Source organism: Enterobacter sp. DC1 (genome assembly GCF_000568075.1).
Taxonomy (GTDB): Bacteria; Pseudomonadota; Gammaproteobacteria; order Enterobacterales; family Enterobacteriaceae; genus Enterobacter; species Enterobacter asburiae.
Map to the genome: position 1 here is coordinate 1 of NZ_AZUA01000009.1, position 56461 is coordinate 56461.

The following is a 56461-nucleotide window of genomic DNA, read 5'->3' on the forward strand; positions in this document are numbered from 1 at the left end:
AATTTGCCTGGCGGCTTTAGCGCGGTGGTCCCACCTGACCCCATGCCGAACTCAGAAGTGAAACGCCGTAGCGCCGATGGTAGTGTGGGGTCTCCCCATGTGAGAGTAGGGAACTGCCAGGCATCAATTAGAAGAACCCCGTACCGAAAGGTGCGGGGTTTTTTGCTTTGTGCGTGAGAAATCATGCCGGATGGCGGCTTCGCCTTATCCGGCCTACAAAACCCAGAGGCCCGGTAAGCGCAGTATCACAGGGCACGGCAGACCGCACGATCCCACGGCAAAGAGAAACAAGAATACAAAGAAGGGATTTATAAACGCAGAAAAGCAAAAACCCAGCCATAGGCTGGGTTCTTTAAATAGTGGTGCCCGGACTCGGAATCGAACCAAGGACACGGGGATTTTCAATCCCCTGCTCTACCGACTGAGCTATCCGGGCAACGGAGCGCATTAAACCGCAATCACGCTCGATCGTCAACATTATTTCGGGAAAAGCTGTTCAACTGCTTAAGTTTGCGGCAATCTGTCCGCTTTCGCCGTGAAAATGCACAAATCTTCCAGACAGAACCAGTGTAATACGGCAATGCTGATAGCAAGAGGAGGGCGGTATGGCAAATGACTGGCTTGAACTGCGTCAGCATGCAGATACGGGTATTGAGACGATTAAAGCGCATTTCGAAGGGCATGCCTTTGATCCGCACTGGCACGATAGCTATCTGGTAGGGATAACCCTCTCCGGCACGCAGCAGTTTCATTGCCGCCGTGAGCGTCATCGTAGCCAGCCGGGCGACGTATTTCTCCTCGAGCCTGGAGAAATTCACGACGGAGATGCGCCTGTAGAGGGCGGTTTTACCTATCTGACCTTCTATCTTGATGAGTGCTGGCTGACCGGTGCGCTACAGGGGCTTTACGAATCTACTCCCGGGAGTTATTCACTCCACTTTGCCAAAACGCTGACGCGCGAGCCGCAGCTGGTGCGCGCTATCGGTGAGACATTCTCCACCCTGCATAATGACGAGATGAAAATCGTTCAGCAGAGCACAATGGATAATCTGCTCTCCCGGATCACCGCCCACTGCCACTGGCGTAAGAAACTACCGTCGCAGTTACAAAGCGCTGCCGTGGCGCATCGTGCGCGCGACTATCTCTATGCCCATATCGGTGAGAACGTGGGGCTGTCAGATCTTGCACGCGAGACGGGCACGGATCGCTTTACCCTGACGCGCTGTTTTAAGCGCGAGTTCAACCTGGCGCCCCACGCATGGCTTATTCAGCTGCGTCTGGCAAAGGCCCGACAGCTGCTGGCGCGCGGTGACCAGCCCGTTGATGTAGCTGCCGCAGTGGGTTTTGCCGATCAAAGCCATCTGGGGCGATGGTTTCAGCGTGCTTACCGTATCTCTCCCGCACACTACCGCCGGTTGTGCACAAACCTTCCAGACGTTTCCAAAAAATAACGGCACATTCATGGCTCTAATAAAAAGGAGCCACCTGTGAGCTTGATACCCTTTCTGCTGTTCGCATTTGTCGCCTCCATTACGCCGGGGCCAACCAATATCCTCGTGCTGACGAACAGCCAGCACTTTGGCGTAAAAAATACCGTACCTGCTATTCTGGGCGGGTGTATCGCAGCCAGTGCGATTGTGCTGGTATCAGGCGCGGGCGCGGGGGAAGTGCTGCGTCAGTACCCTCTGATACGTCAGATAATGAGCTGGACAGGCGTGCTGTGGCTAAGCTGGATGAGTTGGCAGCTGTTTCGCGCCCCGGCTGCCCGTCTCTCCGCTGAGAACCGTATCCGATTCACCGCTCGGGCGGCGGCGCTGCTGCAGATCGTGAACCCCAAAACCTGGATGATGGCGCTGGCCGTCGTCAGCCTGTTTGCCCCAACTGGCGACCATGCATTGCGGGATATTGCGCTAATGGCGCTATGGTTTCTGCTGATCTCGATAGCCTGTTTGATGTGCTGGGCGTGGTTGGGTAAAGCAGTGAACCGAATTTTTCGCACCACCGTGGCGATGGTGCGGTTTCAGCGCCTGATGGCGCTGTGTCTGCTCGTCTCCGCCTGGGCGGGCATGCTGGCTTAAGTCAGCGCTCCACCCATTCTGCATTGGGCAAAGCGTAGAATATCTTCCGCCAGGCGGTGCGCCGTATCAACATCTGCCTGGCTACGGTTCACCAGCATGCGGCTGAGGCAACCTTCCAGCACCAGCTCCATCTGTTTAGCCACCATCGCAGGGTCATCGACTTCCAGCGTGGTCAGCAGCTCGTGGGTGAAGTCATGCGCCGCCCGTTTTTGCTGCTCCGCCAGCTGGTGAATAGGATGGCCTGGGTCGGGAAAATAAGTGCAGGCGGCGATGAACAGACAACCCGGGTAGCGGTTGTTGCTGACGCATTCGGTCAGCGCGGTATAGCGCGCCAGCAGCTTTTGCTCCGCGGTCAGTTCTTCATTCAGCATCAGTTGCCTGCGCCAGATATCAACCTGCTGGCTGAGATAGCGCAGGGCATCATAGAGTAGCGCCTCTTTATCCGGCCAGAAGCGCTTAAGTTCATCCAGAGGATAATCGATACGGTCGGCTACCATCTCAAGCGTGGTGCTGGCGATCCCTTGAATCTCAAGTAGTTGCAGGGCTTGTCCCAGTACGTCTTCACGTTGCACGGTTATCTCCTCCGCTATTCCCAACGGTTTGTCCCGTTTAAAGTGTTGTTTACGGTTGGCGATTGCGCAAATGCGCGCTAAATGCCGCTGCATCCATAAACCCGGTTACACGCTGCCCTGGCTGCTCCTTGCCCTGTTGATTGAAGAACAGAATGGTTGGCAGCCCGAGCACGTTAAGCTGCTTCAGCAGAGCCTTATCCTGCGCATTATTGGCGGTCACGTTCGCCTGGAGCAAAACGGTCTCTTTCAGGGCGCTTTGCACCTGTGGATCGCTAAAAGTATATTTTTCAAACTCTTTGCAGGCGACACACCAGTCGGCATAGAGATCGAGCATCACCGGTTTGCCTTTCGCCTCTGCCAGGGCGTCGTTAAGTTCATCCACGTTTTTAATCTGGGTGAAGTTCAGATGCGCTTGCGTCTGACCCACCGGTGTGCCGAACGCCCAGTCCTGTAGAGGGCGTACGCTCACCAGCGCAGCAGCCAGCAGCAGGATTTGTACCAGGCGCATCCATGGCTTCTTCGCCCCCAGGCTGACAATAAACGCCCAGGCAAAGAACGCTACGCCGAGCATCGCCCACAGGCGTAAACCCCAGACGTCCCCGATAATACGTTCAAGGAGGAACACCGGCAGCGCGAGGATGACAAAGCCAAATGCGGTTTTCACCGTCTCCATCCACGGGCCGCTCTTCGGCAGAAGTCGATTACCGAAAACCGTGACCAGAATCAGCGGCAGGCCCATGCCCAGGGCATACAGGTACAACGTTCCGCCGCCGAGCCACATGTTACCGCTCTGGGCGATGTACAGCAGGATGGCGCTCAGCGGTGCGGTAGTGCAGGGAGAGCATATCAGCCCGGCAATGGCACCCATCGCGAACACGCCGCCTGCGGAGCCGCCCTGCTGACGGTTGCTCATCAGCGTTAAGCGCGTTTGCAGCGAGGAGGGCAGCTGTAGCGTGAACAGGCCAAACATTGACAGCGCCAACAGGATAAACACCGCTGACAGGCCAATGAGAACATAAGGGTGCTGGAGTGCTGCCTGGAACTGTAACCCGGCAGCGGCAACCACGAGGCCGAGCGCCGTGTAGGTTAGCGCCATTCCCTGCACGTATATAAAGGCCAGCAGCAGCGCGCGGGCAGTAGAAAGACGCTGTTTGCCGCCCAGCACAATCCCGGAGATAAGCGGGTACATTGGCAGCACGCATGGCGTAAAGGCAATGCCTATACCAATCAGTAACGCCCAGAGCGCTGAGAACGGAAGGTCGGCGCTATCGTTGGTTTTCTCAATCGAGGGGACCGGCGTTACAGCAGCAGACGCTTTCACTTCGCTAAGCGGCACGACTTTCGTTTCCGGCGGATAGCAGAATCCGGCATCCGCACATCCCTGATACGTCACCGTCAGCGTTGCACCTCTATCGGCCTGATTCACCGTAACGGGCACGCTTAAGCGCTGGCGGTAGATTTCACTCTTGCCGTAGAACTCGTCCTCGTGCCACTCGCCAGCGGGCAATCGTAATGCGCCCACGTTTGCCTGGGCAGGGGTAATGCTCACCTGCTTGCGATAGAGGTAATAGCCCTCTTTCACCTGCCAGGTAAGATTGAGATCGTGCTGGTTTTGCTGAAAGTCGAAAACGAACGCCTGGTCGGCAGGAATAAAGTTCGAACGGCCGGGCGCGTCAAACAACCCGGCAAAAGCTGACGTGCTGCACAGCAGCAGGATCAGCGTAAGGAAGCGTTGAGCCATGAGAGATAGTCGTTATCGCCGTGGACCACTGGCAGCACCAGCAGTTCCGGAGTTTGGTAAGGATGATGAGATTTGAGGCAGTCCAGGAGAGCCTGCTGATTCGCCAGATTGGTTTTGAGCAACATCTGGACTTCGTACTCTTGCTCCAGTTTGCCTTCCCAGTAATAAAGGGAGGTGGCACCGGGGAGGAGCGTCACGCAGGCAGACAGTTTTTCGGCCAGCACTTTGGCGGCGAGATCCTGGGCAGAGGCTTCATCAGGGGCGGTACACAGTACGACAACAGCATCAGGCGTGTTCACAAGTCGACCTCCTCATCACGAAAGTCTTCACTATATCACGCAAGGCGGTTGGTCATTAATGAAACGGGCCGCAGAGCGGCCCGATTTTAACTATTTTTACAACCACTCACCGTTTACAGCACCACGCCGCCAATGATAAAGCCGAGGATCACGCAAAGTGAAATGGCGACCACGCCCGGGATCAGGAACGCGTGGTTAAACACATACTTACCGATACGGGTTGAGCCTGTGTCGTCCATTTCAACCGCAGCCAGCAGGGTTGGGTAGGTTGGAAGAACGAACAGGGCAGAAACCGCCGCGAAAGAGGCAATCGCCGTCAGCGGGGTAACGCCCAGCATCAGTGCCGCAGGCATCAGCGCTTTGGTGGTCGCCGCCTGGGAGTAAAGCAGGGTAGCGGCAAAGAACAGCACCACCGCCAGCAGCCACGGATAGTTGTGCAGCAGGTCGCCTGCTACGGTCTGAATGTCGCTGATGTGCGCTTTCACGAAGGTATCACCGAGCCAGGCTACGCCGAGGACGCACACGCAGGCGCTCATACCGGATTTGAAGGTGCTGGCGTTCAGCACTTCGCTGGTATCAATTTTACAGGTGATGCTAATCAGCGTCGCGATGGTCAGCATAAACACCACAATCGCTTCGTTACGCGGCAGGACCGGGTTCTGGATCAGGCCCACGGTATCGCTGATGGCGGTCGCATAGAACATGACGGCGACAATACCGATCAGGAACAGCAGCACGGAGCGCTTGGCGTGAGGCTTCAGCTCGAAGACCTGGCTGCCGCGCAGCTTCACTTCACCTTTCGCCAGGCGTTCCTGGTAAACCGGATCGTCCTTCAGCTCGGCACCGAGGAAGTTACACAGCACGGCGGTGATCATCACCGCAATCAGCGTCACCGGGATACAGATCGCCAGCAGCGTCAGGTAGCTCACGCCCATCGGCTCAAGGATACCGGCGAAGAAGACCACCGCCGCGGAAATCGGCGAGGCGGTAATCGCAATCTGGGACGCGACGACGGCAATAGAGAGCGGACGAGACGGGCGGATACCCTGCTCTTTCGCCACTTCGGTAATCACCGGCAGCGTAGAGAAGGCGGTGTGGCCCGTACCGGCGAGAATGGTCATAAACCAGGTCACCAGCGGGGCAAGGAAGGTGATGTATTTTGGATGGCGGCGCAGCATACGCTCCGCCAGGCTCACCAGGTAGTCCATACCGCCTGCCACCTGCATGGCGGCGATAGCGGCAATAACTGCCATGATGATTTCGATAACGTCAAAGGGGATTGCGCCGGGTTTAATCTGAAAGATAAGGGTAAGAACGAGCACCCCGAGACCGCCGGCAAAACCGATGCCGATACCCCCGAGTCTTGCTCCCAAATAAATCGCCAACAGGACGATGACGAGTTCTGCTCCAAACATAAGGACCTTCCTTGCTTATTAACAAGTTGATATTGAATTGTTGTATTTTGGTAACGCCTAAAAAGAAAAAAGGCACGTCACAAGTGACGTGCCTTAAGAAGCCTAGCCTGAACGGTTACTGTTCGCTTTCATCGGTATATCGTTTTGCTTTATATGCCGGGTGCATCAGGTTCTGGGCCGAGAAGATATCGTCCAGCTCCGCTTCGGTCAACAGCCCGCGCTCCAGCACCACTTCACGTACGCTCTTACCGGTTTCGGCGCAAATCTTACCGACGATGTCACCGTTGTGGTGGCCGATGAACGGGTTGAGGTAGGTGACGATCCCGATGGAGTTGTAGACATAACCCTCACAGACTTCTTTATTCGCCGTGATGCCGTTAATGCATTTTTCCAGCAGGTTGTAGCAGGCGTTGGTCAGGATGTGGATGGATTCAAACATCGCCTGGCCAATCACTGGCTCCATCACGTTCAGCTGCAGCTGACCCGCTTCAGAGGCCATGGTCACGGTCGTATCGTTACCGATGACTTTGAAGCAAACCTGATTCACCACTTCTGGCACAACCGGGTTCACCTTGGCTGGCATGATGGACGAACCGGCCTGCAGCTCTGGCAGGTTGATTTCGTTCAGGCCAGCGCGCGGACCGGAAGAGAGCAGGCGCAGGTCGTTACAGATTTTGGACAGTTTGACCGCCAGACGTTTCAGGGCGCTGTGTACCATGACGTAGGCGCCGCAGTCGGAGGTGGCTTCAATCAGGTCTTCTGCAGGTACAACCGGCAGGTTAGAGACTTCAGCCAGCTTCTGTACCGCCAGCTGCTGATAGCCGTCCGGGGTGTTCAGACGCGTACCGATGGCGGTGGCGCCCAGGTTCACTTCCAGCAGCAGCTCGGAGGTGCGCAGCAGGTTTTTGGTCTCTTCGTTCAGCAGTACGTTAAACGCGTGGAATTCCTGGCCGAGCGTCATCGGCACCGCGTCCTGCAGCTGGGTACGACCCATTTTCAGGATGTCCTGGAACTCAACCGCTTTACGCTGGAAGCCATCACCCAGCTGGTTGATCGCATCCACCAGTTTCACCACAGAGGCATACACCGCGATACGGAAGCCGGTAGGATAGGCGTCGTTGGTGGACTGGCATTTGTTTACGTGGTCGTTCGGGTTCAGGTACTGGTATTCACCTTTCTGGTGACCCATCAGCTCCAGGCCAATGTTTGCCAGTACTTCGTTGGTATTCATGTTGACGGAGGTGCCCGCGCCGCCCTGATAGACGTCAACCGGGAACTGGTCCATGCATTTGCCGTTGTTCAGCACTTCATCGCAGGCCGCGATAATCGCATTTGCCGCGCTTTTAGGAATGGTTTGCAGCTCTTTGTTGGCCAGTGCTGCGGCTTTCTTCACCATAACCATGCCACGAACAAACTCAGGGATGTCGCTGATTTTGCTGTTGCTGATGTAGAAGTTTTCAATCGCTCTCAGAGTGTGGACACCGTAGTAGGCATCCGCTGGAACTTCCCTGGTACCCAACAAGTCTTCTTCGATACGAATGTTGTTTAACATGTGAACCTTCTTTTCAAGCTGCCGATGGATTGTACTAAACACACAGTATTTATGTGGTTTTGAATATTTTCTGGCCGACGATTATTCCCTCAATCAGCCAGATGCTCGAGATCATATGCTGATGATAGCGAATTGCCGTAAGCTGGATCACTTATTATCGAGCCGATTCCATGATAATTATTAATCTGTGAAATGGGTCACCGCTTTAAAATTTCCAAAAAAAATATCCGTGCAAACTGATTGAATTTTCGCTAACCGTCACCATCTCATACAAACGCGCGTCGCGAACACATTCAGACAGGGGCCCGATGGCCTCTGCCACACAGGAGATGCCAGTGCGCTGGATACCGTTTATTGCTTTCTTTCTCTATGTTTACATCGAGATTTCTATTTTCATCCAGGTTGCTCATGTGCTGGGCGTCCTGCTGACGTTGATTCTGGTGATTTTCACCTCCGTCATCGGCATGTCGCTGGTGCGTAATCAGGGTTTCAAAAATTTCCTGATAATGCAGCAGAAGATGGCCGCAGGGGAAAGTCCGGCGGAAGAGATGATCAAAAGCGTGTCGTTGATTATTGCGGGGCTGCTGCTGATCCTGCCGGGGTTCTTCACTGACTTCCTCGGCCTGCTGCTGCTTCTGCCGCCGGTGCAAAAACACCTGACCATGAAGCTGCTGCCGCATCTGCGCTTTAGCCGTATGCCGGGCGGCGGGTTCAGCACCGGGCCGGGCGATACCTTTGAAGGGGAGTATCAGCGTAAGGATGAACAGCACGACCGTTTAGATCATAAAGACGATCGGTGATTGTATTGCCCGGTGGCGCTTCGCCTACCGGGCCTCCGGTAGCGCACCGCGCTTCGGCAAAAACACCCACAGCCCTGCCAGCATGACAATCGCGTACAGACTCTTCCATCCCACCATCGCCAGCAACAGCAGGCAAAGCACGCCCCCGACGACCGCCAGAGCTTTATAGCGACCTTTCAGCAAACGACATCCCGCCAGCATGCACAGCAGGTAGATCATGATGAAAATGCCGTTGGCGTAGACGATGAGCGCGTCCAGATTGATCTTCAGTGCATAAATACACAGCGTGCTCACCACGCAGCAGCCCAGTACGGCATTCAGGGCATTCAGCGGAAGCTGGCGTTTAGACAGGCGCGCGAGGCGATTCTCTGGCTTGTCGAGCGCCTGCGACCACACCAGCCGGGCAAAGCTCTGGATATAAATATTGAGGCTGGCAAAACAGGCGAGATAGCCGATCGCACAGGCGATCCATAGCGCCTTCACGCCGAACAGTTCCACCACGATACCCGGCAGCGATGCCGCGGCGGCGAGATCCGCTCCGAACGCGTGGAAGTGTAAGACCAGCACGGTACACGCCCAATAGACCGTGCCAGCAAGCAGCAGGCCTATCATCAGCGCGCGTGGGAAATCGCGTTCAGGCTGCTTAAATTCAGAGGCCAGATGGGCAAAGGCTTCCAGGCCAACAAAACACCAGAACATGACGGAGAGCGCGGCGAAAAGCTGTGAATGGTCGACGTCTGTCACCGCAGGGAAGGGAATTTCCTTGATTGTGATATCGCCCACCCACCAGATAGCGACAACGAGCGCGACAATCAGCACCGCAACCAGCGTCTGCAGGTTGGCGCTGGAGCTAGCTCCGCGAGAGCCTACCCACCAAACGATTGCCAGCGTACCCAGCTCGGCCAGCAATAACTGCTCGTTATGCCAGCCAAACAGCGCCTGACCAAATCCGGTCGCAATATGCAGCGCCGCAGGGAGGCCAACCGGAATGACGGAGAGAAACAGCCAGCCGGTAACACGCTGCAGCCGCGGGCCAAAGGCCAGGCCGACAAAATGCGCCACGCCGCCCGCGCTGGGGAAATGACGCCCCAGGATGGCAAACACAATGGCTATCGGGAAAACCAGTACAATCAGCGCTGGCCACGCCCACAGGCTGTTATTTCCAGCCACCAGCGCCGCCAGCGCGGGGACGGCAAACACGCCCGTACCTAACAAAGAGGTTGAGAGCAGTCCAACGCCCTGCGCCAGCCCCAACTCCTGCTTGAGTCCACTCATTGACATCGCCCTGCCCGTACCAAAAGAGAGGCGATGGTAACACTTTCGCAAATTTTTTTTTCGACTCCCCCTTGAAGGGGTAAAAAGCTATCCCCATCTCTCAGGGCACTAGTCGGAAAACCGCATGCGGGCCGGCGTCATCCATAACTGATAATGACTTTCTCAAAGGAGAGCTATCAATGAGTATTCGTCCGTTACATGATCGTGTGATCGTCAAACGTAAAGAAGTTGAAACCAAGTCTGCTGGCGGCATCGTTCTGACCGGTTCTGCAGCAGCCAAATCAACGCGTGGCGAAATCATCGCTGTCGGTAAGGGCCGCATCCTGGAAAACGGAACTGTGCAGCCACTGGACGTTAAAGTTGGTGACATCGTAATTTTCAACGATGGCTACGGCGTGAAATCCGAGAAGATCGACAATGAAGAAGTGTTGATCATGTCCGAGAGCGACATTCTGGCAATTGTTGAAGCGTAATTTACGCACGAGAATTTGAGGAAATAAGAACATGGCAGCTAAAGACGTAAAATTCGGTAACGACGCTCGTGTAAAAATGCTCCGCGGCGTAAACGTACTGGCAGATGCAGTTAAAGTGACCCTGGGCCCGAAAGGCCGTAACGTAGTGCTGGATAAATCCTTCGGCGCGCCAACCATCACCAAAGATGGTGTTTCTGTAGCACGTGAAATCGAGCTGGAAGACAAGTTCGAAAACATGGGCGCGCAGATGGTGAAAGAAGTTGCCTCTAAAGCGAACGACGCTGCAGGCGACGGTACCACCACCGCGACCGTACTGGCGCAGGCGATCATCACTGAAGGTCTGAAAGCCGTTGCTGCGGGCATGAACCCAATGGATCTGAAACGTGGTATCGACAAAGCTGTCGCTTCCGCTGTTGAAGAACTGAAAGCGCTGTCCGTACCGTGCTCTGACTCCAAAGCCATTGCTCAGGTTGGTACCATCTCCGCTAACTCCGACGAAACCGTAGGTAAACTGATCGCTGAAGCGATGGACAAAGTCGGTAAAGAAGGCGTGATCACCGTTGAAGACGGTACCGGTCTGGAAGACGAACTGGACGTGGTTGAAGGTATGCAGTTCGACCGCGGTTACCTGTCCCCATACTTCATCAACAAGCCAGAGACTGGCGCTGTTGAGCTGGAAAGCCCGTTCATCCTGCTGGCTGACAAGAAAATCTCCAACATCCGCGAAATGCTGCCAGTACTGGAAGCCGTTGCGAAAGCAGGCAAGCCGCTGGTTATCATCGCTGAAGACGTTGAAGGCGAAGCGCTGGCGACCCTGGTGGTTAACACCATGCGCGGCATCGTGAAAGTGGCTGCGGTTAAAGCACCTGGCTTCGGCGATCGCCGTAAAGCGATGCTGCAGGATATCGCTACCCTGACCGGCGGTACCGTGATCTCTGAAGAGATCGGTATGGAGCTGGAAAAAGCGACCCTGGAAGACCTGGGCCAGGCGAAACGCGTTGTGATCAACAAAGACACCACCACCATCATCGATGGCGTGGGTGAAGAAGCCGCTATTCAGGGCCGCGTGGGTCAGATCCGTAAGCAGATCGAAGAAGCAACTTCTGATTACGACCGTGAAAAACTGCAGGAGCGCGTAGCGAAACTGGCTGGCGGCGTTGCGGTAATCAAAGTCGGTGCAGCTACCGAAGTTGAAATGAAAGAGAAAAAAGCACGCGTTGACGATGCCCTGCACGCGACCCGTGCTGCGGTAGAAGAAGGCGTGGTTGCTGGTGGTGGTGTTGCGCTGGTGCGTGTTGCCGCTAAGCTGGCAGGCCTGACCGCACAGAACGAAGATCAGAACGTGGGTATCAAAGTTGCGCTGCGCGCAATGGAAGCCCCTCTGCGTCAGATCGTTTCTAACGCCGGTGAAGAGCCATCTGTGGTTGCGAACAACGTGAAAGCGGGCGAAGGTAACTACGGTTACAACGCAGCAACTGAAGAATACGGCAACATGATCGACTTCGGTATTCTGGATCCGACTAAAGTGACCCGTTCTGCTCTGCAGTACGCGGCATCTGTTGCTGGCCTGATGATCACCACCGAGTGCATGGTCACCGATATGCCTAAAGGCGATGCACCAGACTTAGGTGCTGCTGGCATGGGCGGCATGGGCGGTATGGGCGGCATGATGTAATCGTGCGTTCTACGTCGTAGAATGTGAAAAACCCCCGGGCAGAAATGCTCGGGGGTTTTTCTTTTGGTCATCTTTTAGGTATAAGATTTACACACGGACAACTACTGTCCAGCTTATTGAAAACGAGGAATAACATGCGCGTAAAAGTCTGTGCAGGGATTGTAGGGGCAGCATTGCTGCTGGCGGGTTGTAGCTCCAGCAATGAGCTGTCGGCAGCGGGCCAGGGCGTTCGCTTTGTGGAAGATAAGCCTGGCAGTGAATGCCAGCTGTTAGGCACGGCAACCGGTGAGCAAAGTAACTGGATGTCTGGTCAGCATGGCGAAGAAGGTGGCTCGATGCGCGGTGCGGCGAATGCCCTGCGTAACCAGGCTGCGGCAATGGGCGGCAACGTGATTTACGGCGTGAGCAGCCCAACGCAGAGTATGCTGTCCAGCTTCGTGCCGACCGCCAGCCAGATGAACGGCCAGGTCTACAAGTGCCCGAACTGATTGCCTTTTTCCCTCTCCCACAGGGAGAGGGTTAGGGTGAGGGGAAACTAGCACTGCCGCAGCTGCAAATCCAGCGGCGTCTTGCTCGGCTCTCCGCCAATCTCGCGTGCCAGCTTCGGCACCATATAGCCTGAAACCAGCGTTAACAGTTCGCGCATAATCTGCCGGGCTTCTTCATCTGTCACCATGAAATGGGCCGCGCCCTGAACGCGATCCAGCACGTGCAGGTAATAGGGCATCACGCCCGCATCAAACAGGGCATTGCTCAGGTCAGCCAGCACGCGGGCGCTGTCATTCACGCCGCGCAGCAGCACGCTCTGGTTCAGCAGCGTCACGCCCGCTTTACGCAGACGCGCCATCGCCGCGCGAAAGTCATCGTCAATTTCGTTCGCGTGGTTGATATGGTTCACCAGCAGCACCTGCAATCTTGACTGCTCCAGGCGTGACACCAGGCCGTCAGTGACACGTGCCGGAATGACAATCGGTAAACGGCTGTGGATACGCAGGCGCTTAATATGCGGGATGGCTTCAAGCTCGGTCAGCAGCCAGTCCAGCTCATGATCTTTCGCCATCAGCGGGTCGCCGCCGGAAAAAATAATCTCATCCAGCTCCGGATGGGCGGCGATATAGTCCAGCGCGACCTGCCAGTTGCGTTTATTGCCCTGGTTTTCGGCGTAAGGGAAGTGCCGACGGAAGCAATATCGACAATTTACCGCGCAGCCGCCTTTTACCAGCAGCAGGGCGCGGTTGAGATACTTGTGCAGTAAACCCGGCACCACGCTGTTCTGCTCTTCCAGCGGATCGGTGCTATAACCCGGCGCGGTGACAAACTCATCCTGCGAAGTAAGCGTTTGTTTTAATAGCGGATCGTCGGGGTTGCCTTTCTCCATCCGCGCCACAAACGCACGGGGAACGCGCAGGGCGAAAAGGCGCTTTGCCTCGCGGCCTGCAAGCAACTCTGGGTGCTGATCGAGGTCTAAAAGACGCAGCAATTCATCAGGACTGGTGATTACATCGGCAAGTTGCGATAACCAATCTTCTCTGGACGGGGTGTTTAGGGTTACAATATGCGCCATTTTGTGGCTTAGCTACCAGTTAACAAATTTAGAGGGCCTTATGGCAACGTACTATAGCAACGATTTTCGTGCTGGTCTTAAAATCATGATGGACGGCGAACCGTACGCGGTTGAAGCCAGCGAATTCGTTAAACCAGGTAAAGGCCAGGCATTCGCACGCGTTAAGCTGCGCCGTCTGCTGACCGGTACCCGTGTTGAGAAAACCTTCAAGTCTACTGACTCCGCTGAAGGCGCTGATGTTGTTGATATGAACCTGACCTATCTGTACAACGACGGTGAGTTCTATCATTTCATGAACAACTCCACTTTCGAACAGCTGTCTGCTGATGAGAAAGCAGTAGGTGACAGCGCTAAATGGCTGCTGGATCAGGCTGAGTGCATCGTGACCCTGTGGAACGGCCAGCCTATCGCTGTGACCCCACCAAACTTCGTTGAACTGGAAATCGTTGAAACCGATCCAGGTCTGAAAGGTGATACCGCAGGTACCGGCGGTAAACCAGCCAAACTGTCTACCGGCGCAGTGGTTAAAGTTCCACTGTTCGTACAGACTGGCGAAGTGATCAAAGTGGATACCCGCTCCGGCGAATACGTGTCCCGCGTGAAGTAATTTACGTCATGATTGAAGGCGCAGCGCCCGCTGCGCCTGATTTTTGCAGGCAGGGATGATGAAACGTACCGTTAAAATTCTGCTTCTGTTAGCGCTTTCCAGCGCATTACTCTCCGGCTGTAACACCACGCGTGGAATGGGACAAGATATCCAGGATCTCGGTCATATCATTTCTCACGCCGCCAGCTAAGTTCGTCTAATTTTCCTAAAAATGCTTCCTTTTCCGTCAACCGGCGGGATCTTGTCTATTCTTAAGTTGCTATACACAAAACAACTTTGGCTATAAAAGGAAGATATTATGGTTAAGAAAACAATTGCAGCGATCTTTTCAGTCCTGGTACTTTCTTCAGTGTTAACGGCCTGTAATACCACGCGTGGCGTCGGTCAGGATATTTCTGAAGGTGGTAGCGCAATCTCTGGTGCGGCAACTAAAGCTCAGCAGTAATTAACACACGGTACGAGACCAACCGGGTTTCGTACCGTCAGCTTTCTGATTCCTGCAGGGATAAGAACGGAGAAAAACGCGTATCCATATGCAATTTCATGCGGATATTGCGTTTATAGGTATAGACCGTTTTTCCGTTGATACTCAGGTGAGCGGCAATCTTTTGATTGCTCGCGCCGTCCATCCACAATGTCAGCACTTTCTCTTCCTGCCGGGTTAGCAAGGGGGCGGCTGCCGTTGGCCTTTCAGCGCATGAGCGCGAGATCAATGCGTCGTTGATAGTCGTTGCCACTTCTTCGAGACTGGCGTTTTTCAACAGCGACGACCATACCGGGAACTGTCCGAGCCAGTCTGTCATGCCGTTGTCTTCTCCCGATTGCAGCAAAATAAACGGTAAGCGTTCACTGGCGTTGAGCAAGGATGAGAGCTGCTGAAAATGATGGATATCCTGCCTGAAGCCGTACAGGTCAGCGATAACCAGCGTGGGTTTCCATTGCAGAATGTGCTCTCTGGCAAGGAACAGATTATTCAGCCCGGTCACAACGTAGTGTCCCGGGAACAAACCGGAATGATTGAGCCATGCTTCAAATCCCGTACGGGTGAAGTGACAACGGTCAATCAAAAGAATTTTGAACATATTTTATTCGCAGTCGGCTAGTGGTTTGGCTTCCTGCCATCAGAAAGCACATCATCATAGAGAAGTCGGATGAGTGCTAAATGCCGGAACTACGCGCCATACTGCGGCTATTTCTTGCCTTAACGTGTTCAGCAAAAAATGATTGAAAAAAAATAGCACGCTAACCACAATATGGGGCGTAATCTCTGCCTTACGGGACGACCCGTAAGCGTTTCTTTCACCGGGGACGGCCCCAACTTGAATTAAGTTAAGGAGCCTGAAATGTCCTGGATCATTCTTTTTATTGCTGGCCTGCTCGAAGTGGTATGGGCGATTGGTCTCAAATACACCCACGGATTTACCCGTCTGACGCCCAGCGTCATTACCGTCACCGCGATGATCGTGAGTATTGTCCTGTTATCCTGGGCGATGCGCTCGTTGCCTGTGGGAACGGCTTATGCCGTCTGGACGGGCATTGGTGCGGTAGGGGCCGCCATCACCGGCATTCTGCTGCTGGGAGAGTCAGCGAGTCTGGCGCGTATCGCCAGCCTCGCCTTGATTGTGGCCGGGATCGTTGGGCTGAAGCTCAGCACCCATTAATGGGGTTGTTTTACCCAGATAAGTTTTGACACATCAAACCCTTGCCGGGTCGCGACGTCCAGCATCTGCTGTTTCATTTCTGACGAAATGGTTGGCGTGCGGGAAAGTATCCACAGATAGTCGCGATCCGGCCCGCACACCAGCGCGTGCCGGTACTCTCTGTCAAGCGCTATCACGTTGTAGCCGCCATAAAACGGGCCGAAGAAAGAGACTTTAAGCGCGGCCCGTCGCGGGTCGCCCGTGAAGTACGCTTTACCAATCGACTGTTGCCACATCTCCCGATCGGGATTATAGCCCCGGTTGATCACCTGAATACCGCCATCATCCATCGGGCTGTAATTCGCAGTGACCTTCTCTAAGCCCTGCTCAAACCGATGGTCGAGGCGCGCGATTTCATACCATGTTCCAAGGAATCGTTGTGCATCAAAAGGCGTGACGACGGTAACGCCAGGCGGTGGGGTAGGGGTACTGCAGGCAACCACTAAAAACGCGGCTGTCACCGCGGCGATAACAGGCAGAATGCGCATAGGAGTTTCCTTACTGTTTTTTGTTAAGTGTAGATGACGGCAAGGAAAATGGGTTTTTTGTGCGGTGTGTTTCGCCGGGTGGTTACCCCGTAGATTTTGTAGGCCGGGTAAGCGTTAGCGCCACCCGGCAATGTTTACTACAGCGCGCTCAAAATACGGTAAGCCGCCTCAACGCGTGCTGGGTTGGGATAGCTTTTATTCGCCAGCATCACAATGCCGAGCTGCTTTTCAGGAATAAAGGCCACGTAGCTGCCAAACCCGCCGGTTGAGCCGGTTTTGTGCACCCATGAGGCTTTTACCGGAGGCGCCGGTGGATTCACTTCTCTCGCAGGCAACGGTGCCAGTGCCACCTTATTGTCGCTACCTTCAATCACGGTTTTGGCATCGACCGGCCAGTTAAGCATTTCCCAGCCTAACCCCTGATACATGGCCCCCACGCGCCAGTAGCGAGACTGCGCCAGGGCAATGCCTTGCCTGAGTGAATTATCCTGAAGGGAATCCGGCTTCATGTTGACCATTACCCAGCTTGCCATATCCTGCACGTTGGTTTTTACGCCATAGGCTTCCGCGTCGAGCATGCCTGGCGAAACGTGTACCGCTTTACCGTCACGGTATCCCCAGGCGTAATGCGCCTCTTCCGCTTTCGGAACGTTAATCCACGTATGGTCCAGCCTGAGCGGCTTAAAGACCCGCGTCGTTATGGCCTGCTCATAGCTCATGCCGGAAGGCTTAACCGCCAGCGCGCCAAAAAGACCGATGCTGGCGTTGGCGTAAAGACGCGTGGTACCCGGCTTCCACTGCGGCTGCCAGTTTTGATAAAAGCGCAGCAGAGAGGCGTTATCCGTGACCCCATCCGGTACCTGCAACGGCAAACCTCCTGCGGTATAGGTTGCCAGATCCAGCATGCGGATCCCCTGCCACTGCTTGCCTGTCAGCTCAGGCCAGTATTTTGTCACCGGGTCGCCCAGCGATATTTCACCGCGAGCAATGGCATCTCCACCCAGTACGCCGGTGAAGGTTTTACTTATAGAACCCAGTTCGAACAAGGTTTGTGGGGTGACAGGTTTGTTCGCCGCAACATCGGCTTTACCGAAGGTAAAGTAGTGCGGCTGGCCCTGATAAATCACCGCCACCGCCATACCCGGAATGGCCTGCGCTTTCATCAGCGGCGTAACGGTACGTTCCACCACCTCAGCCAGCTGTTTTTCTGACATCGGTGCAGCCAATACCGAGCAGGAGGTGCTGAGCAGCAGAGCGCAGCAAAGGGATTTAGTCATCATCAGTTATCTTCCGTAACAGCAGTTCAAGGGAGTGTCCGGGCCCGTCAGACCGCTGTAGTCTGTTGGATTTGACTATGGCTGACAAACGGTTAAATTTAGCATTAGCTGTTAATTTTTCTAACGGATGAGACCATGACGCGCAGCTATCTTCCTCTTAATTCCCTGCGGGCGTTTGAAGCCGCCGCCAGGCACCTCAGTTTTACGCATGCGGCCATCGAGCTGAACGTCACCCATTCCGCGATTAGCCAGCACGTCAAGGCGCTGGAGCAGCACCTTAATTGCCAGCTGTTTGTTCGCGTTTCGCGAGGGCTGATGTTGACCACCGAAGGCGAGAATTTGCTGCCGGTGCTGAATGACTCGTTCGATCGCATCGCCGGAATGCTGGATCGTTTTGCCAGCCAGCGCGCTCAGGAGAAGCTCAAAATAGGCGTGGTAGGGACTTTTGCCACGGGTGTTTTATTCTCGCTGCTCGCGGACTTTCGCCGCTGCTATCCGCATATTGATCTTCAGCTTTCCACCCATAACAATCGCGTCGATCCGGCGGCCGAAGGGCTTGATTACGCCATTCGCTACGGTGGCGGTGCGTGGCATGGAACCGATGCTGAATTCCTTTGCCCTGCGCCGCTGTCTCCGCTCTGTACGCCTGACATAGCCTCAGTTCTCAAAAGCCCGGCAGATATCCTGAAGTTTACGCTGCTGCGCTCCTATCGACGCGACGAGTGGGCTGCGTGGATGCAGGCAGCGGGTGAACATCCTCCCTCGCCGACGCACCGGGTGATGGTGTTTGATTCGTCCGTGACCATGCTGGAAGCCGCGCAGGCAGGCACAGGGATTGCCATTGCGCCTGTCGACATGTTTACCCATTTACTCAGCAGCGAGCGCATTGTGCAGCCGTTTGCAACGCAGATTGACCTCGGCAGCTACTGGCTGACAAGGCTACAGTCACGGACAGAAACGCCCGCAATGCGCGAGTTTGCGCAGTGGCTGGTGGGGAAGATGCAGAAATAAAAGGCCCGCCGGATGGCGGGCCTGAAGCGTCAGAGGGTGACCACGGCAATCAGCGTCACCACAGTCAGGATGGTCGCCAGACCGTAGAACACCCATTTACCGCTCGGTACATGAATTTTCAGGTCATGCATCGCATGGTGGATACGGTGCAGACCACACCACAGCGGCAGGACGATCATCAGGAAGATGAACACGCGGCCGATAAAGCTGCTCGCGAACGCCAGCACGCGCTCGTAGCTCAGCGCATCGCCCGGGAACAGCCCCAGCGGCAGCATAATGCCGACCAGCAGGATGATGACGGGGGCGATGATGGCACTCCACATGCCGCCTGCGCCAAACAGGCCCCAGAAGACCGGCTCGTCAGAACGTTTTGGATTTGGATTGATCACAGGTGTCTCCTTACCAGAACAGTGCGACAAACAGAATGACCACAGTGACCAGAATCGTCACTGCCCAGAGTCCTTTAATTACCGGCTCTGGCCCCATTTTCTCGTCTTTTATGATGATGTTCGCCGCTTTTGGCGCCAGCTCAAACCAGGTTTTGGTATGAAGCAGCGCGGCCGCAAGCACGATCAGGTTCAGAACAACAATGATCGGGTTTTGCAGGAAACCGACAAAGCTGGCCCAGGCTTCCGGGCCATGCTTGAGGGCAAAAACGCCGTACATCAGCTCAAGGCTGAACCAGACCGCCGGTACCGCCGTGCCTTCACGCAGCATGTAGAAGCGATAAAACGGCAGGTTTTTCCACCAGGTGGACGGCACAGGCCGCACATAGGCTTTGCGTTTAGTCGTCATCATGCACTCCTTAGCGTGGTTTCAGGGTAGCGATAAGAAAGTCTTTCGAGCTTTCCACTTTACCCTGCTGAATTGCGGCGGCCGGGTCGACGTGCTTCGGACAAACTTCGGAGCAATAACCCACAAAGGTACAGCTCCAGACGCCGTTCTGGCTGTTAAGCTGCGCCATACGTTCTTTTTTACCGTGGTCGCGGCTGTCTTCGTTATAGCGGTGCGCCAGGGTAATGGCGGCCGGGCCGATGAACTCCTTGTTCAGGCCAAACTGTGGACAGGCTGCGTAGCACAGGCCGCAGTTGATGCAGCCGGAGAACTGATGGTATTTCGCCATCTGAGCCGGCGTCTGGGTATTTGGCCCCTGAACCGGCGTGCGCGGATTACCGATGATGTACGGCTTAATGGCTTCCAGGCTTTCGATAAAGTGGGTCATATCAACCACCAGATCGCGTTCAATCGGGAAGTTGCCCAGCGCTTCGACCTTAATGCCTTTGGTGTACTCGCGCAGGAAGGTCTTACAGGCCAGCTTCGGCACCTTGTTGACCATCATGCCGCAGGAGCCGCAGATTGCCATGCGGCAGGACCAGCGGTAGCTCAGGTCTGGCGCCAGGTTGTCTTTGATATAGCCGAGCGCATCCAGCAGGGAGGTTTGCTCGTCATAAGGGACTTCATAGAAAGCGCTGTGCGGTGCGGTGTCCACTTCCGGATTGTAGCGCACCACTTCAACCTTCATTTTTTGCATCTCAGCCATTCGCCTTCTCCTTCTTCTCGGCGGCTTCTGCTTCTGCACCGTACACGCGTTTAGCCGGCGGCAGCGTGGTGATTTTCACGTCACTGTAGTCCAGACGTGTGGTGCCATCCGCATCGCGCCAGGCGAGAGTGTGTTTCAGGAAATTGACGTCGTCACGTTCGGTACAGCCTTCGTCCAGACGCTGGTGGGCTCCACGCGACTCTTTACGCGCCAGCGCAGAGTGCGCCATACATTCCGCGACGTTAAGACCGTGGCCCAGCTCGATGGTATAGAGCAGGTCGGTATTGAATACGCTGGAGGTGTCGGTGATGCGCACGCGCTTGAAGCGCTCCTGCAGTTCCGCCAGCTTGTCGACGGTTTTTTGCATCAGCTCTGGCGTACGGTAAATACCGCAGCCTTCTTCCATCGACAGGCCCATTTCGTCGCGGATCTTCGACCAGTTCTCGTTACCCTCCTGGTTCACCAGATTTTTCAGGCGTTTTTCAACGTCTGCGACCTGCGCATCCAGCGCGGCACCGTTAGCTTCGCCTGCGGTAGCCGCCCGCTCCATCGCGCGCTCGCCCGCCATGCGGCCAAAGACGACCAGCTCTGCCAGCGAGTTAGACCCGAGACGGTTAGCGCCGTGCAGACCCACGGAGGAACACTCGCCAACGGCGAACAGGCCTTTAATACGGGTTTCGCACTGCTGGTCGGTTTCGATCCCGCCCATGGTGTAGTGCGCGGTTGGACGCACCGGAATCGGCTCTTTCACCGGGTCGACGCCGACGTAAGCTTTCGCCAGCTCGCAGATGAACGGCAGACGTTCCAGCAGTTTCTTCTCGCCAAGGTGACGCAGGTCGAGATAGACCACATCGCCGCGCGGCGTGGAGATGGTGTTGCCTTTGCGCCACTCGTGCCAGAAGGCCTGAGAGACTTTGTCGCGCGGGCCGAGTTCCATGTATTTGTTCTTCGGCTCGCCGAGCGGGGTTTCCGGGCCCATGCCGTAATCCTGAAGATAGCGGTAGCCGTTTTTATTGACCAGAATACCGCCTTCACCGCGGCAGCCTTCCGTCATCAGAATGCCGGAGCCCGGCAGACCGGTTGGGTGATACTGCACGAACTCCATATCGCGCAGCGGTACGCCGTGACCGAGCGCCATGCCCATGCCGTCACCGGTGACGATGCCGCCGTTGGTGTTGTAGCGATAAACGCGACCCGCACCGCCCGTCGCCATCACTACCGCGTTGGCGCGGATCTGGACGAGCGTGCCTTCCATCATGTTCATCGCCACCAGGCCACGCGCCTGTCCGTCATCAACCAGAATGTCGAGGACGAAATGTTCATCGAAGCGCTGAATTTGTGGGAACTGGAGGGAGGTCTGGAACAGGGTGTGCAGCATGTGGAAGCCGGTTTTATCGGCGGCGAACCAGGTGCGTTCAATCTTCATTCCGCCAAAGCGGCGAACGTTGACGCTGCCGTCCGGACGGCGGCTCCACGGACATCCCCACTGCTCAAGCTGGGTCATTTCCGTTGGACAATGATGCACAAAGTAGTCAACGACATCCTGTTCGCAAAGCCAGTCGCCCCCTGCAACCGTGTCGTGGAAATGGTATTCAAAGCTGTCATGATCCTGCGCAACGGCGGCGGACCCTCCTTCTGCTGCCACTGTGTGACTACGCATTGGATAGACTTTTGAAATCAATGCGATTTTAGCGTTGGGATTAGCTTGTGCTGCAGCAATCGCAGCACGTAATCCAGCCCCGCCAGCGCCTATTACGGCAAGATCGGCTTGAAAAGTTTGCACGACATTCCTCCAGATTTTTGTTATTTCGCAACGCGACAAACTAAAGGTAGTTCACCCGTCCAAAAGGACGATTGCGAAAGCGTTTCCACTGCTCCTTTATGGGTAAAACAGTATAACCGTGTAGATGTCAGGGAAATTTGACGTGTTCGATTTTTTTGCTGTTCTGTAAGGCGATTTATCATGAAGATTGATGAAATACGTCACGAAAAAGTTCACCTAAATGAAATGCGCTTTTTTACTGCGCAAAATTTGTCTCTGCCCCTGCTAACGAGTAGACTTCGTGCCCTTGTCTGAAATCGGAGAACAACTCATGAGCGAAACGGCCACCTGGCAGCCGAGCGCATCCATCCCTAATCTGTTAAAACGCGCTGCAATTATGGCGGAGATCCGCCGTTTCTTTGCCGACCGCGGAGTCCTGGAGGTGGAAACGCCGTGCATGAGTCAGGCAACGGTAACGGATATTCATCTGGTACCGTTTGAAACCCGTTTTGTTGGCCCCGGCCACTCTCAGGGCATGAATTTGTATCTGATGACCAGCCCGGAATACCACATGAAACGCCTGCTGGCGGCGGGATGTGGCCCGGTGTATCAGCTGTGCCGCAGCTTTCGTAATGAAGAGATGGGGCGTCACCACAACCCGGAATTCACCATGCTGGAGTGGTACCGCCCGCATTATGATATGTACCGCCTGATGAATGAGGTGGACGATCTGCTGCAGCAGGTGCTGGACTGCTCGGAAGCCGAAACGCTCTCCTATCAGCAGGCTTTCCAGCGCCATCTGGAAATCGATCCGCTGTCGGCGGACAAAACCCAGCTGCGCGAAGTGGCGGCAAAACTGGATCTGAGCAACGTGGCGGATACCGAAGAGGATCGCGACACGCTGCTGCAGCTGCTGTTTACCTTCGGTGTAGAACCGCAGATTGGCAAAGACCGCCCGACGTTTGTTTATCACTTCCCGGCAAGCCAGGCGTCACTGGCGCAGATCAGTACCGAGGATCACCGTGTTGCAGAGCGTTTTGAGATCTATTACAAAGGCATCGAACTGGCGAACGGCTTCCATGAACTGACGGATGCCCGCGAGCAGCAGCAGCGCTTCGAGCAGGATAACCGCAAGCGCGCCGCGCGCGGTCTGCCGCAGCAGCCAATTGATGTTAATTTGCTTGAAGCATTAAAAGCAGGTCTGCCGGATTGCTCCGGCGTGGCGCTGGGTGTTGACCGTCTGGTGATGCTGGCCCTGGGGGCAGAACAGCTTGGCGATGTGATTGCGTTTACCGTAGATCGCGCCTGACGGCAGTTTACCCTCTCCCGCGGGAGAGGGTTGCACCGCTTATCTTACAAACTTCCCGCCGGGCGCGTACGCGCCGCTGACGTCAGCGTTCTTCCCGTTTTACGCCCGTCCAGGCTTTCGAGACGCATCTGGAACGGTGGGAACGGCATATCAATACCGTGCTCGCGGAAGCCCGCCAGAATCAGCTGGTGGATCTCATGGCGCAGCGGCATACGGTGTCCCATTTCGGCGGCGTAGATACGCAGCTCGAAAATCTGGATCCCCTGCTGTAAATCCACAAGGAATACTTCCGGCGACGGGTTGTCGATTACCAGCGAGCAGCGCTCAGCGGCAGTGTAGAGGATCTGGGTGACCTCTTCGCTGTTGGCGTCCGACGGCGCCGGTACCGTCAGCACCACGCGGGTAACGGAGTCTGACAGCGACCAGTTGATGAACTGCTCGGTGATAAACGCCTTGTTTGGCACGATGATCTCTTTCCGATCCCAGTCGCTGATCGTCGTCGCGCGGGTGTTGATCTTCGTGATGCTGCCGGTCAGATCGCGGATCGTTACGGTATCGCCAATACGGATCGGTTTTTCGAACAAAATGATCAGACCAGAGATGAAGTTGGCGAAGATCTCCTGTAAACCAAAACCTAACCCTACACCAAGGGCCGCCACCAGCCACTGCAGCTTCGACCACTCAATACCGATCATCGAGAAGCCAACCAGCCCGCCAAACAGCATGATCAGATATTTGGTAATGGTCGTAATCGCATAGCCCGTCCCCGGCGTTAAATCCAGATGCTGCAGCAGCGCCAGCTCCAGCAGCGCCGGGAAGTTGCGCACCAGCTGCGTGGTGATGATCAGCACCAGAATGGCAATCAGCACCGCCCCCAGGGTAATCGGCTCCAGGCTTTCAACACCCTGCACCGTGGACGTCACGTCCCAGAGAGAGATGTTCTCCAGGAAGCCAAACGCGGAGTGGATCTCTGACCACAGGAAGATCACCGACAGGAGGGCAATCAGCATCAGGATGGAGCGAACCAGGCGCAGGGACTGGGTGCTGATGGCATCCAGATCCAGTTCGACCTCGTCCGCTTCCGTTGTGCCTTCCGTACTGTTGACGTGGTTTGGCTCTTCCTCACCCCGCGCGCGTTGGGCGAGGATCTCCGCCCGGCGATGCTTGGCCCGGTCAAAGGCCAGACGGCGGCGCTGAATCAGCATCCAGCGGCGGATCACGTGGTATACCACCAGAAGCAGGAACCAGATGGCCACCGAGGTTTCCAGCCGCGCCAGCAGCGCCTGCGCGGTTGCCAGATAGCCCACCGCGGCTGCCAGCATCGCAAACAGCGGCGCGCTAAGCAGCAGGTTCCAGAGCAGCCGGTTGAACATGTTATCGCCGCTGCCGGATTTATCCAGATAGAGCGGAATACCCGCGCGTTTCAGGCTGAGCGTGACGATGGCCAGCGCCCCGCATATCAGCATAAAGCAGAGGCGTCCCAGCGAGCCTGAAAATTCCCGGTCATTGAGGTTATCGAACATGATCAGCGCCATAATCAGCGGTACAATCAACCCGATGCTCATCAGGTAATAACGCATGGCGCGCGCAACGCGATTACGCGGCCAGCCAAAATGGGCAATGAACAGGCCATTGGGGCGCGCGAAGGTGGCGCAAATCATGACCACCCACAGCAGCGGCACCGTGGCGGTGACGCCATCGCCAATCGCTACCGCGAGCGGATAGGGCCAGGCTTCCCGCAGGCCATATCCCAGCGTCATCCACAGCACCGGCAGCGGAGAGGCGACAAGAATCGACCAGAATACGGTGCGCAACGTCAGCCAGAAGTGATCCTGGGTGACTTTCCCGACCCTGGAGCTGGAACGCTCCAGGAAACGGGTGAAATGTCTGCGCGAGTAAATGCTGAAGCCCACCAGAATCAACGCCCCCAGCAGCGGGAAAATGGTCTCTTTGCTGGTGAACATCATCACGCTGGCCTGTCCCAGCTGGCTGAAGGTATCCAGTGAAATGAGGCGGCGCAGGTCCTGGACAATCTCAATCGGCCACGAGAAGGTCATCGGACGCACGTCGGACGTCCAGAAGAGATAACGGTGCGTAGCCTCGTTCACCTCTTTCAGCGCATCTTCCAGCTGGCTGTTGGATACTTTTAGCTTGGTCAGCTCCAGAATCAACGTATCCCCGCCCTGGAGCAGAGAGTTCAGCAGTTCGCGCTGGGTACGCAGCTGGGCTTCCAGAATACGGTTTTGCTCGCTGGTCAGCGGCTGTCCGTCAGCCTGACGGATCTGGCGGATTTGCGGCTGCTTATTGAGAAGATCTTCAAAGTGCAGTCGCTGAACGCGCAGCTGGGCCATCTCGGTATCCAGCTGCTGCGGCTTCGGCATTTCCGGCAGGCGCGCGACCTGGGCGCGTAACGCTTCGCCCAGCAGGTTTGATGACCCGAGCCACTGTGACTGCTCGCGCAGGGTGTTGAGCGCCTGACGCACCTGCAGGGTTTGATTGGTCGCCTGACGCTGCTGGGAGGCAACCAGATCCATACGCTGCGCCTGCTGGTTCAGCGCGGCAGAAAGCTCGCGGTTGACCCTGAATTGTTCGTTGATACCGGCAGGCAGGTTTTCGCTGTTTTCCGCCAGCAGTTCGGTGCTTTCAAGGGCACGCTCGGCTTCGCGCTGACGCTGGCTGTTAAGCTGATTGCGCAGGGCCTGGAGATACGCATCCAGCTGCTCGCTCTGCTTCTGAGCGAGTTCAGAGCGCATCCGCGACAGCTCCTGGCGGTTATTGGCGGAAAGCTGCGCCAGCTCCAGCTCATCGACAAGTGCCTTCAGGCGAGCAGATTCTGCCTGCAGGCCCAGATTTTGGGCCTGAGCCTGTGGCGTATTGCCGCTTTGCGTACCCACGCGACGCTCAACTTCATTAAGCTGGCGGCGGGCATCGGTTTGCTGTTGCGGAAGCTGGCTGAGGGAGTCGGCAATTTCACGCGCTCGCTCCTGCTCCTGCTGGGCAAGGCGGCTCTTTTCCAGAAGCTGGCTGCTGACCTGCAGGATCTCCTGGTTCAGAGCGTCCGAGGTCATGCCTGCGGGCACGTCGCGCGGTTCGTCACGCAGATTATTGAGCTGCGCGCGCAGCGTCTGCGAGAGTTTGGGGAAGTTGTCGATAACCTGCTGATACTGCTGAGCGCGCTCAAGAGAGCCTTTCCGCTCCTCAAGCGCGTTCAGTGCAGCCTGGAGCGACTCGACGGTCTCTGGCTGAGCGGGTTTGGCCGCTTTTGCCTGCTCCAGTTCCTGGGTTATCTGTTTGGCGTCGGGGGCTGTCGCTGCGTACGCCCCCATGCTGAGGCACCAGGCCATCAGTAGAACGATAATCGGGCGCACGTCAGCGATCCTTCTGTTGTTAGCCTTCGTCTTTTTTGTCGTCAACCAGCGGGCTGGCTTCGTGCTCGGCGTTAATCTCTTCCTGTGACAGCGGGGCAGGTTCTGCATCCGGCGTCACGAAGGTTTCGGTAGAGACCGCCAGCGGCTGGCCCAGTTTGGTGACCGACAGGCTTTCGAGCTGTTCAGCCAGCTTCACTTTGCCCGGCGCAAACAGGTTGATTACGGTGGAGCCGAGCTTGAAGCGACCCATCTCCTGACCTTTCAGCAGGGCCACAGAGCCTTCCGCTTCACCGGCAGGCCAGGTCCAGCGTTTGATTACGCCTTCGCGCGGTGGGGTGATGGTGCCGGCCCAGACGGTTTCAATGCTGCCTACGATGGTCGCACCGACCAGAATCTGCGCCATAGGGCCAAATTCAGTATCAAACAAACAGATGACGCGCTCGTTGCGGGCAAACAGGTTCGGCACGTTCTGCGCGGTCAGGTGGTTTACGGAGAACAGGTCGCCCGGGACGTAAATCATTTCACGCAGGATACCGTTACACGGCATATGCACGCGGTGATAGTCGCGCGGTGAAAGATAGGTGGTGGCAAACGTACCGTTACGGAACAGATCCGCCATCAGGTAGTTACCCGCCAGCAGCGCTTCCAGACTGTAGTTATGGCCCTTCGCCTGCAGGATTTTGTCGTCTTCGATGTTACCCAACTGGCTGATCACGCCGTCTGCCGGCATCACCAGGACGTTAGGATCGGTGTTCAGCGGGCGCACTTCGTCACGCAGCGGGCGCACGAAGAACTCGTTGAAGGTGCGGTAGCTGGCGGTGTCCGGCTTCTGCGCTTCTTTCATGTCGACCTTGTAATATTTTACGAAAAGGTCGATGACCAGTTTGGTCAGCCAGCCCGCGCGTTTGCTTGCGCCCCAGCCCGCCAGGCGAGTGAGCCACAGTTTTGGCAGAATGTATTGAAGCGAAAGTTTAAATGCGTTTAACAAGGTAGCCTCCAGGCCATTGTTTTGTCGTTCCTGATCCGGCGTTAAGCCGCCGGAACCTGAAAAAAGGGGACGATTTTAGCGATGCTTAGCTTAGTTGTCAGTTATCAGAATCAGAAAAGTTTTTACGCGTTTTTACGTCTTCCATGCTCTCAAGAATACGGTGGTAATTCTCGAAGCGGGTTTCCGCGATCTCGCCTTTCTCAACCGCTTCACGGATAGCGCAGCCAGGGTCGTTATCGTGTTTACAGTCGCGGTATTTACAAGCGCCTAAATAATCATGGAATTCGACAAATCCGTTAAAGATTTGTTCCGGCTCAAGGTGCCACAAACCGAACTCACGCACGCCCGGGGAGTCGATCACGTCGCCGCCGTGCGGGAAATGATACAGACGCGAGGCGGTGGTGGTGTGCTGGCCCAGGCCAGAGACGTTGGACACATCGTTGGTCAGGATCTCTTGCTGGAGGCCAAGCAGGTTGTTCAGCAGGCTCGATTTACCTACGCCGGACTGGCCCGCAAAGATGCTGATACGGTCGGTCAGCGCCTCTTCTAGCGGTTTAAGGCCATCTTTGGTGTGGCTGGAGACCATCAGCACGCGGTAACCAATTTTGCGGTAGATATCCATCTGCTCATTCACGAAGGCCATGCCGTCGTCATCCAGCAGATCGATTTTGTTCAACACGATAATCGGTTCAACCTGCAGCGTTTCGCAGGCGACAAGGTATCGGTCGATAATGTTGAGCGAAAGCTCAGGTAAAATCGCCGAAACAATGACGATCTGGTTAATGTTGGCGGCAATCGGTTTTACGCCATCGTAGAAGTCTGGTCGGGTGAGCACCGACGTGCGTTCATGCACGGCTTCAACGATGCCCTTAACCGTGACACCTTCAGCGGCCTCTTTACCCGGACGCCAGACCACGCGATCGCCGGTAACCAGTGAACGGATGGTGCGACGGATATTGCAACGGTGAATATCCCCGTCGGCGGATTCGACATCGGCATGCATACCGAAACGGCTGATGACTACGCCTTCTGTCGCTTCACCAAACAGGTTGTCGTCATAATCCGGCTTCTCCGAAGTGGTTTTAAGACGGCGCTGGTGGTTGGCGTTTACGCGGCGCTGCTGCCCTTTGGAGAGTTTATTTTTACTCAATCGCGCTGGCTCCTGGTCGCCCGTAAGGGGCAAAACCTCTATGATACACTCTAATTAATACTAGTTAACCTGCTACTGCCGGTTATGCGAGAAGGGTGGAAAATAACATGAGCGCGGATGAAAACAACCTGATTTGGATCGATCTCGAAATGACCGGGCTGGATCCCGAGCGCGATCGCATCATTGAAATTGCAACGCTGGTGACGGACGCTAACCTGAATATCCTGGCTGAAGGGCCAACGATTGCGGTGCATCAGTCCGACGACCAGCTGGCTTTGATGGATGAATGGAACGTGCGCACCCACACCGGCAGTGGCCTGGTGGAGCGCGTGAAGGCGAGCACGTTCGGCGACCGTGAGGCGGAGCTGGCGACGCTTGAGTTCCTGAAACAGTGGGTTCCGGCAGGCAAATCGCCTATCTGTGGGAATAGCATCGGCCAGGATCGCCGTTTCCTGTTTAAGTACATGCCGGAGCTGGAGTCATACTTCCACTACCGCTATCTGGATGTCAGCACCCTGAAAGAGCTGGCGCGTCGCTGGAAGCCTGAAATCCTCGACGGCTTTAAAAAGCAGGGGACCCACCAGGCGATGGACGATATCCGTGAGTCCGTGGCGGAGCTTTCCTACTACCGCGAAAACTTTATTAAGCTGTGATTTTGCGATCCGGCGCCTTGCGTGGCCGGGTTTTTGTCGTTAAATTGTTCAGCTTGCCGATTAATTAAGCATTTGAACTTAATTTCGAAAAAATCGCTTTAAGGGGGGTTGCAGCTAAAAGGATTTCTCGTATAATGCGCCTCCCGTAACGACAGAGAATTACACGTTACGACAGCAACAAAAGCAGTGCAGATTTGCGGGAATAGCTCAGTTGGTAGAGCACGACCTTGCCAAGGTCGGGGTCGCGAGTTCGAGTCTCGTTTCCCGCTCCAAAATTTGAAAAGTGCTTCCAAAGCACGGACCACCCAAGCGGGAATAGCTCAGTTGGTAGAGCACGACCTTGCCAAGGTCGGGGTCGCGAGTTCGAGTCTCGTTTCCCGCTCCAAAATTTGAAAGTGCTTCTAAAGCACGGACCACCCAAGCGGGAATAGCTCAGTTGGTAGAGCACGACCTTGCCAAGGTCGGGGTCGCGAGTTCGAGTCTCGTTTCCCGCTCCAAATTCTTCTTAATCTCTAAAATATCCACAGCGAAAAGAGTCGTTGGGGACGTTTTCTATTGTCTCTTAAATACTCTTGTAAACAGAGTTATCCACAGAAACTACGCTTAACCGTAACAGGGGTAAAGCTTAGCAGGGTGAATAATATCTTTGTAACGCGCTGTATTTAGTAGATAAATTTTCATTTCAAAATGTTATTGAGATCACTTGACCTCTTCTCCAGCCCAGATGGCGCTTGAGTTTGTAATTTTATTCACAGGCTGTGAATAGTTCAGGCATCCCGCGGAAGCCCTTTTTCAATCACCCGCACCAGACGCTGTTTCTTCGGTAGCTGTACCTCGATCGCACAGGCATTACGCTTCTCTATTTGCTGCGCAATCGCCCATTCTATGTGCTCATCAAGAAGTGGGTGCTCACCTCTACGGCTTTCAAGCGCCCGAATATTGGCTTCATCCCACGGGGCATTACCCAGCGCGACGGCAACATTACGCAGCCAGCGCAGATGACCGATACGGCGAATGGCCGAACCTTCCGTCACTTTCAGGAACCAAGCTTCGGTCCATGCGAACAGCTCAACGAGCTGAGGCGCATGCAGGGCCTTACGCGGGCTGAAATCCTCTTCGTCCGTGAGCTGCGAATAGCGGTTCCACGGGCAGATCAGCTGGCAGTCGTCGCAGCCGTAGATGCGGTTGCCGATAAGCGGTCGAAACTCTTCGGGAATGGCCCCTTCCAGTTCGATAGTGAGGTAGGAGATACAGCGGCGCGCATCAACGGTGTAAGGCTCAACGATGGCACCCGTCGGGCAGATGGTCATGCAGGCCACGCAGCGGCCGCAGCCTTCCTCTACCGGGCCGTCTACCGGCAGCGGTAAATCAATCAGCAATTCACCCAGGAAGAAGAACGATCCGGCGTCGCGGCTGAGGATAAGTGAGTGCTTACCTGTCCAGCCAAGCCCGGCTTTTTCGGCGATCGGGCGCTCAAGAATAGGCGCAGAATCGACAAAGGGTCTAAAATTCAGCGAAACACAGTGCTGCTGAATAGTTTCCCCGAGTTTTTTTAAACGGTTACGCAAGAGCTTATGGTAATCACGTCCCAGGGCGTACCGGCTGACGTAACCCAAAGAGGGATTTTTTAGCGTGCGCGCAAAGGCCGCGTTGGCAGGCAGGTAGTTCATGCGCACGCTGATGACGCGTAATGTGCCCGGCAAAAGCTCGTGAGGACGCGCGCGCATCATGCCATGACGCGCCATCCATTCCATTTCGCCGTGGTATTGTTTGTCCAGCCAGGCCTGCAGTTTCGGCTCGCTGGCGGAAAGGTCGGTATCGGTAATACCCACCTTCTGGAAGCCAAGCTCAGCACCCCACTGTTTTATTTTTTGCGCTAATTCATTGAGATCGAGGGGCTGTGACATGACGGACCATACGGTGAAGAAAAACCCCGCAAGTATACCACATTCCATCTGGCATGCGGATGACCTCCGGCGCGCCGAAAAAGAGGCCGCAGACAGCCTCGGGATCACCCTTTATGAACTGATGCTGCGCGCGGGTGAAGCGGCGTTTAACGTTGCCCGCAGCGCCTACCCGCATGCCGCCCACTGGCTGATTCTGTGCGGTCACGGCAATAACGGCGGCGACGGCTACGTTGTCGCCCGTTTGGCGGTTGCGGCAGGTCTCCGCGTGACGTTGCTGGCGCTGGAGAGCGATAAACCGCTGCCGGAAGAGGCCAGCGCTGCCCGGGAGGCGTGGCTTAACGCAGGCGGTGTGATTCATGCGCCTGATATCGTCTGGCCGGAAGAGGTGGATCTGATTGTGGATGGTTTGCTGGGTACCGGTCTACGCAGTGCGCCTCGTGAGAACATTGCCGCGCTTATTGAACACGCTAACAGACATTCCGCGCCGGTAGTCGCCCTGGATATTCCCTCTGGCCTGATTGCACAAACCGGCGCGACGCCGGGAGCGGTCATTCAGGCTGCACATACGGTGACCTTCATTGCCCTCAAGCCGGGGCTGCTGACCGGTAAAGCACGAGACGTCGTTGGCGTGCTGCACCACCATGCGCTGGGGCTGGAGAGCTGGCTGTCCGGGCAGGAAACGCACCTCGCGCGTTTTGATGCTTCGCAGCTTGCTGCGTGGCTCCCGCCGCGCCGGCCGACGTCCCATAAGGGCGATCACGGCAGGCTGGTGATTATTGGCGGCGACCATGGTACGGCAGGTGCGATTCGCATGACCGGCGAGGCTGCTCTGCGCTGCGGTGCCGGATTAGTGCGAGTACTCACTCGCATCGAGAATATTGCGCCGATCGTTACGGCTCGACCGGAGCTGATGGTCCATGAACTTACGCCCCAGGCGCTTGAAGAAAGTCTGGAATGGGCGGACGTTGTAGTGATTGGCCCGGGTCTTGGGCAGCAGGCATGGGGTAAACAGGCCCTGCAAAAGGTCGAGAATTTTCGTAAACCGATGCTGTGGGATGCCGACGCGCTTAACCTTCTGGCAATAAACCCGGATAAGCGTCACAATCGCATCCTGACGCCACACCCCGGCGAAGCCGCGCGCCTGCTTAACTGCAGCGTGGCAGAAATTGAAAGCGATCGCTTACTTTCTGCTCAGCGTCTGGTAAAACGTTACGGAGGTGTTGCTGTTTTGAAAGGGGCAGGAACCGTTGTCGCCAGTGACGAGACGCAGGGCATTATTGATGCCGGAAATGCGGGCATGGCAAGCGGCGGCATGGGCGATGTGCTTTCCGGCATCATTGGCGCATTGCTTGGACAGAAACTTCCCCTTTATGATGCAGCCTGCGCGGGCTGCGTGGCCCACGGTGTCGCGGCGGATAAACTGGCCGCGCGTTACGGTACACGCGGCATGCTGGCCACCGATCTTTTTTGCACGCTGCGGCGTGTTGTTAACCCGGATGTGATTGACGTAGAAAATGACTAATCGAGCGATTCCTTTACCTGATGAACAAGCCACTTTAGAACTCGGCAAGCGCGTGGCGCAGGCCTGTCAGGGGGCAACCGTCATTTATCTGTATGGTGATTTAGGTGCGGGTAAAACCACCTTCAGCCGGGGTTTTTTGCAGGCGTTAGGGCATAACGGGAATGTGAAAAGCCCAACCTACACGCTGGTCGAACCGTACACCCTTGAAAATCTCATGGTGTATCACTTTGATTTATACCGCCTTGCGGACCCCGAGGAGCTGGAATTTATGGGGATCCGTGATTATTTTGCCAACGACGCCATTTGCCTGGTGGAGTGGCCGCAACAAGGTGCGGGTGTGCTGCCTGACCCGGATGTCGAAATTCACTTAGATTACCAGGCACAAGGGCGTGAGGCACGCATCAGTGCTGTTTCCTCATCAGGCAGTTCCTTACTGGCGCGACTGGCCGGTTAAGCGTAGGGATGACGGGATGATAAATCGCGTTAAAGGTTGGTTGTTGGCTGCCACCGTGCTGCTGTGCGCGCAGGCCGGGGCGGCAAACCTCTCAGATATTCAGGTATCAAACGGCGAAAGCCAGGCCCGGATCTCGTTCAGCTTTATGGGCGATCCTGAATATGCGTTCTCACAGCCAGACAGCCACAGCGTGGCGCTGGATATCAAGCAGACTGGCGTGATCCAGGGGCTACCGCTGCGGTTCAGCGGTAACAACCTGGTGAAAAGTATCCGTTCGGGAACGCCGCAGGATAGCCAGTCGTTACGCCTGGTGGTCGATCTGACCGAAAAGGGCAAAACGAAGGCGGTGAAGCAGCAAAACGGGGCGAACTATACGGTGGTCTTTACCATCAATGCCGACGCACCGCCACCGCCTCCACCGCCGCCGGTCGTAGCGAAGCGCGTGGAAGAACCGGTGTATACGCCGCGTCCTTCTGAACCTGCGCGTAATCCGTTTAAATCGCAGAACGATCGCATTACTGCGGCAACCAGCAGCGATACGGTGACGCGCCCGGCGGCCAGCGCACGACGCGCGACGGTCAGCGGTGACAAAGTGATTATCGCCATTGATGCGGGCCACGGCGGGGAAGATCCGGGGGCGATTGGCCCGGGCGGCACGCGAGAAAAAAACGTGACTATCGCTATCGCGCGTAAATTGCGTTCGCTACTCAATGACGACCCTATGTTTAAAGGCGTGTTGACCCGCGACGGGGACTACTTTATCTCCGTAATGGGACGCTCGGACGTGGCGCGTAAGCAAAACGCAAACTTCCTGGTCTCCATTCATGCGGACGCCGCACCGAATCGTAGCGCCACCGGCGCCTCGGTTTGGGTACTGTCGAACCGTCGCGCTAACAGCGAAATGGCCAACTGGCTGGAAGAGCACGAGAAGCAGTCTGAACTGTTAGGCGGCGCGGGCGACGTGCTGGCGAACAGCCAGTCCGATCCGTACCTCAGCCAGGCGGTGCTGGATTTACAGTTCGGTCATTCTCAGCGCGTCGGGTATGATGTCGCCACTAACGTATTGAACCAGCTGCAAAGCGTTGGCGTGCTGCATAAACGTCGTCCGGAACATGCCAGCCTCGGCGTTCTGCGCTCGCCGGATATCCCGTCCATCCTCGTCGAGACGGGCTTTATCAGTAACAACGGTGAAGAGCGTCTGTTGGGAAGCGACAGCTACCAGCAGCAAATTGCCGAAGCGATTTATAACGGTTTACGCAAATATTTTGAGGCGCATCCTCTGCAGTCTGCGCCACAGAGCGGCTCTGCCCAGACGGCCAGCGCAGCGCTGCCGGGTGAGATGACCGCGACCAACTAAGGAGAATTCATGCCGATTCAGGTTCTACCGCCGCAGCTCGCGAACCAAATCGCCGCCGGTGAGGTGGTGGAACGCCCTGCGTCGGTGGTGAAGGAGCTGGTGGAAAACAGCCTCGATGCGGGCGCAACCCGCATCGATATTGATATCGAACGCGGTGGCGCGAAGCTTATCCGCATTCGTGACAACGGCTGTGGCATCAAAAAAGACGAGCTGGCGCTGGCGCTGGCTCGTCACGCCACCAGTAAAATCGCCTCTCTGGACGATCTGGAAGCGATTATTAGCCTCGGTTTTCGCGGCGAAGCGCTGGCCAGTATCAGCTCCGTTTCGCGCTTAACGCTGACCTCCCGTACTGCTGAACAGCAGGAAGCCTGGCAGGCTTACGCCGAAGGGCGCGATATGGATGTGACGGTTAAACCCGCGGCGCACCCTGTCGGTACGACGCTGGAAGTCCTGGATCTGTTCTACAACACCCCCGCCCGACGCAAGTTTATGCGTACCGAGAAGACCGAGTTCGGCCATATCGACGAGATCATTCGCCGTATCGCGCTGGCCCGCTTCGATGTCACCATCAACCTCAGCCATAACGGTAAGGTGATGCGCCAGTACCGCGCGGTGGCGGAAGGCGGACAGAAAGAGCGTCGCCTGGGCGCTATCTGCGGGACGCCGTTTCTGGAACAGGCTCTGGCCATTGAGTGGCAGCACGGCGACCTGGCCTTACGCGGCTGGGTTGCCGATCCAAACGCGAGCAGTGCTGCGTTCTCTGAAATTCAGTATTGCTACGTGAACGGCCGCATGATGCGCGACCGTCTCATCAATCACGCGATTCGCCAGGCCTGCGAAGACAAGCTCGGGGCCGATCAGCAGCCAGCTTTCGTCCTTTATCTGGAAATCGACCCCCATCAGGTGGATGTAAACGTTCATCCAGCCAAGCATGAGGTGCGTTTCCACCAGTCGCGTCTGGTTCACGACTTTATTTATCAGGGCGTGGCCGCCGTGTTGCAGCAGCAGGCAGAGCCAACGCTGCCGCTGGAGAACGACGCCCCTGCACCGCGTCCGCTGCCGGAAAACCGTGTCGCGGCAGGCCGCAACCATTTTGCGGAGCCTGCCGTCGCGCGTGAACCGGAGGCCCCGCGTTTCTCCCCGGCAGGGAGCGCACCGCGTCCAACGGGCGCGAACTACCCGAATGCCCAGCCCGGCTATCAGAAGCAGCAGGGAGCGTTGTACCGCAAGCTGCTGGAAACGCCAGCAGTGGAGCGTAAAGAGCACATTCCGGCCTCTCAGCCTTCTCTGGACGGGCATAGCCAAAGTTTTGGCCGGGTGCTGACGATTATCGCGCCGGATATGGCACTGCTTGAGCGTGACGGCAAACTGATGCTTCTGGCACTGCCGGTCGCCGAACGCTGGCTCAAGCAGGTGCAGCTCACGCCAGGTGAAAATGCAGCCTGCGCGCAGCCGCTCTTAATTCCGGTTCGCCTGAAAATATCCCCTGAAGAAACAAGGGTATTGCAGCGCGCAGAGCCGCAGCTGGCGCAGATGGGTATTGAAACTGTGCTCGAACCACAACATGTGACAATTCGTGCAGTGCCTTTACCCTTACGCCAACAAAATTTACAAAACTTGATTCCTGAACTGATAGGCTACCTGGCGCAGCAAACATCGTTTGATGCCGCCAACACCGCGCAGTGGATCGCCCGCCATCTGGCAAGCGAACACGCGCCGTGGAGCATGGCGCAGGCCATTAGCGTGCTGGCGGAGGTGGAACGCCTCTGTCCGCATCTGGTGAAAACGCCGCCGGGTGGGTTATTACAACCTGTTGATTTACAAACGGCGATGAATGCCCTGAAACATGATTGACGCAAGTAAGGCGAGCCTGCCTAAGGCAATTTTTTTAATGGGCCCAACGGCCTCCGGCAAAACGGCGCTAGCCATTGAGTTGCGTAAAGTTTTGCCTGTAGAGTTGATTAGCGTCGACTCCGCCCTCATCTACCGAGGGATGGACATCGGCACGGCGAAGCCTGACGCAGAAGAGTTGCGTGCGGCACCGCACCGTTTGCTGGACATTCTCGACCCGGCTCAGGCGTACTCCGCAGCGGATTTCCGCCGGGATGCCTTAGCCGAAATGGCCGAGATAACGGCGGCGGGACGTATACCGCTGTTGGTTGGCGGAACCATGCTCTATTTCAAGGCGTTGCTGGAGGGGTTGTCACCTCTGCCATCCGCGGATCCGGAAGTAAGAGCGAAAATTGAGCAGCAGGCGGCAGAGCAGGGTTGGGACGTTTTGCATCAGCAACTGGCGGAGATTGACCCGGTTGCAGCAGCACGGATCCATCCAAATGATCCGCAAAGGCTTTCCCGGGCACTGGAAGTTTTTTTCATTTCGGGTAAAACTTTAACGGAACTGACGCAAACGTCAGGAGACGCTCTGCCGTATCAGGTGCATCAGTTCGCCATCGCCCCGGCGAGCCGTGAACTGCTCCATCAGCGAATTGAGCAGCGTTTTCATCAGATGTTAGCTTCAGATTTTGAAGCAGAAGTGCGGGCGCTATTTGCCCGTGGAGATTTGCATACGGACATGCCTTCCATTCGTTGTGTGGGATACCGCCAGATGTGGTCGTATCTTGAAGGTGAGATTTCATACGATGAAATGGTTTATAGAGGTGTTTGCGCCACGAGACAGTTAGCGAAGCGCCAGATCACCTGGTTGCGCGGTTGGGAAGGGGTTCACTGGTTAGACAGTGAAAAACCGCAACAGGCGTTAAACGAAGTGATTGAGGTTGTTGGTGATATCGCTCACTGAATGTGTACAATTGAGACGTATCGTGCGCAATTTTTCAGAATCGCAAGGTTCTAAGTACAAAACAAGCATATAAGGAAAAGATAGAATGGCTAAGGGGCAATCTTTACAAGATCCGTTCCTGAACGCATTGCGTCGGGAACGTGTTCCAGTTTCTATTTATTTGGTGAATGGTATTAAGCTGCAAGGTCAGATTGAGTCTTTCGATCAGTTTGTGATTCTGTTGAAAAACACGGTCAGTCAGATGGTCTACAAGCACGCTATTTCTACTGTTGTTCCGTCCCGTCCGGTATCTCATCACAGCAATAACGCTGGCGGCGGCACTGGTAGTAACTACCATCATGGCAGCAGCGCGCAGGGTTCTTCAACGCCGGCGCAGGACAGCGACGAGACCGAATAAGGTTTCGCACTGTTATCCACACGGGGAGCCAGGGATCCTGCGTTCCCCGCTGATCTTTTTAGAGAGGTTTACGCTTGTTTGACCGTTATGATGCCGGTGAGCAGGCGGTGCTGGTACACATCTATTTTTCGCAAGACAAAGATATGGAAGACCTCCAGGAGTTTGAATCTCTGGTCTCTTCCGCCGGTGTCGAAGCAATGCAGGTGATTACCGGTAGCCGTAAAGCGCCGCACCCAAAGTATTTTGTTGGTGAAGGTAAAGCAGTCGAAATTGCGGATGCCGTAAAAGCAACCGGCGCGTCAGTCGTGTTGTTTGATCATGCGCTGTCTCCAGCCCAGGAGCGCAACCTGGAAGCCCTTTGCGAATGCCGTGTTATCGATCGCACGGGTTTGATTTTAGATATTTTTGCTCAGCGTGCACGTACCCACGAAGGGAAACTGCAGGTTGAGCTGGCGCAGCTGCGCCATCTGGCAACGCGTCTGGTGCGTGGCTGGACACACCTTGAAAGACAAAAAGGCGGGATTGGTTTGCGCGGCCCGGGTGAAACCCAGCTCGAAACCGACCGTCGTTTGCTGCGTGGCCGAATTACCCAGATCCTTTCACGTCTGGAACGTGTAGAGAAACAGCGTGAGCAGGGACGTCGGGCGCGAACTAAAGCCGATATCCCGACGGTGTCGCTGGTGGGCTATACCAACGCCGGTAAATCCACCCTGTTTAACCAGATAACCGAGGCCCAGGTTTATGCCGCAGACCAGCTGTTTGCGACCCTGGACCCTACGCTGCGCCGTATTGACGTTGCAGACGTCGGTGAAACGGTGCTGGCGGATACCGTAGGGTTTATTCGCCATCTGCCGCATGACCTGGTGGCGGCGTTTAAAGCCACCCTGCAGGAGACGCGACAGGCGACTCTGCTGCTTCACGTGATTGATGCGGCAGACGTGCGCGTGCAGGAGAACATCGACGCGGTGAACGTGGTGCTCGAAGAGATCGACGCCCACGAGATCCCCACGCTGTTGGTCATGAACAAGATCGATATGCTGGACGATTTCGAACCGCGTATCGACAGAGATGAAGAAAACAAACCGATTCGGGTCTGGCTTTCTGCCCAGACCGGTATTGGTGTGCCACTGCTTTTCCAGGCTTTGACAGAACGTCTTTCCGGTGAGGTAGCTCAGCACACGCTGCGACTGCCGCCACAGGAAGGCAGGCTGCGCAGCCGGTTTTATCAGCTTCAGGCGATAGAAAAAGAGTGGATGGAGGATGACGGCAGCGTGGGGATGCAGGTGCGTATGCCGATCGTTGACTGGCGTCGCCTCTGTAAACAAGAACCTGCGCTGGTCGACTATATCGTCTGATCAGAAAGGGGATGCCTGAATAATTCGCCCTTGCATAACAAATATGGAGCATATACATGGCGTGGAATCAGCCCGGTAATAACGGACAAGACCGCGACCCGTGGGGAAGCAGCAAACCTGGCGGCAACTCTGAGGGAAATGGCAACAAAGGTGGTCGCGAGCAGGGGCCGCCGGATCTGGATGATATCTTCCGCAAACTGAGCAAGAAGCTTGGTGGCCTTGGCGGAGGAAAAGGTTCTGGCTCGGGTGGCAATTCCACTCAGAGCTCGCGCCCGCCAATGGGTGGCCGCGTAGTGGGCATCGTGGCCGCTGCGGTAGTCATCATCTGGGCAGCCAGCGGGTTCTACACCATTAAAGAAGCAGAACGCGGCGTGGTCACCCGTTTCGGTAAGTTCAGCCATCTGGTTGAGCCGGGTCTGAACTGGAAGCCGACCTTCATTGACGACGTGACCGCGGTTAACGTGGAATCCGTCCGTGAACTGGCCGCCTCTGGCGTGATGCTGACCTCTGACGAAAACGTGGTGCGCGTTGAGATGAACGTGCAGTACCGCGTGACCGATCCTGAGCGTTATCTGTTTAGCGTGACCAGCGCCGATGACAGCCTGCGTCAGGCGACCGACAGCGCCCTGCGCGGTGTGATCGGTAAATACACCATGGACCGTATCCTGACCGAAGGTCGTACCGTTATTCGTAGCGATACCCAGCGCGAGCTGGAAGAGACCATTCGTCCGTACAACATGGGTATCACCCTGCTGGACGTCAACTTCCAGGCTGCGCGTCCGCCGGAAGAGGTGAAAGCCGCATTTGACGATGCGATTGCTGCCCGTGAAAACGAACAGCAGTACATCCGTGAAGCAGAAGCGTACACCAACGAAGTTCAGCCACGCGCTAACGGTCAGGCGCAGCGTATTCTGGAAGAAGCGCGCGCGTATAAGACGCAGACCATCCTGGAAGCTCAGGGTGAAGTGGCCCGCTTTGCGAAGATCCTGCCGGAATATAAAGCGGCACCGGAAATTACCCGTGAGCGTCTCTATATCGAGACCATGGAAAAAGTGCTGAGCCACACCCGCAAAGTGTTGGTTAACGACAGTAAAGGCGGAAACCTGATGGTTCTGCCGCTGGATCAGATGCTGAAAGGCGGTTCTGCACCAGCAGCGAAAGGCGACACCAGCGGCGCGAACAACCTGCTGCGTCTGCCGCCAGCCTCAACAGGCAGCGCCAGCACGAACACAACGCCTTCTTCGAACGATGGTGACATTATGGACCAACGCCGTGCTAACGCGCAGCGTAACGACTACCAGCGTCAGGGGGAATAAGGATGCGTAAGTCAGTTATTGCGATCATCGTCATCGTACTGGTCGCGCTTTATACCTCGATCTTTGTGGTGAAAGAAGGCGAGCGTGGGATTAAGTTCCAGTTCAGCAGCGTCGTGCGTGACGGCGACAAACGCCCGGTGATTTACGAGCCGGGTCTGCACTTCAAGGTGCCGTTCATTCAGTCCGTCAAAACGCTGGATGCGCGTATCCAGACCATGGATAACCAGGCCGACCGTTTCGTGACCAAAGAGAAGAAAGACCTGATCGTTGATTCCTATATCAAATGGCGCATCAGCGATTTCAGCCGTTACTTCCTGGCAACGGGCGGCGGCGACGTTTCTCAGGCAGAAGTGCTGCTGAAACGTAAGTTCTCTGACCGTCTGCGTTCCGAGATTGGTCGTCTGGATGTGAAAGACATCGTAACCGACTCCCGCGGTCGTCTGACCCTGGAAGTTCGCGATGCGCTGAACTCCGGTACCGCGGGCACGGAAGATGAAGTTTCAACGCCGGCAGCAGATGATGCGATTGCCAAAGCGGCTGAACGCGTTCAGGCGGAGACCAACGGTAAAGTGCCGGTGATCAACCCGAACAGTATGGCTGCGCTGGGTATCGAAGTGGTTGACGTGCGTATCAAGCAGATCAACCTGCCAGCGGAAGTGTCCGAGGCGATTTACAACCGTATGCGCGCCGAGCGTGAAGCGGTAGCACGTCGTCACCGTTCACAGGGCCAGGAAGAGGCTGAGAAGCTGCGTGCAGCAGCGGACTATGAAGTCACCAAGACGCTGGCGGAATCTGAGCGTCAGGGCCGTATCCTGCGCGGTGAAGGCGATGCCGAAGCGGCGAAGCTGTTTGCTGATGCTTTCAGCCAGGATCCTGACTTCTACGCATTTATCCGTAGCCTGCGCGCTTACGAGAATAGCTTCCAGAGCAACCAGGATGTGATGGTGCTCAGCCCGGACAGCGATTTCTTCCGTTATATGAAGACGCCGACTAACGCAACGCGATAAACTCAGGCTCGTTTGAGTATTCAAACCACCGCTCTCAACGGAGCGGTGGTTTTCTTTTATAAGGAATAAAAATGAATTCAACGATCTGGCTCGCACTGGCCCTGGTCCTGGTGCTGGAAGGTCTTGGACCGATGCTTTATCCGCGCGCCTGGCGCCGAATGATCGCCACGATGAGCCAACTGCCGGATAATATTTTGCGTCGTTTTGGCGGCGGTCTTGTGGTTGCGGGCATCGTGATCTACTACATGTTGAGGAAAACGATTGGCTGATCAAAAAGTAGACGCAATCGGCGTATTTTGAGGTCAAAAAGTGCTGTATATCTGAAAAAGCGATGGTAGAATCCATTTTTAAGCAAACGGTGATTTTGAAAAAAATGGGTAACAACGTCGTCGTACTGGGCACCCAATGGGGTGACGAAGGTAAAGGGAAGATTGTTGATCTTCTGACTGAACGGGCTAAATATGTTGTACGCTACCAGGGCGGTCACAACGCAGGCCATACTCTCGTAATCAACGGTGAAAAAACCGTCCTCCATCTTATTCCATCAGGCATTCTTCGTGATAACGTCACCAGCATCATCGGTAACGGCGTTGTGCTGTCTCCTGCTGCGCTGATGAAAGAGATGAAAGGTCTGGAAGACCGTGGTATCCCTGTTCGTGAGCGTCTGCTGCTCTCTGAAGCCTGCCCGCTGATCCTGGATTATCACGTGGCGCTGGACGTAGCGCGTGAGAAAGCGCGCGGCGCGAAAGCGATCGGCACCACCGGTCGTGGTATCGGCCCGGCTTACGAAGATAAAGTTGCACGTCGCGGTCTGCGCGTGGGCGACCTCTTCGACAAAGCAACCTTCGCTGAAAAACTGAAAGAAGTGATGGAATATCACAACTTCCAGCTGGTGAACTTCTACAAAGCTGACGCTGTTGACTACCAGAAAGTGCTGGATGACGTCATGGCGATCGCTGACATTCTGACCGGTATGGTTGTTGATGTGTCCGATCTGCTGGACCAGGCGCGCAAGCGTGGCGATTTCGTCATGTTCGAAGGTGCGCAGGGTACGCTGCTGGACATCGACCACGGTACCTATCCGTACGTTACCTCCTCTAACACCACTGCAGGTGGCGTGGCGACCGGCTCTGGCCTGGGTCCACGTTATGTGGATTACGTTCTGGGCATCATCAAAGCATACTCCACTCGCGTGGGTGCAGGTCCATTCCCGACCGAGCTGTTTGATGAAACCGGCGAGTTCCTGTGCAAGCAGGGTAACGAGTTTGGCGCGACCACCGGTCGTCGTCGTCGTACCGGCTGGCTGGATGCGGTTGCAGTGCGTCGTGCAGTGCAGATCAACTCCCTGTCTGGCTTCTGCCTGACCAAGCTGGACGTACTGGACGGCCTGAAAGAAGTGAAAATCTGCGTAGGCTACCGTATGCCAGATGGCCGCGAAGTGACCACCACTCCGCTGGCTGCTGACGACTGGGAAGGCATTGAGCCAATCTACGAAACCATGCCGGGCTGGTCTGAGACCACTTTCGGTGTGAAAGAGCGTAGCGGCCTGCCGCAGGCGGCGCTGGATTACATCAAGCGTATTGAAGAACTGACCGAAGTGCCGATCGATATTATTTCTACCGGCCCGGATCGTACTGAAACGATGATCCTGCGCGACCCGTTCGACGCATAATCTTCGTGACTGCTGGCCTGCGGGGAGACCCGTAGGCCGGATAAGCGTAGCGCCATCCGGCGACCGCTCCTGGATCTCCGCTTTTTCGCCCCGTCTGTCAAATAAATTAGCCGCTAACTATCTGGCTGGTTTATCATCATTAATGAATATCTCTGCGGTTTGACCGCGTTTTCCCTTTTTTCCTGAGGTTGATGTGCAGTTAACAAGTTTCACCGATTACGGCTTACGTGCGCTGATTTACATGGCGTCGTTACCCGAGGGGAAGATGACCAGCATCTCTGAAGTCACAGAGGTCTACGGCGTATCCCGTAATCATATGGTCAAAATAATCAATCAACTTAGTCGTGCCGGATACGTTGCTGCCGTCCGCGGGAAGAATGGTGGGATCCGTCTGGGTAAACCGGCACAGAGTATTCGTGTGGGCGATGTGGTACGTGAACTGGAGCCGCTGTCTCTGGTGAACTGCAGCAGCGAGTTCTGCCACATCACGCCCGCTTGCCGCCTGAAAAAGGCGCTTTCAAAGGCCGTGCAAAGTTTTCTCATGGAACTGGATAACTACACGCTGGCCGATTTGGTTGAAGAGAATCAACCGCTTTATAAATTATTGCTGGTGGAATGAAGAAAATTTCCACCGGAGCTGACAACGGAGGAACCGACATGTCACATGATCCTTTCCAGGAACGCGAAGCCGAAAAATACGCGAATCCTATTCCCAGCCGCGAGTTCATCATTGAACACTTAACAAAACGCGAAAAACCCGCCAATCGTGAAGAACTTGCCGTTGAATTAAACATTGAAGGTGAAGAGCAAATTGAAGCCCTTCGCCGCCGCCTGCGCGCAATGGAGCGTGACGGGCAGCTGGTCTTTACCCGCCGCCAGTGCTACGCGCTGCCAGAACGCCTCGATCTGCTGAAAGGGACCGTCATTGGTCACCGCGATGGCTTCGGCTTCCTGCGCGTGGAAGGCCGTAAAGACGATCTGTACCTCTCATCTGAACAGATGAAAATGTGCATCCACGGCGACCAGATCCTGGCGCAGCCGCTGGGCGCTGACCGTAAAGGCCGCCGCGAAGCGCGCGTCGTGCGCGTTCTGGTGCCAAAAACCAGCCAGATTGTCGGCCGCTACTTTACCGACGCGGGCGTGGGCTTCGTGGTGCCGGACGACAGCCGTCTTAGCTTCGACATTCTGATCCCACCTGAAGAGGTGATGGGCGCCCGCATGGGCTTTGTGGTGGTGGTGGAACTCACCCAGCGCCCAACCCGTCGCACCAAAGCGGTAGGTAAAATCGTCGAAGTGCTTGGCGATAACATGGGCACCACGATGGCCGTTGATATGGCATTGCGCACCCATGAAATTCCGTACATCTGGCCGAAAGCGGTTGAAGAGCAGATCGAAAGCCTGCGCGAAGAAGTGCCGGAAGAGTCCAAAGTGGGCCGCGTGGATCTGCGCGATCTGCCGCTGGTCACTATTGACGGTGAGGACGCCCGCGACTTCGATGACGCCGTCTACTGCGAGAAAAAACGCGGTGGCGGCTGGCGTCTGTGGGTCGCTATTGCAGACGTAAGCTATTACGTCCGTCCGCACACCCCGCTGGATAACGAAGCCCGCAGCCGCGGTACGTCGGTTTACTTCCCGTCCCAGGTCGTGCCGATGCTGCCGGAAGTGCTGTCTAACGGCCTGTGCTCCCTGAACCCGCAGGTTGACCGCCTCTGTATGGTTTGCGAGATGACCATCTCCACCAAAGGGCGCTTAACCGGCTACAAGTTCTACGAAGCGGTAATGAGCTCGCACGCGCGTCTGACCTATACCAAGGTCTGGCATATGCTGCAGGGCGACCAGGATCTGCGCGAACAGTACGCGCCGCTGGTCAAACATATCGAAGAGCTGCATAACCTCTACAAAACGCTGGATCAGGCGCGCGAAGAGCGCGGCGGGATCTCGTTTGAGAGTGAAGAGGCGAAATTCATTTTCAACGCCGAACGCCGCATTGAGCGTATCGAGCAGACCCAGCGTAACGATGCGCATAAGCTTATCGAAGAGTGTATGATTCTGGCGAACATCTCGGCGGCACGTTTCGTTGAGAAAGCCAAAGAGCCTGCGCTGTTCCGTATTCACGATAAGCCGACCACGGAAGCCATTACGTCGTTCCGCTCCGTGCTGGCTGAACTGGGTCTTGAACTGCCCGGAGGCAACAAGCCAGAGCCGCGCGATTACGCCGAGCTGCTGGAGTCCATCGGCGACCGTCCTGACGCAGAAATGCTGCAGACGATGCTGCTGCGCTCTATGAAGCAGGCGATTTACGATCCGGAAAACCGCGGGCACTTCGGCCTGGCGCTGCAGTCTTACGCCCACTTTACCTCGCCGATCCGTCGTTATCCTGACCTCTCTCTGCACCGTGCGATCAAGTATCTGCTGGCGCAGGAGCAGGGCCATAAAGGGAACACCACCGAAACCGGTGGCTACCACTATTCGATGGAAGAGATGCTGCAGCTGGGTCAGCACTGCTCCATGGCCGAACGTCGTGCCGATGAAGCAACCCGCGACGTGGCGGACTGGCTGAAGTGTGACTTTATGCTCGATCAGGTAGGTAACGTCTTTAAAGGCGTGATTGCCAGCGTGACCGGCTTTGGTTTCTTCGTTCGTCTGGACGAGCTGTTCATCGATGGTCTGGTGCACGTCTCCAGCCTGGATAACGACTACTACCGCTTCGACCAGGTCGGCCAGCGCCTGATTGGCGAATCTGGCGGCCAGACCTACCGTCTGGGTGACCGTGTGGAAGTGAAGGTCGAAGCCGTGAATATGGACGACCGTAAGATCGACTTCAGCCTGATCTCCAGCGAGCGCGCGCCGCGTAACGTCGGTAAAACCGAGCGTGAAAGGGCGAAAAAAACCGGTAACGGTAAACCGGGCGGCGGTAAACGTCGTCAGGCGGGAAAGAAGGTAAACTTCGAGCCGGACAGCGCGTTCCGCGGCGAGAAGAAACAGAAGCCGAAGGCGGCGAAGAAAGAAGCCCGTTCAGCGAAAAAACCGTCCGCGAAAACGCAGAAAATCGCTGCCGCCACCAAAGCGAAGCGCGCGGCCAAGAAAAAGCAGGCGGAGTAAATTCTCCCCTCACCCTGACCCTCTCCCCAACGGGGGGAGGGGAAATACTTATTACGAGAACCATCAATGAGTGAAATGATTTACGGCATCCACGCGGTGCAGGCCCTTCTCGAGCGCGCACCGGAGCGCTTTCAGGAAGTGTTTATTCTGAAAGGGCGTGAAGATAAGCGTCTGATGCCGCTGATCCACGCGCTGGAAGCGCAGGGCGTGGTGATCCAGCTGGCGAACCGCCAGTTCCTGGATGAGAAAAGCGAAGGTGCGGTGCACCAGGGCATTATTGCCCGCGTGAAGCCGGGTCGTCAGTATCAGGAGAACGATCTGCCGGATCTGATTGCCGAGCTGGATAACCCGTTCTTCCTGATCCTTGATGGCGTTACCGATCCGCATAACCTCGGCGCGTGCCTGCGCAGCGCCGATGCGGCGGGCGTGCACGCGGTGATCGTGCCGAAAGATCGCTCCGCGCAGCTGAACGCGACGGCGAAGAAAGTGGCCTGCGGCGCGGCGGAAAACGTTCCGCTGATCCGCGTGACTAACCTGGCGCGCACCATGCGTCTGCTGCAGGAAGAGAACATCTGGATCGTCGGTACTGCCGGTGAAGCGGATCATACGCTGTACCAGAGCAAAATGACCGGCCGTCTGGCGCTGGTGATGGGGGCGGAAGGCGAAGGTATGCGTCGTCTGACCCGCGAGCACTGCGACGAGCTGATCAGCATCCCGATGGCGGGCAGCGTGTCGTCCCTGAACGTTTCCGTTGCGACGGGCATCTGCCTGTTTGAAGCGGTGCGCCAGCGCGGGTAGCCTATTGTGCCGGGTGGCGGCTTCGCCTTACCCGGCCTACAAAGGCACGGTACCGTAGGCCCGGTAAGCGCAGCGCCACCGGGCATTAACCTCACTCCTCCAGCGACCGCAAATGGTCATCCTTCCTCAGCGTCATCAGCGCGAAAATACTCACTACCGCCGTCGCCATCACGTAATACGCCGGAATATCCAGGTTACCCGTCTGCTTAATCAGCCCGGTAATGATTAGCCCCGCACATCCCGAGAAAATCGCGTTCGACAAAGAGTAGGCCAGCCCCAGCCCCGTATAGCGCACGCGCGTCGGGAACATCTCAGATAGCATCGCCGGGCCCGGCCCCGCCAGCATGCCCACCAGACCGCCCGCAATCAGTACCACACCAGCCTTCACCGCCAGCGTGCTCGACTCCGCCTGCAGGATTTTCAGCAGCGGCAGGGCGAGGATAAGCAGCAGCGCGGTGGCGATAATCATCACCGTGCGGCGCCCGATCCGGTCGCTCAGGATCCCCGACGGAATGATGGTGAGTGCAAAACCAATATTCGAAATCACCGCTATCAGCAGCGCCTGGTTAAACCCGGTGTGCAGCGCCGACTGCAGATAGGTCGGCATAATCACCAGGTAGGTGTACCCCGCCGCAGACCAGACCATTACGCGCCCAATCCCCATCACGATGGCCCGGAGCGTGGCGGCAGTATCCGCCTGAGCGACATTCGGTTTATCCTGCTGCTGCACAAAGCTCGGCGTCTCCTCCATGCTGACCCGAAGCCACAGCGCAACGACGCCCATGGGCAGCGCCAGGAAGAAAGGAATGCGCCAGCCCCAGTCGTGCAATGCCTCTGGCGTGAGAATGGCGGAGAGCAGCGCCACGATGCCTGCGCCCGCCAGCAGCCCCAGCGCCACGGTAAAGGACTGCCACGCGCCATAGAGCCCACGCTTGCCGCGCGGGGCGAACTCCGTCATCAGCGAGACCGCACCGCCGTACTCGCCGCCCGCGAACAGCCCCTGCAGGATGCGCAGCAGCGTAATAATCAGCGGCGCGGCAATTCCGATGCTGGCATAGACCGGCACAACGCCGATGGCGGTGGTAGCGAGCGTCATCAATACCAGCACAATGATTAGCGTCGGTTTACGGCCAATCCGATCGCCGATGCGGCCAAACACCACCGCACCCAGCGGGCGGAAGAAGAAGGCGATGGCAAACGAGGCGTAGGTGAGGATCAGGCTGGTCAGCCCCGCCTCTCCTTCAAGTTGGAAAAAGTTTTTCGCAATGACGGTCGCCAGAAAACCGTAGACCGCAAACTCATACCACTCGATAAAGTTACCAATGGAGCCTGCAATTAATGCTCGCTTGTGCGCGTCCGGTTGCATAACGATCCTCACTTAAGGTGTAAGAATAAATTATTCAACAAAAGTGGATGTATGAAATAGTTTATTCTTATGTTCTGTGAGCTATTTCACGAATGATATCAGCGGGATCGTGAACGTGTGACTCCTCTCCCATGCAGCGTGCGCGCGGTCTGTCCATACTTATCGTCATTGCCACTGAAGGAGGGAGACAGCATGCACTGGCAGACCCATACCGTTTTCAATCAACCTGCACCGCTTTCCAACAGCAACCTTTTCCTCTCGGACTGCGCCCTGCGCGATGCGGTCGCGCGTGAAGGGGCCGAGTGGGATATCGAGCTGCTCGCCAGCATCGGACAGCAGTTAGGCACCGCGGAGTCGCTGGAGCTGGGCAGGCTGGCAAACGTTAATCCTCCGGAGCTACTCCGTTATGACGCCACCGGGGAGCGGCTGGATGACGTCCGCTTTCATCCGGCATGGCATCTGCTGATGCAGGGGCTTTGCGCCAACCGCGTGCATAACCTGGCGTGGGAAGAGGAGGCGCGTAAAGGGTCGTTTGTCGCTCGGGCCGCACGCTTTGTGCTTCATGCTCAGGTGGAGGCAGGCACGCTGTGCCCGGTCACCATGACGTTTGCCGCCACGCCGCTGCTGCAGCAGGCGCTCCCCAAAGCATTTCACGACTGGCTGACGCCGCTGCTCAGCGATCGCTACGATCCGCATCTGGCTCCCGGCGCGCAAAAGCGCGGCCTGCTGATCGGTATGGGGATGACGGAAAAGCAGGGCGGCTCAGACGTGCTCAGCAACACCACCAAAGCGGAAAAATGCAGCGACGGCAGCTACCGGCTGGTGGGGCATAAATGGTTTTTCTCCGTCCCGCAAAGCGATGCGCACCTGGTGCTGGCCCAGGCGAAGGGCGGGCTATCCTGCTTTTTTGTGCCGCGCTTTTTGCCTGACGGACAACGCAACGCCGTGCGGCTGGAGCGCCTCAAGGACAAGCTCGGGAACCGCTCCAACGCCAGCAGCGAGGCGGAGTTTCTTGATGCCTTCGGCTGGCTGCTGGGGGAAGAGGGCGAAGGGGTAAGGCAGATACTCAAAATGGGCGGTCTGACGCGCTTTGACTGCGCGCTGGGCAGCCACGGGCTAATGCGTCGGGCGCTCTCGGTGGCGCTGTATCATGCCCACCAGCGTCAGACCTTCGGCAAAAATCTCATCGATCAGCCGCTAATGCGCGAAGTGCTAAGCCGGATGGCGCTGGTGCTGGAGGGGCAAACGGCGCTGCTGTTCCGCCTGGCCCGCGCGTGGGATAAACGCGCGGATCCGCAGGAGGCCGCCTGGGCGCGGCTGTTTACCCCGGCGGCGAAATTTAGCGTCTGTAAAGCGGGCATCCCGTTTGTCGCTGAGGCGATGGAGGTGCTGGGCGGGATCGGATATTGCGAAGAGAGCGAACTTCCCCGCCTGTACCGTGAGATGCCGGTGAACAGCATCTGGGAAGGATCGGGGAATATCATGTGCCTGGACGTGCTGCGCGTGCTGGCGAAGCAGCCAGGTATTCACGACCTGCTTGCCGACGAGTTTGCGCAGGTGAAAGGGCAGGACAGACACTTCGACCGCAGCTGGCGACAGCTTCAGCAAAAACTGCGTAAACCGCAGGAGGCGCAGGGTCGGGAGATCGCGCAGCAGCTTTTCTTACTGGGTGCCGGAAGCCAGATGCTGCGGCACGCATCGCCCCCGGTGGCGCAGGCGTGGTGCCGCATGATGCTGGACACCCGTGGCTGCACGCTGATGAGCGAGCAGGTACAAAGCGACCTGCTGCTGCGCGCAACGGGCAGAGTTGGCTAGCCTCTTAGCTGGAACAGACTCACCAGCTGAGTCAGGTGTGAACCCTTCTCGCGCAGCGTTTGAGCGGTTTGCTCGCTGCGTGAGATGCGATCGGCATTGATATGCGACGCTTCGCCAATATGGGTCATGGCGAGGTTCACCTGGCCGATCCCGGCGGACTGCTCGCGTGAGGCATGGTTAATCTCGGTGACCAGCTGGCTGATGTTATCGATATGAATGATGATGTCGTCCATCGCCAGGCGGGTCTGTTCAGACAGCGCATGACCCTCACTCACTTTTCTGAGCGTATCGCCAATCAGCTGTTCAATCTCCTTCACCGCGTTAGCGCTGCGTCCCGCCAGGGCGCGAACTTCCTGCGCGACAACCGCAAACCCTTTTCCGTGCTCGCCCGCGCGGGCCGCTTCCACGGCCGCATTCAGCGCCAGAATATTGGTCTGGAAAGCGATGGATTCGATCACGCGCGTGATGTCTTCGATGCGTTTTGACGCTTCGCGAATGTCGTCCATGGTCGACACCGCGTGGGTGACCGTCTCACCGCCCTGATGGACCGCGAGCGAGGTTTCACCCACCAGCTGCTGAGTTTGCTCCATGTTGGCGGCATTTTGCTGCACGGTGGCGGCCAGCTGCTCCATGCTGGCAGACGTCTCTTCCACGCTGCTGGCCTGCTTGTTGATCTGCTCTGAAATCTCGCCAGTGTCGGCGGCCAGCGCGTTGGTACCCAAATGGATCTCGCCCGCGGCCTCACGCACCTGCAGGACAATTTTTTGCAGGCCACCGCCGATGCCGTTGATAGCATCGATCAGCTGGCCGACTTCGTCCTGACGCGTCACGGGCAGGCTGGAACGGAGATCCCCTGCGGCATATTGACGAGCAAGATGGATCACGTTGCTCAGCGGTCGGGTCAGCACGCGGCGAATAATGACCACGAACAGGCCAGCAAAAAGGATGGATAAGGCCACGCCGGTCAGCAGGAAACGATCGCGCATGGCGTTAACGCTTGAGAGCAGCACCGATTTATCCACTTCGCCCACGATAGTCCAGTTCCAGCCCGGCAGCGGGGTATACGCCATTTTCAGCGTCCGGCCGTCGTCGCTTACGCGCTCCAGCGTGCCGGGTTTGTCACCCAGAAGCTGCTGCTGCGTCGCGCTGTCCCACTTTGGCAGTTTTCCCTCTTCGCTGGCATGGAACAGATATTGCCCGCGCGTTTTGCCGTTGCTGCGATCCAGCACGAAGAAGTGACCGCTCTCGCCCAGGCGTCGGTTGAGGATTTTCTCGCGCATGACGTTCCAGGAGTGGGTGATGTCCACCCCGACAAAGACGATCGCAATGACCTGTCCTTCGGCGTTTTTAACGGGCTGGTACTGGGTGATGTAGCGTTTACCAAACAGCAGCGCCAGGCCGCGGTAGACTTCACCTTTGTTGACGGCAGCAAAGGCCGGGCTGGCGTTATCCAGAACGGTACCCATTGCCCGATCGCCATTCTCTTTACGCAGGGAAGTGGCTACGCGAACAAAGTCGTTACCGCTGCGTACAAACAGCGTCGAAATGGCTCCCGTACGGTTCAGGAACTCGTCCGAAAGTGTGTTATTTTCATGCAGCCCGGTGTCTCCACCTTTCAGAAGCGGAACGCTAAGTCCGTTAATCGTCTGGGGTTGGGAATTATCAATGTTCAGGGGCTGCGGTAAAAAGGTGGTAAACAGACGGGTATAGCTCTCAACCTCTTCACTCAGGCTGGTATTAAACATCTGCACCATATCGACCATGCCGGTGGACTGATTATGCAGATCTTCGACCGCAAGGGCTTCAAGCTGCTGGCTGGCTTTTTGGCTGAGCAGAAAAGTGAATAGCAGAAACAGCGTGGCGACACTGACGCCAGTTAGCAGCGAGAGTTTCGACCCAAGGCCCGCACGGCGGAAAACGTTGATCATAAATTGCTCATCATTGAAAAGTTATGGTTCTTCAACGGCAGAGCGGGGATTACGTTTACTGTTTTAATGTAACAAAATGTTATTTAATTGTTCTTTATTGGTTTTATATAAGATAAAAAATTTGCAAAAACGAAAAGCCACTAAAAGTAAGTGGCTTTTATCAGGAGGGAATTTACACGTAGAGAATGGCCTGTACCCGCCAGCGATCGATATGGTTATCTTCCTGCATCTGGATGATGCGATACCATGAAGCACCCTGCTCATCGGCCTTTAATGCCACGACACGTTCAACGTCTTGCGGGCTCCCCGAGATATTATTCACGGAGATCTGGCCAATTTCATTCAGGCCAGTTACACAATCAGCACTGGCGAATTCTGCTGACTGCGCGGTGGTGCTCAGCAGGCCTGCTGAGAGCAACAGTGTGGTCAAAGCAAGAGTTCGTTTCATCGTCAGCTCCATTTCACATATATCCGGTATCCGCCGGGCAATCCTTCGCAAATAAACTCCCTTCCATTAACGCGGGCATGGAGTTTATTGTGGACAGGAAAATGTCTATGGACGCAAAGCAGTGTAAATCTCGTTCAAAGGAAAACCATTATTTGCGGTACAAAATGGCCTGTGAATACCACTGTCCCGTTATGATGGTTTCGTCGATCATAATGATGACGTAATAATCTGCTTTGGCGGCGACGGCCTGTGCTTTTATTGCCGATTCTGCGTCATCCGGAGAACCGCGAACCAGCGCGGAGATGGTGCCCATTCGTTGTAATCCTTCCGTCTGATTACGACGAATCTCCTGTGGATGATCGGCGACCGGTGGAGCGGGTTGCGGCGTTCCCTGCAGCGCGCTACAGCCACTCAGCAGAAACACCAGCAATAAAGCAGCAAACCTGCGCATAACCATATCTCGTTTCCTGATAGCCATAGTGTAGTTGTCTGTGAATTTAGTTTTGGGGGAATGTTCCCGAAGTGTTATCTGGGACGTATATTTCGAATGAAAATGACGCGAAAGCGTAACCCAGTTCTCAACATTATGAATCATAGATTCGCACAGGGTCGACAATGATTGAAATTGAAATACGCCACCTCGGCGACCATGAAATTTTACACGCGATGCCAGCGGGTAAACGTGATAAACCGCTGCCTGTTGTGGTTTTTTATCATGGGTTTACCTCATCGAAGCTGGTTTACAGTTATTTTGCGGTAGCGCTGGCGCAGGCGGGTTTTCGCGTGGTGATGCCAGATGCACCCGACCACGGCGCACGCTTTACGGGTAATGAACAGGCGCGGCTGGGGCAGTTCTGGCACATTCTGCACGGGAGTCTGACCGAGTTTGCCGGGCTGCGCGATGCGCTTTATGCGGCAGGGCTGGTGGCCGACAATCGTCTGGCGGTAGCCGGGGCATCGATGGGCGGTATGACGGCGCTGGGGATTATGACGCATCATCCTGAAGTGAAGTCTGTCGCCTGTCTGATGGGCTCGGGCTACTTTACTTCGCTGGCGAAGACCCTTTTCCCCCCTCAGAATTTAGCGGAAATGACGGCGACGCTGGCAGAGTGGGATGTGGCCCGGGCATTGCCGCGCGTGGCCGATCGCCCGCTGCTGCTGTGGCACGGTGACGCGGATGATGTGGTCCCGCCCGAGGGAACCTTCCGTCTGCAGCAGGCGTTAATGAATGAAGGGCTGGACGGTAATCTGACCTGTCTGTGGGAGCCGGGCGTCCGCCACCGCATCACGCCAACGGCGCTGGACGCCACGGTGGCGTTTTTCCGCCAGCACCTGTAAACGCGCAGGACTTTGATGCCCTTATCTTCCCGCTTCGGGAGGATCTCAGGGGGCTCTTTTACCGGTAGTATTCCGGAGACATTCACAAAAAAAAGCCCCCGGGCAGGGGGCAACGTCATCTATGGCTATGTTCTCGTTGTTGGCTTTCCTGGTGCTAGCGTTAAAGCGTTATCGGTAAATATCTGCACTGGCGTGCATGTTGCCGTTGCTGCCGGGCTCACGGGTTAACATCACGTGGTAATAGGTTGCGCCCTGCGCATCGGTTTCTGCGTTTAATGCCTGATCTGCTTCACTTTCCGTGGCGAAATTATGATTGATGTAAATTACGCCCAAGCTTTGCACATCATCCATGTTTCTGGCCTGTCGGCTGTCTATCTTGATGGCTGCCATCGCGTTTGCACTGAGCAAAAGCGCCGCCATTATGGCTAATGCGATTTTTTTCATGATATGCGCTCCACGACTACGTGCTGCGAGAGGGGGGATGCTCCTTCTTTAATTCAGGCGATCTCTGATTAAAGTGTAATCACTCATCCGGCGGGGATGCGTGACCATTTCTGATGCTGTTGTTCAAAAAAACAACGCTTCCGGGTGTGACCAATTTTAAATCACCCACTTAGACCCGCTTCGCGCTTTGTGCGAATTATTTGTGCAATCAGCTTGAGTTTCCAGGGGCGCGCAAGTATTATGACGCGTCAATTTTTCAGCCGACCTTTAACACGTTCCTTGCCTCCCCGGGCCTCGGCTGACCCAGACAGGAGGCTGAATAATCCGTAAGGAGCAATTCGATGCGTCATTACGAAATCGTTTTTATGGTCCATCCTGACCAGAGCGAACAGGTTCCGGGTATGATCGAGCGTTACTCTGCTGCCATCACTGGTGCAGAAGGTACGATCCACCGTCTGGAAGACTGGGGCCGCCGTCAGCTGGCTTACCCGATCAACAAACTGCACAAAGCACACTACGTTCTGATGAACGTTGAAGCGCCGCAGGAAGTGATCGATGAGCTGGAAACTACCTTCCGCTTCAACGATGCCGTTATCCGCAGCATGGTTATGCGTACCAAAAACGCAGTTACCGAAGCATCTCCGATGGTTAAAGCGAAAGACGAGCGCCGTGAGCGTCGCGATGATTTCGCAAACGAAACCGCAGATGATTCTGATGCTGGGGATTCTGAAGAGTAATTTCTGATGACCAACCGTCTGGCGTTGTCCGGCATCGTATGCAGGGCTCCCCTTCGAAAGGTCAGTCCATCAGGAATTCCGCATTGCCAGTTCGTGCTTGAGCATCGTTCTGTGCAAGAGGAAGCCGGGTTTCACCGGCAGGCGTGGTGCCAAATGCCCGTTATTATTAGCGGACACGAAAACCAGGCCATTACTCACAGTTTAACGGTCGGTAGCGCAGTAATCGTTCAGGGGTTCATCTCTTGCCACAAGGCAAAGAACGGCCTGAGCAAAATGGTTCTGCATGCCGAGCAGATTGATTTGATAGATTCTGGAGACTAGCCATATGGCACGTTATTTCCGTCGTCGCAAGTTCTGCCGTTTCACCGCGGAAGGCGTTCAAGAGATCGACTATAAAGATATCGCAACGCTGAAAAACTACATCACCGAAAGCGGTAAGATTGTCCCAAGCCGTATCACCGGTACTCGTGCAAAATACCAGCGTCAGCTGGCTCGCGCTATCAAACGCGCTCGCTACCTGTCCCTGCTGCCGTACACTGATCGTCATCAGTAATCGGGCACGGTCCATTAATACGACTTTAAGAGGATAAGGTAATGCAAGTTATTCTGCTTGATAAAGTAGCAAACCTGGGCAGCCTGGGTGATCAGGTTAACGTTAAAGCGGGTTACGCACGTAACTTCCTGGTTCCACAGGGTAAAGCTGTTCCAGCTACCAAGAAAAACGTAGAGTTTTTCGAAGCACGTCGCGCTGAACTGGAAGCCAAACTGGCTGACGTTCTGGCGGCTGCTAACGCTCGCGCTGAAGCAATCAACGCACTGGGCACCGTTACCATCGCGTCTAAATCAGGCGACGAAGGTAAACTGTTCGGTTCCATCGGTACCCGCGATATCGCTGATGCAGTTTCTGCAGCAGGCGTTAAAGTGGCTAAGAGCGAAGTTCGTCTGCCGAACGGCGTTCTGCGTACCACTGGTGAGCACGAAGTTGACTTCCAGGTTCACAGCGAAGTGTTCGCTAAACTGGTTGTTAACGTTGTAGCTGAGTAATTTTTTACTCTGCTCACGTTGAAACGCCGGCCTTGTGCCGGCGTTTTGCTTTTTACAGATCCGTGTCTTAACGCGCCCTGATGAAACTGCCGTCTGGCTGGCGGGTAAACAGTACCTGTTGTCCACTTCCCGTATCAATCGTTAACCCTGTCACCACCCCGCTGGCATTCTGGCGAATCTGTACCATTTGACCATTCTGCAGGTTACTGAGCGGTTTACCCGCACCTTCCACCTTCGCCATGGCATATACGTCGGTTGGCGGCAGGTTGTGGTCGCGGAACAGCTGTGCCAGCGTTTTGCCCGGCTCTACGCGATAGGAACGCCACTGTTGCTCAATGCCGGTGGGCTGTTGCGTCTGAG

At 56.0% G+C, this 56461-nt stretch carries 57 protein-coding genes, 4 tRNA genes and 1 rRNA gene (1 of these 62 cut by a window edge); 37 read left to right on the forward strand and 25 right to left on the reverse strand.

The features are described 5' to 3' along the window. Window positions 1-6 precede the first annotated feature (6 nt). Window positions 7-122 (forward strand): 5S ribosomal RNA (gene rrf / locus P346_RS02655). A gap of 238 nt (window positions 123-360) precedes the next feature. On the opposite strand, the gene P346_RS02650 is transcribed toward rrf, so the two are convergent. After that, window positions 361-436 (reverse strand) — tRNA-Phe (locus P346_RS02650). Between the two features lie 169 nt (window positions 437-605). Here P346_RS02650 and P346_RS02645 point away from each other — a divergent pair. Continuing rightward, the gene (locus P346_RS02645) at window positions 606-1451 is read left to right on the forward strand and encodes an AraC family transcriptional regulator (RefSeq protein ID WP_032662373.1); all 846 of its coding nucleotides are present in this window, start codon (window positions 606-608) and stop codon (window positions 1449-1451) included. 36 nt (window positions 1452-1487) lie between these two features. Beyond that, entirely contained in the window at window positions 1488-2078 is a 591-nt protein-coding gene (locus tag P346_RS02640) for a LysE family translocator (protein ID WP_032662376.1), read from the forward strand. Here P346_RS02640 and P346_RS02635 read toward each other — a convergent pair. From P346_RS02635 to aspA, 5 genes are all read right to left on the reverse strand, one after another. Beyond that, the gene (locus tag P346_RS02635; protein ID WP_023310110.1) at window positions 2075-2650 is read right to left on the reverse strand and encodes a transcriptional regulator; all 576 of its coding nucleotides are present in this window, start codon (window positions 2648-2650) and stop codon (window positions 2075-2077) included. The two genes, P346_RS02640 and P346_RS02635, sit on opposite strands and share 4 nt — an antisense overlap. 49 nt (window positions 2651-2699) lie before the next feature. Beyond that, the gene (locus P346_RS02630) at window positions 2700-4391 is read right to left on the reverse strand and encodes a protein-disulfide reductase DsbD (RefSeq protein WP_032662378.1); all 1692 of its coding nucleotides are present in this window, start codon (window positions 4389-4391) and stop codon (window positions 2700-2702) included. Next, window positions 4367-4690 carry a divalent cation tolerance protein CutA gene (gene cutA, locus P346_RS02625; RefSeq protein ID WP_032662380.1) on the reverse strand — a complete coding sequence of 108 codons (324 nt, stop codon included), beginning with the start codon at window positions 4688-4690 and terminating at the stop codon, window positions 4367-4369. Before cutA ends, P346_RS02630 begins: the two co-directional genes overlap by 25 nt. Before the next feature lie 113 nt (window positions 4691-4803). Beyond that, window positions 4804-6105, reverse strand: a complete 1302-nt coding sequence (locus P346_RS02620; RefSeq protein ID WP_032662382.1) for an anaerobic C4-dicarboxylate transporter — start codon at window positions 6103-6105, stop codon at window positions 4804-4806. Window positions 6106-6220: 115 nt separating this feature from the next. Further along, on the reverse strand, window positions 6221-7657 hold the full coding sequence (gene aspA, locus P346_RS02615; protein ID WP_003855923.1) for an aspartate ammonia-lyase: 1437 nt from the start codon (window positions 7655-7657) through the stop codon (window positions 6221-6223). Between the two features lie 335 nt (window positions 7658-7992). Here aspA and P346_RS02610 point away from each other — a divergent pair, with 335 nt between their 5' ends. Continuing rightward, window positions 7993-8457: an FxsA family protein gene (locus P346_RS02610; protein WP_023616652.1), complete on the forward strand. Its 465-nt coding sequence runs from the start codon at window positions 7993-7995 to the stop codon at window positions 8455-8457. A gap of 24 nt (window positions 8458-8481) precedes the next feature. Here the strand turns inward: P346_RS02610 and yjeH are convergent, their stop codons facing one another. Further along, window positions 8482-9732, reverse strand: coding sequence for an L-methionine/branched-chain amino acid transporter (yjeH, locus tag P346_RS02605; protein ID WP_032662384.1), 1251 nt, complete (start codon window positions 9730-9732; stop codon window positions 8482-8484). A gap of 179 nt (window positions 9733-9911) precedes the next feature. On the opposite strand from yjeH, the gene P346_RS02600 reads away from it, so the two are divergent. From P346_RS02600 to P346_RS02590, 3 genes are all read left to right on the forward strand, one after another. Next, on the forward strand, window positions 9912-10205 hold the full coding sequence (locus P346_RS02600; RefSeq protein WP_003855929.1) for a co-chaperone GroES: 294 nt from the start codon (window positions 9912-9914) through the stop codon (window positions 10203-10205). A 31-nt stretch (window positions 10206-10236) separates the two neighbouring features. Then, window positions 10237-11880 (forward strand): chaperonin GroEL, encoded by a 1644-nt coding sequence (gene groL, locus P346_RS02595; RefSeq protein ID WP_014882201.1) that lies wholly within the window; start codon window positions 10237-10239, stop codon window positions 11878-11880. A 134-nt stretch (window positions 11881-12014) separates the two neighbouring features. Then, window positions 12015-12368, forward strand: coding sequence for a DUF4156 domain-containing protein (locus tag P346_RS02590; RefSeq protein ID WP_023310115.1), 354 nt, complete (start codon window positions 12015-12017; stop codon window positions 12366-12368). A gap of 47 nt (window positions 12369-12415) precedes the next feature. Here P346_RS02590 and epmB read toward each other — a convergent pair whose 3' ends face one another. Beyond that, window positions 12416-13444, reverse strand: coding sequence for an EF-P beta-lysylation protein EpmB (gene epmB / locus P346_RS02585; protein ID WP_032662385.1), 1029 nt, complete (start codon window positions 13442-13444; stop codon window positions 12416-12418). Window positions 13445-13484: 40 nt separating this feature from the next. On the opposite strand from epmB, the gene efp reads away from it, so the two are divergent. The 3 genes from efp to ecnB all read left to right on the forward strand — a co-directional run bounded on the left by efp (window position 13485) and on the right by ecnB (window position 14496). Beyond that, window positions 13485-14051 carry an elongation factor P gene (gene efp, locus P346_RS02580; RefSeq protein ID WP_010427766.1) on the forward strand — a complete coding sequence of 189 codons (567 nt, stop codon included), beginning with the start codon at window positions 13485-13487 and terminating at the stop codon, window positions 14049-14051. Window positions 14052-14109: 58 nt separating this feature from the next. Continuing rightward, window positions 14110-14241, forward strand: coding sequence for an entericidin A/B family lipoprotein (locus P346_RS0121995; protein WP_024907352.1), 132 nt, complete (start codon window positions 14110-14112; stop codon window positions 14239-14241). A gap of 108 nt (window positions 14242-14349) precedes the next feature. Then, a complete protein-coding gene (ecnB, locus tag P346_RS02575) occupies window positions 14350-14496 on the forward strand; it encodes a lipoprotein toxin entericidin B (RefSeq protein WP_003025482.1) in 147 nt (48 codons plus the stop codon). Window positions 14497-14533: 37 nt separating this feature from the next. On the opposite strand, the gene P346_RS02570 is transcribed toward ecnB, so the two are convergent. Then, entirely contained in the window at window positions 14534-15133 is a 600-nt protein-coding gene (locus tag P346_RS02570) for a helix-turn-helix transcriptional regulator (RefSeq protein WP_032662388.1), read from the reverse strand. Window positions 15134-15394: 261 nt separating this feature from the next. Here P346_RS02570 and sugE point away from each other — a divergent pair, with 261 nt between their 5' ends. Then, window positions 15395-15712: a quaternary ammonium compound efflux SMR transporter SugE gene (gene sugE / locus P346_RS02565; RefSeq protein WP_008502938.1), complete on the forward strand. Its 318-nt coding sequence runs from the start codon at window positions 15395-15397 to the stop codon at window positions 15710-15712. Here sugE and P346_RS02560 read toward each other — a convergent pair. Together P346_RS02560 and blaACT are read right to left on the reverse strand one after the other, a co-directional pair. Beyond that, window positions 15709-16239: a lipocalin family protein gene (locus P346_RS02560; RefSeq protein WP_032662390.1), complete on the reverse strand. Its 531-nt coding sequence runs from the start codon at window positions 16237-16239 to the stop codon at window positions 15709-15711. The genes sugE and P346_RS02560 overlap by 4 nt on opposite strands. Window positions 16240-16376: 137 nt before the next feature. Continuing rightward, window positions 16377-17519, reverse strand: coding sequence for an ACT family cephalosporin-hydrolyzing class C beta-lactamase (gene blaACT / locus P346_RS02555; RefSeq protein ID WP_032662392.1), 1143 nt, complete (start codon window positions 17517-17519; stop codon window positions 16377-16379). A gap of 132 nt (window positions 17520-17651) precedes the next feature. Between blaACT and ampR the strand changes: the two genes are divergently transcribed. Next, window positions 17652-18527 (forward strand): LysR family transcriptional regulator AmpR, encoded by an 876-nt coding sequence (ampR, locus tag P346_RS02550; protein WP_032662396.1) that lies wholly within the window; start codon window positions 17652-17654, stop codon window positions 18525-18527. A gap of 29 nt (window positions 18528-18556) precedes the next feature. Here the strand turns inward: ampR and frdD are convergent, their stop codons facing one another. From frdD to frdA, 4 genes are read right to left on the reverse strand one after another with little or no spacing between them, the layout of a single operon-like run. After that, window positions 18557-18916, reverse strand: coding sequence for a fumarate reductase subunit FrdD (gene frdD, locus P346_RS02545; RefSeq protein WP_032662398.1), 360 nt, complete (start codon window positions 18914-18916; stop codon window positions 18557-18559). 10 nt (window positions 18917-18926) lie between these two features. Further along, window positions 18927-19322, reverse strand: a complete 396-nt coding sequence (frdC, locus tag P346_RS02540) for a fumarate reductase subunit FrdC (RefSeq protein ID WP_032662400.1) — start codon at window positions 19320-19322, stop codon at window positions 18927-18929. 10 nt (window positions 19323-19332) lie between these two features. Beyond that, window positions 19333-20067 carry a succinate dehydrogenase/fumarate reductase iron-sulfur subunit gene (locus P346_RS02535; protein ID WP_032662402.1) on the reverse strand — a complete coding sequence of 245 codons (735 nt, stop codon included), beginning with the start codon at window positions 20065-20067 and terminating at the stop codon, window positions 19333-19335. Beyond that, entirely contained in the window at window positions 20060-21850 is a 1791-nt protein-coding gene (frdA, locus tag P346_RS02530; RefSeq protein ID WP_032662404.1) for a fumarate reductase (quinol) flavoprotein subunit, read from the reverse strand. The genes P346_RS02535 and frdA overlap by 8 nt, the downstream gene beginning before the upstream one ends. Before the next feature lie 310 nt (window positions 21851-22160). Between frdA and epmA the strand changes: the two genes are divergently transcribed. Continuing rightward, complete coding sequence (epmA, locus tag P346_RS02525) at window positions 22161-23138, forward strand: elongation factor P--(R)-beta-lysine ligase (protein ID WP_032662406.1); 978 nt, start codon at window positions 22161-22163, stop codon at window positions 23136-23138. Between the two features lie 44 nt (window positions 23139-23182). On the opposite strand, the gene mscM is transcribed toward epmA, so the two are convergent. From mscM to rsgA, 3 genes are all read right to left on the reverse strand, one after another. Further along, window positions 23183-26506 (reverse strand): miniconductance mechanosensitive channel MscM, encoded by a 3324-nt coding sequence (gene mscM, locus P346_RS02520; protein WP_032662407.1) that lies wholly within the window; start codon window positions 26504-26506, stop codon window positions 23183-23185. A 19-nt stretch (window positions 26507-26525) separates the two neighbouring features. Continuing rightward, window positions 26526-27494 carry an archaetidylserine decarboxylase gene (gene asd / locus P346_RS02515; RefSeq protein WP_032662408.1) on the reverse strand — a complete coding sequence of 323 codons (969 nt, stop codon included), beginning with the start codon at window positions 27492-27494 and terminating at the stop codon, window positions 26526-26528. Between the two features lie 97 nt (window positions 27495-27591). After that, window positions 27592-28644, reverse strand: a complete 1053-nt coding sequence (gene rsgA, locus P346_RS02510) for a small ribosomal subunit biogenesis GTPase RsgA (RefSeq protein ID WP_023334242.1) — start codon at window positions 28642-28644, stop codon at window positions 27592-27594. 107 nt (window positions 28645-28751) lie between these two features. Between rsgA and orn the strand changes: the two genes are divergently transcribed. The 4 genes from orn (at window position 28752) to P346_RS02490 (ending at window position 29794) form a co-directional block, all read left to right on the forward strand. After that, window positions 28752-29297: an oligoribonuclease gene (gene orn, locus P346_RS02505; RefSeq protein WP_023310130.1), complete on the forward strand. Its 546-nt coding sequence runs from the start codon at window positions 28752-28754 to the stop codon at window positions 29295-29297. A gap of 196 nt (window positions 29298-29493) precedes the next feature. Continuing rightward, window positions 29494-29569 (forward strand) — tRNA-Gly (locus tag P346_RS02500). Window positions 29570-29606: 37 nt separating this feature from the next. Next, window positions 29607-29682, forward strand: a tRNA-Gly gene (locus tag P346_RS02495). Between the two features lie 36 nt (window positions 29683-29718). Beyond that, window positions 29719-29794 (forward strand) — tRNA-Gly (locus P346_RS02490). 270 nt (window positions 29795-30064) lie between these two features. Here the strand turns inward: P346_RS02490 and queG are convergent. Continuing rightward, on the reverse strand, window positions 30065-31204 hold the full coding sequence (gene queG / locus P346_RS02485; protein ID WP_032662410.1) for a tRNA epoxyqueuosine(34) reductase QueG: 1140 nt from the start codon (window positions 31202-31204) through the stop codon (window positions 30065-30067). Between queG and nnr the strand changes: the two genes are divergently transcribed. The 14 genes from nnr (at window position 31203) to rlmB (ending at window position 46981) form a co-directional block, all read left to right on the forward strand. Then, entirely contained in the window at window positions 31203-32726 is a 1524-nt protein-coding gene (gene nnr, locus P346_RS02480) for a bifunctional ADP-dependent NAD(P)H-hydrate dehydratase/NAD(P)H-hydrate epimerase (RefSeq protein ID WP_032662412.1), read from the forward strand. The genes queG and nnr overlap by 2 nt on opposite strands. Next, entirely contained in the window at window positions 32719-33180 is a 462-nt protein-coding gene (gene tsaE / locus P346_RS02475) for a tRNA (adenosine(37)-N6)-threonylcarbamoyltransferase complex ATPase subunit type 1 TsaE (RefSeq protein ID WP_013095283.1), read from the forward strand. Before nnr ends, tsaE begins: the two co-directional genes overlap by 8 nt. A 16-nt stretch (window positions 33181-33196) precedes the next feature. Then, a complete protein-coding gene (gene amiB, locus P346_RS02470) occupies window positions 33197-34537 on the forward strand; it encodes an N-acetylmuramoyl-L-alanine amidase AmiB (protein ID WP_032662414.1) in 1341 nt (446 codons plus the stop codon). A 9-nt stretch (window positions 34538-34546) separates the two neighbouring features. Beyond that, entirely contained in the window at window positions 34547-36391 is a 1845-nt protein-coding gene (gene mutL, locus P346_RS02465) for a DNA mismatch repair endonuclease MutL (RefSeq protein ID WP_032662415.1), read from the forward strand. Then, window positions 36384-37334, forward strand: a complete 951-nt coding sequence (gene miaA / locus P346_RS02460) for a tRNA (adenosine(37)-N6)-dimethylallyltransferase MiaA (protein WP_032662417.1) — start codon at window positions 36384-36386, stop codon at window positions 37332-37334. The genes mutL and miaA overlap by 8 nt, the downstream gene beginning before the upstream one ends. Window positions 37335-37419: 85 nt before the next feature. Then, window positions 37420-37731, forward strand: a complete 312-nt coding sequence (hfq, locus tag P346_RS02455; RefSeq protein WP_023334248.1) for an RNA chaperone Hfq — start codon at window positions 37420-37422, stop codon at window positions 37729-37731. A gap of 74 nt (window positions 37732-37805) precedes the next feature. After that, complete coding sequence (gene hflX, locus P346_RS02450) at window positions 37806-39086, forward strand: ribosome rescue GTPase HflX (protein WP_023310136.1); 1281 nt, start codon at window positions 37806-37808, stop codon at window positions 39084-39086. A gap of 56 nt (window positions 39087-39142) precedes the next feature. Next, window positions 39143-40402, forward strand: a complete 1260-nt coding sequence (hflK, locus tag P346_RS02445) for an FtsH protease activity modulator HflK (RefSeq protein ID WP_023310137.1) — start codon at window positions 39143-39145, stop codon at window positions 40400-40402. Window positions 40403-40404: 2 nt separating this feature from the next. Further along, a complete protein-coding gene (gene hflC / locus P346_RS02440) occupies window positions 40405-41409 on the forward strand; it encodes a protease modulator HflC (RefSeq protein ID WP_029740370.1) in 1005 nt (334 codons plus the stop codon). 71 nt (window positions 41410-41480) lie between these two features. Next, window positions 41481-41678, forward strand: coding sequence for a DUF2065 domain-containing protein (locus tag P346_RS02435; protein ID WP_003855996.1), 198 nt, complete (start codon window positions 41481-41483; stop codon window positions 41676-41678). A 104-nt stretch (window positions 41679-41782) separates the two neighbouring features. Next, window positions 41783-43081, forward strand: coding sequence for an adenylosuccinate synthase (locus tag P346_RS02430; RefSeq protein ID WP_024907332.1), 1299 nt, complete (start codon window positions 41783-41785; stop codon window positions 43079-43081). A 193-nt stretch (window positions 43082-43274) separates the two neighbouring features. After that, window positions 43275-43700: a nitric oxide-sensing transcriptional repressor NsrR gene (gene nsrR / locus P346_RS02425; protein WP_023334253.1), complete on the forward strand. Its 426-nt coding sequence runs from the start codon at window positions 43275-43277 to the stop codon at window positions 43698-43700. A 38-nt stretch (window positions 43701-43738) separates the two neighbouring features. Then, a complete protein-coding gene (gene rnr / locus P346_RS02420) occupies window positions 43739-46183 on the forward strand; it encodes a ribonuclease R (RefSeq protein ID WP_032662419.1) in 2445 nt (814 codons plus the stop codon). Window positions 46184-46249: 66 nt separating this feature from the next. After that, a complete protein-coding gene (rlmB, locus tag P346_RS02415) occupies window positions 46250-46981 on the forward strand; it encodes a 23S rRNA (guanosine(2251)-2'-O)-methyltransferase RlmB (protein WP_023334255.1) in 732 nt (243 codons plus the stop codon). Window positions 46982-47072: 91 nt separating this feature from the next. On the opposite strand, the gene P346_RS02410 is transcribed toward rlmB, so the two are convergent. After that, a complete protein-coding gene (locus P346_RS02410; protein WP_032662421.1) occupies window positions 47073-48347 on the reverse strand; it encodes an MFS transporter in 1275 nt (424 codons plus the stop codon). A 192-nt stretch (window positions 48348-48539) separates the two neighbouring features. On the opposite strand from P346_RS02410, the gene P346_RS02405 reads away from it, so the two are divergent. Then, window positions 48540-50162 (forward strand): isovaleryl-CoA dehydrogenase, encoded by a 1623-nt coding sequence (locus tag P346_RS02405; protein WP_032662423.1) that lies wholly within the window; start codon window positions 48540-48542, stop codon window positions 50160-50162. On the opposite strand, the gene P346_RS02400 is transcribed toward P346_RS02405, so the two are convergent. From P346_RS02400 to bsmA, 3 genes are all read right to left on the reverse strand, one after another. Beyond that, entirely contained in the window at window positions 50159-52090 is a 1932-nt protein-coding gene (locus P346_RS02400) for a methyl-accepting chemotaxis protein (RefSeq protein WP_032662426.1), read from the reverse strand. The genes P346_RS02405 and P346_RS02400 overlap by 4 nt on opposite strands. Window positions 52091-52262: 172 nt before the next feature. Next, window positions 52263-52538, reverse strand: a complete 276-nt coding sequence (gene yjfN, locus P346_RS02395; RefSeq protein WP_166770712.1) for a DUF1471 family protease activator YjfN — start codon at window positions 52536-52538, stop codon at window positions 52263-52265. Between the two features lie 148 nt (window positions 52539-52686). Next, entirely contained in the window at window positions 52687-53016 is a 330-nt protein-coding gene (gene bsmA / locus P346_RS02390; protein ID WP_029740376.1) for a biofilm peroxide resistance protein BsmA, read from the reverse strand. A 137-nt stretch (window positions 53017-53153) separates the two neighbouring features. Between bsmA and yjfP the strand changes: the two genes are divergently transcribed. Further along, window positions 53154-53876, forward strand: coding sequence for an esterase (yjfP, locus tag P346_RS02385; RefSeq protein ID WP_032662430.1), 723 nt, complete (start codon window positions 53154-53156; stop codon window positions 53874-53876). Between the two features lie 168 nt (window positions 53877-54044). Here yjfP and yjfY read toward each other — a convergent pair whose 3' ends face one another. Beyond that, complete coding sequence (yjfY, locus tag P346_RS02380; RefSeq protein ID WP_029740378.1) at window positions 54045-54320, reverse strand: DUF1471 family protein YjfY; 276 nt, start codon at window positions 54318-54320, stop codon at window positions 54045-54047. Window positions 54321-54661: 341 nt separating this feature from the next. On the opposite strand from yjfY, the gene rpsF reads away from it, so the two are divergent. The 4 genes from rpsF to rplI are packed head-to-tail and all read left to right on the forward strand — an operon-like array spanning window position 54662 to window position 56101. Further along, a complete protein-coding gene (gene rpsF, locus P346_RS02375) occupies window positions 54662-55057 on the forward strand; it encodes a 30S ribosomal protein S6 (protein ID WP_014068637.1) in 396 nt (131 codons plus the stop codon). Between the two features lie 6 nt (window positions 55058-55063). Continuing rightward, window positions 55064-55378 (forward strand): primosomal replication protein N, encoded by a 315-nt coding sequence (gene priB, locus P346_RS02370; protein ID WP_008502895.1) that lies wholly within the window; start codon window positions 55064-55066, stop codon window positions 55376-55378. Between the two features lie 4 nt (window positions 55379-55382). After that, the gene (gene rpsR / locus P346_RS02365) at window positions 55383-55610 is read left to right on the forward strand and encodes a 30S ribosomal protein S18 (RefSeq protein WP_000135199.1); all 228 of its coding nucleotides are present in this window, start codon (window positions 55383-55385) and stop codon (window positions 55608-55610) included. A 41-nt stretch (window positions 55611-55651) separates the two neighbouring features. Beyond that, window positions 55652-56101 carry a 50S ribosomal protein L9 gene (gene rplI / locus P346_RS02360; RefSeq protein WP_023310148.1) on the forward strand — a complete coding sequence of 150 codons (450 nt, stop codon included), beginning with the start codon at window positions 55652-55654 and terminating at the stop codon, window positions 56099-56101. Between the two features lie 67 nt (window positions 56102-56168). On the opposite strand, the gene P346_RS02355 is transcribed toward rplI, so the two are convergent. After that, window positions 56169-56461, reverse strand: the final stretch of a protein-coding gene (locus P346_RS02355) for an OapA family protein (RefSeq protein ID WP_032662433.1). The gene runs 352 nt beyond the window's last position; the window shows 293 of its 645 coding nt (coding positions 353-645); its start codon lies beyond the right edge, outside the window — the gene reads right to left on this strand; its stop codon occupies window positions 56169-56171.

Bases quoted from the DNA above. Each gene is read 5' to 3' on its own strand.
- P346_RS02645 (WP_032662373.1), top strand. From the start codon at position 606: ATGGCAAATGACTGGCTTGAACTGCGTCAGCATGCAGATACGGGTATT.
- P346_RS02630 (WP_032662378.1), bottom strand. From the start codon at position 4,391: ATGGCTCAACGCTTCCTTACGCTGATCCTGCTGCTGTGCAGCACGTCA.
- P346_RS02620 (WP_032662382.1), bottom strand. From the start codon at position 6,105: ATGTTTGGAGCAGAACTCGTCATCGTCCTGTTGGCGATTTATTTGGGA.
- aspA (WP_003855923.1), bottom strand. From the start codon at position 7,657: ATGTTAAACAACATTCGTATCGAAGAAGACTTGTTGGGTACCAGGGAA.
- yjeH (WP_032662384.1), bottom strand. From the start codon at position 9,732: ATGAGTGGACTCAAGCAGGAGTTGGGGCTGGCGCAGGGCGTTGGACTG.
- P346_RS02600 (WP_003855929.1), top strand. From the start codon at position 9,912: ATGAGTATTCGTCCGTTACATGATCGTGTGATCGTCAAACGTAAAGAA.
- groL (WP_014882201.1), top strand. From the start codon at position 10,237: ATGGCAGCTAAAGACGTAAAATTCGGTAACGACGCTCGTGTAAAAATG.
- P346_RS02590 (WP_023310115.1), top strand. From the start codon at position 12,015: ATGCGCGTAAAAGTCTGTGCAGGGATTGTAGGGGCAGCATTGCTGCTG.
- epmB (WP_032662385.1), bottom strand. From the start codon at position 13,444: ATGGCGCATATTGTAACCCTAAACACCCCGTCCAGAGAAGATTGGTTA.
- efp (WP_010427766.1), top strand. From the start codon at position 13,485: ATGGCAACGTACTATAGCAACGATTTTCGTGCTGGTCTTAAAATCATG.
- P346_RS0121995 (WP_024907352.1), top strand. From the start codon at position 14,110: ATGAAACGTACCGTTAAAATTCTGCTTCTGTTAGCGCTTTCCAGCGCA.
- ecnB (WP_003025482.1), top strand. From the start codon at position 14,350: ATGGTTAAGAAAACAATTGCAGCGATCTTTTCAGTCCTGGTACTTTCT.
- P346_RS02570 (WP_032662388.1), bottom strand. From the start codon at position 15,133: ATGTTCAAAATTCTTTTGATTGACCGTTGTCACTTCACCCGTACGGGA.
- sugE (WP_008502938.1), top strand. From the start codon at position 15,395: ATGTCCTGGATCATTCTTTTTATTGCTGGCCTGCTCGAAGTGGTATGG.
- P346_RS02560 (WP_032662390.1), bottom strand. From the start codon at position 16,239: ATGCGCATTCTGCCTGTTATCGCCGCGGTGACAGCCGCGTTTTTAGTG.
- blaACT (WP_032662392.1), bottom strand. From the start codon at position 17,519: ATGATGACTAAATCCCTTTGCTGCGCTCTGCTGCTCAGCACCTCCTGC.
- ampR (WP_032662396.1), top strand. From the start codon at position 17,652: ATGACGCGCAGCTATCTTCCTCTTAATTCCCTGCGGGCGTTTGAAGCC.
- frdC (WP_032662400.1), bottom strand. From the start codon at position 19,322: ATGACGACTAAACGCAAAGCCTATGTGCGGCCTGTGCCGTCCACCTGG.
- P346_RS02535 (WP_032662402.1), bottom strand. From the start codon at position 20,067: ATGGCTGAGATGCAAAAAATGAAGGTTGAAGTGGTGCGCTACAATCCG.
- epmA (WP_032662406.1), top strand. From the start codon at position 22,161: ATGAGCGAAACGGCCACCTGGCAGCCGAGCGCATCCATCCCTAATCTG.
- orn (WP_023310130.1), top strand. From the start codon at position 28,752: ATGAGCGCGGATGAAAACAACCTGATTTGGATCGATCTCGAAATGACC.
- nnr (WP_032662412.1), top strand. From the start codon at position 31,203: ATGACGGACCATACGGTGAAGAAAAACCCCGCAAGTATACCACATTCC.
- queG (WP_032662410.1), bottom strand. From the start codon at position 31,204: ATGTCACAGCCCCTCGATCTCAATGAATTAGCGCAAAAAATAAAACAG.
- tsaE (WP_013095283.1), top strand. From the start codon at position 32,719: ATGACTAATCGAGCGATTCCTTTACCTGATGAACAAGCCACTTTAGAA.
- amiB (WP_032662414.1), top strand. From the start codon at position 33,197: ATGATAAATCGCGTTAAAGGTTGGTTGTTGGCTGCCACCGTGCTGCTG.
- mutL (WP_032662415.1), top strand. From the start codon at position 34,547: ATGCCGATTCAGGTTCTACCGCCGCAGCTCGCGAACCAAATCGCCGCC.
- miaA (WP_032662417.1), top strand. From the start codon at position 36,384: ATGATTGACGCAAGTAAGGCGAGCCTGCCTAAGGCAATTTTTTTAATG.
- hfq (WP_023334248.1), top strand. From the start codon at position 37,420: ATGGCTAAGGGGCAATCTTTACAAGATCCGTTCCTGAACGCATTGCGT.
- hflK (WP_023310137.1), top strand. From the start codon at position 39,143: ATGGCGTGGAATCAGCCCGGTAATAACGGACAAGACCGCGACCCGTGG.
- hflC (WP_029740370.1), top strand. From the start codon at position 40,405: ATGCGTAAGTCAGTTATTGCGATCATCGTCATCGTACTGGTCGCGCTT.
- P346_RS02435 (WP_003855996.1), top strand. From the start codon at position 41,481: ATGAATTCAACGATCTGGCTCGCACTGGCCCTGGTCCTGGTGCTGGAA.
- P346_RS02430 (WP_024907332.1), top strand. From the start codon at position 41,783: ATGGGTAACAACGTCGTCGTACTGGGCACCCAATGGGGTGACGAAGGT.
- rnr (WP_032662419.1), top strand. From the start codon at position 43,739: ATGTCACATGATCCTTTCCAGGAACGCGAAGCCGAAAAATACGCGAAT.
- rlmB (WP_023334255.1), top strand. From the start codon at position 46,250: ATGAGTGAAATGATTTACGGCATCCACGCGGTGCAGGCCCTTCTCGAG.
- P346_RS02410 (WP_032662421.1), bottom strand. From the start codon at position 48,347: ATGCAACCGGACGCGCACAAGCGAGCATTAATTGCAGGCTCCATTGGT.
- P346_RS02405 (WP_032662423.1), top strand. From the start codon at position 48,540: ATGCACTGGCAGACCCATACCGTTTTCAATCAACCTGCACCGCTTTCC.
- P346_RS02400 (WP_032662426.1), bottom strand. From the start codon at position 52,090: ATGATCAACGTTTTCCGCCGTGCGGGCCTTGGGTCGAAACTCTCGCTG.
- yjfN (WP_166770712.1), bottom strand. From the start codon at position 52,538: ATGAAACGAACTCTTGCTTTGACCACACTGTTGCTCTCAGCAGGCCTG.
- bsmA (WP_029740376.1), bottom strand. From the start codon at position 53,016: ATGGCTATCAGGAAACGAGATATGGTTATGCGCAGGTTTGCTGCTTTA.
- yjfP (WP_032662430.1), top strand. From the start codon at position 53,154: ATGATTGAAATTGAAATACGCCACCTCGGCGACCATGAAATTTTACAC.
- yjfY (WP_029740378.1), bottom strand. From the start codon at position 54,320: ATGAAAAAAATCGCATTAGCCATAATGGCGGCGCTTTTGCTCAGTGCA.
- rpsF (WP_014068637.1), top strand. From the start codon at position 54,662: ATGCGTCATTACGAAATCGTTTTTATGGTCCATCCTGACCAGAGCGAA.
- priB (WP_008502895.1), top strand. From the start codon at position 55,064: ATGACCAACCGTCTGGCGTTGTCCGGCATCGTATGCAGGGCTCCCCTT.
- rpsR (WP_000135199.1), top strand. From the start codon at position 55,383: ATGGCACGTTATTTCCGTCGTCGCAAGTTCTGCCGTTTCACCGCGGAA.
- rplI (WP_023310148.1), top strand. From the start codon at position 55,652: ATGCAAGTTATTCTGCTTGATAAAGTAGCAAACCTGGGCAGCCTGGGT.